Raw genomic sequence first — 55,158 nt, forward strand, 5'->3', positions numbered from 1 at the left:
CTACAGCCGACGACGCTCTACTACACCGATGGCTCCACGGCCCCGGCGGTGCTCAAGACCTCGCCCTCCTATTTCGATCCCGAAGGCATGAGCGTCGAGCAGTTCGAGGCGACCAGCAAGGACGGCACCAAGATCCCCTATTTTCTCGTCAAACCGGCGGGGATGAAGATGGACGGGACCACGCCAACGCTGATGTACGGCTATGGCGGCTATCAGATCTCGATGCTGCCGAGCTATCTCGGCGCCACCGGCAAGCTGTGGCTCGAGAATGGCGGAGCCTATGTGCTCACCAATCTGCGCGGCGGCGGCGAGTTCGGGCCGAAGTGGCACCAAAGCGCGATGCGCGAGAACAAGCAGCGCACCTGGGACGATTTCCAGGCTGTGGGCGACGACCTTGTCGCGCGCAAGATCACCAGTCCGGAACATCTCGGGATACAGGGTGGCTCGCAAGGCGGGCTGCTGGTCGGCACGGCGCTGACCCAGCGCCCCGACCTGTTCAACGCCGCGATCGTGCAGATCCCGCTGTTCGACATGCTGCGCTTCCACCTGATCGGGCGCGGGGCATCATGGACCGGAGAATATGGCGACCCGCGCAATCCTGAAGAGCGCGCGTGGATCGAGCCTTATTCGCCTTACCAGCACATTGTCGAAGGCGTGGACTACCCCACCCCGTTCCTGTGGGCCTCGACCGCGGACGACCGCACGCATCCGGCGCACGCGCGCAAGGGTGCGGCGAAACTCAAGGCGCTCGGCCAGCCCTATTACTATTACGAGGAAACCACCGGCGGCCACTCGGGCGGCGTGGACAACGAACAGCGCGCGCAATTGCAGGCGCTCCAGTTCGTCTACCTGTTCCAGCAGCTAGCGGATTGAGGCGAGAACCCGGGCCGGGATGTAGGCAGCATCCCGGCTCTCACTTCGGTAACGAATTCAGTCGCGTGTGCGACTATCCTCGGCTAGCCCTCACATCATGAAGTGGGAAGCTTTCGGCTCAGCGCGCAGCTCCGCGGTATGGTCATTCCTTGCGCTCGCCATCTTCGTACTTGCGCTCCGGGCGATGTGGTTCGGTGATCCGGTCGCGGACTATGACGAACAGGTCTACTCCCACATCGGGCGAGGCCTGCTCGAGGGGCATTTGCCCTACGTCGAAACATGGGACCGCAAACCTTTCGGTCTGTTCGCGCTCTATGCCCTAGCCCATTTCCTCGGCGGGCCGGGTCCGTTGGCCTATCAGCTTCTTGCAAGCGGCTTGGTTCTGCTTGGCGCATGGCAAATCCGTAAACTCATACTGCCGATCACGGGCCAGGTGGGCGGGATCATGCTCGCCCTGCTGTACCCGGTGGGTATGTCCGTGTGGGGCAACCATTCCGGGCAGAGCGAGGCTATCTTCATGCCTTTCCTGCTTGGCGCCTTCATCATTGTCCTTGGCGAAAGGGATCGCGCGCGACCGGCTCGCCTGGCATTGGCAATGTTGCTCTGCGGACTGGCGCTCCAGATCAAGTATACCGTGCTTCCCGCCTGCCTATTCCTTGGTCTGCAGTCCCTGTGGTATCTGCGTCTCAACGGGGCAGGCCCGATACGCCTCCTTCGGCTTGCCGTGGTGTTCGTCGCGATCGGCCTCCTTCCGACGCTTCTCGTCGGACTCGCATATGCAGCGACCGGCGCGTTTCAGACATTCTGGTTCGCCAATTTTGTTTCAATTTTCGAGCGCGACGGTCTTAGCCGATGGTACGGCATGATCGAGCGAGCGACGCTCATCTTACTTGCGCCAGCCGCGTGTGGCCTGATCACTGCAAGCCAGCAAAAGGACATACTGAGAAATCCGCGCTATCTCGCTCTTCTCGGTTTTGGGAGTTCCCTCATGATAGGGGTTTTCCTGCCAGCGATGGTGTTGCGCTACTACCTCGCAATGGCTGTGGCGGGGACGTTGCTAGTAGCTGCACCTTTGGTCTCTCAAGGATCACGGTGGCTAATTTTGCCCTACTCGCTAGTTTGGTGGCTGTGGATTTTCATGACGTTCCCGATCGAGAACTTCCAGATGACTCGCGAAAATCGCGGCTCGTTCGTCGATCTTGTTTCGGTGATCGCGCCCCAAGTCGACCAAGAGCGCCAGTGCCTTTGGATCCATGACGGCCCCGTAGCTTTATATCGCGCGTCGGGCAGCTGCGTACCGACCCGTTGGGCATATCCCGACCACCTCAACAACTGGCGCGAACACAATGCGCTGGAGGTCGAGCAGGTGGCGGAAGTCCAGCGCATCCTCGCTACGCGCCCACCGGTTATCGTGACTGCCGATTTCCCGGTGACGGAGCCCAACGAGCAAGTCGCCCGGCTGGTGGAGGATGAATTAGCAGCGCACTATCGCAGGCTCGCCACGCGCCGAATCCTCCAGCGCGATATTACCGTCTGGCAGAGGCCCGACTAGCGCGTCGGTGCGTGGAAATCGGGCGGCTTGTCGACCACCCAACGGACGAATTTCGCGATTGCATCATTGGCCAGCATGGCCTCGCGGTCCTCGCCGATGCGGGCGAGTTCGGCATTGGTGAAGTTCGCGTGGATCGCCTTGTGGCAGATGGGATGGACCGGAACGGTAAAGCGCCCCTTCTTCGCCTTGGGCACTGGATGATGATACTGCACGAGGCTTCCGATGGGACGCTCGCACAGCCAGCAGGTGGTGCGGCCCTCGCTCAAGCCTTCACCGAACCAGCCCGAGTATTGCTGAGCCCAGCAGTCCAACCAGGACCAAGGCTCCCCATCGGTGCTGGCTGTTGTCGACCCGCTCGAATGCCTCCCATTCGCCTGCTTCCGCATAATTGAGCCGGACCTTCACCAACCTGATGCACCAGATATTGGCAAGGATGGCGAGGGCCGCGAAAACCAGCTTGGCTTGGAGCAGCACATCAACCGCTTGGGCAGCAAAGATCGGACGGACAATCAGCAGTCCGGTGACTGCCACCGAGGCCAGCAAGGGCCCTTCGATAAACAGGTCAACTTTCCAGTGCAGCCGGGCGAGGATCAGCTCCTTGTCCCGCCCCTGACCCAAGAGTGCCCGCTCGAACAGAGCCTCGACCAGAACACATCCGACCCAGGCACCAGCAAGAAGGGCGTGGAGTGGCATCTCCATCGCGCTACGCCTTCTTCTCCGCCGCCTTCTTCTTTTTCATCGTGTCGTGGAAGCGGTCGGCCCAGCCCGGCTTTACCGCCTGTTCGGCGCGGACCATACGCAGGTCGCCCGGGGCGACGTCGCGGCTGACCGCACTGCCGGCTGCGACGATGGCGTCGGCACCGATGGTGACGGGGGCGATAAGGGCGCTGTTGGAACCGATGAAGGCGCGTTCGCCGATCACGGTCTTGTACTTGAAATAGCCGTCGTAATTGCAGGTGATCGTGCCCGCGCCGATGTTGGCGCCCGCACCGATTTCCGCATCGCCGAGGTAAGTGAGGTGATTGGCCTTGGCGCCTTCGCCCAGCACGGCCTTCTTCATCTCGACGAAATTGCCGACCTTGCTGCCCTTCTCCAGCACTGCTCCCGGGCGCAGGCGGGCATAGGGGCCGACTTCGCATCCCTCGCCCACGCTCGCCCCTTCGAGATGGCTGAAGGCGCGGATTGTCGCCCCGCTGGCGATTGTCACGCCGGGACCGAAGACGACATTGGGTTCGATGATGACGTCGGCGGCGATCTCGGTGTCGTAGCTGAAGAAGACCGTCTCCGGCGCGCGCAGGGTGACCCCCGCTTCCATCGCTTCCTCACGCCGCAATTGCTGCCACTGCGCTTCGGCAGCGGCGAGTTCGCCGCGGGAGTTGATTCCGGCAACCTCGTCGGGCGTTTCCGTCGTCACCGCGGCGCAGGTGCGCCCGTCGGCGATGGCGATGTTGACGATGTCGGGCAGGTAGTACTCGCCCGCCGCATTGTCGTTGCCGACGCGGTCGAGCAGGGCCCACAGATCCGCCGCGCGGGCGGCAAGGAGGCCGGAGTTGCACAGGCGGCACGCCCGCTCGGCCTCGTCGGCATCCTTGAACTCGACCATCTTCGAGATCCGGCCCGCATCATCGGCAATCACGCGGCCATAGGCGAGCGCGTCCTCGGGCTCGAAGGCGAGAACCACCGCGGCCGGGTTGTCATCGCCATGCAGGCGGTCGAGCATCGCCTGCATCGTCGCGGTCCGGACGAAGGGCACGTCGCCGTACATGACCAATACGTCTCCCGCGAAATCGCCCAGCTGCGCCTGCGCCTGCTGCACCGCGTGCCCGGTGCCCAGCTGCGGTTCCTGGAGGCAGGTCTTCGCCCGCACGCCCAGCGCGGTTTCGAGCTGTTCGCGCCCAGCCCCCACGACCACGACCTTGTGGCTCGGCGCGAGGCTGTCGACCGAGGCCATCAGGTGATCGATCATCGCTCGCCCGGCGATCCGGTGCAGCACCTTGTGCAGCCCGCTCTTCATGCGGGTGCCCTTACCTGCGGCGAGGATGACGGCGGCGAAGTCTCTGCTCTGGCTCATGGGAAGGGCCATGCCACCAAACCCTTGCGGTTTGAAGAACCATCCGCCACCCACACCGCTGATGAGCTCAATTCGCTTCGACATTGTCGGCTTCGACCTCGATGGCACGCTGCTGGAGACGCACCGCGATCTCGGCGCAGCGGTCAACCACGCGCTCGGCCTCGGCGGCTTCGCGCCGGTCCCGGCAGACCATGCCAGCGACCTCATCGGCGGCGGGGCCAAGATCATGCTGCAGAAGGCAGTCGACGAGCAGGGCGGCATGCCGGACGAGGAGTTCCGCAGGCTCTACAAGGAAATGCTCGCCTACTACGCGGAGCACAATGCGGTCCACACCAGGCCCTATCCGCATGCGGCGGACGCGCTCGCCGAACTGGGCCGTCGCGGGGTAGCGATGGCGGTGGTGACCAACAAGTTCGAAAGCTTTGCGCGCCAGATCCTGACCACGCTGGGCCTTGCCAACCATTTCGTTGCCATCATCGGCGGTGACACCATGGGCAAGGGCCGTGCCAAGCCCGCGCCTGACCCGATCTTCGAAGCGCAGAAGCGCGGCGGCGGGGGGAGCCTCGTCTTCGTCGGCGATTCCTCCTACGATGTCATGGCGGCCCGTGCGGCCGACGTGCCGGTGGTAGCGGCAGCCTATGGCTATTGCGACAAGCCGGGGCCAGAGCTCGGGGCGGACACGCATATCGATTCGCTCGCCGAGCTCATCCCGGCTCTCGAGCGGCTCTAGGCGTCTCGCCGGGGCGCCCTGCCCCTACGGCATGGCGATACGCCGCGCATACGGTTGCAAGGACCGGCGGAAAATGCCACTCCGCGCGCCGAATTGACCCTTACGTAAACGACAAAGCAGGAGCAGCCCCATGAGCATCGACTTCAAGGACAAGGTAGCCATCGTCACCGGTGCCGGCGGGGGCCTGGGCCGCGAATACGCGCTTGAACTCGCCCGCCGCGGCGCGAAGGTCGTGGTCAACGACCTCGGCGGCGCACGCGACGGTACCGGCCATTCGGACATGGCGCTCAAGGTCGTCGAGGAAATCGAGGCCATGGGCGGCGAAGCCGTGTCGAACGGCGGCTCGGTTACCGAGTTCGAGCAGATGGAAAAGATGGTCGCTGACGCCAAGCAGAAGTGGGGCGGCGTGCACATCCTCATTAACAACGCGGGCGTCCTGCGCGACAAGACCTTCGCCAAGATGACCCCGGACGATTTCGAATTCGTGGTCAAGGTGCACCTGACCGGTTCGGCCATGGTCACCAAGGCGTGCTGGGAAACCTTCCGCGAGCAGGCCTATGGCCGCATCCTGATGACTGCTTCGTCGACCGGCCTGTTCGGCAACTTCGGACAGGCGAACTACGGTGCCGCCAAGCTCGGCCTCGCAGGCCTCACCAAGACGCTCCAGCTCGAAGGCGCGAAGTACAACATCAAGGTCAACACGCTCTCGCCGGTCGCCGGCACGCGCATGACCGAAGACCTGTTCCCCGAACAGGCGTTCAAGCTGTTCGACCCGGTCAACGTGGTCCCGGCCGCGCTCTTCCTCGTCAGCGAGGATGCGCCGACCAATGCCATCGTCGGCGCGGGCGCCGGTGGCTATCACTCGGCCTGGACCGTGATGAACGACGCCGTCTGGCTGCCCGAGGCCGAGCGTACGGTCGAAGGTTTCGCCGCGCACTGGGACAAGATCAGCGAGTTCTCGAACCTCAAGGCGCCGATGTCGGGCAGCGAGCAGTCGGGCGCGATCCTGACCGCCATGCAGAAGGTCCTCGGCGACGGCGTGCCGACCAGCACGCGGGGGTAAACCCGACCCGAACCGATTGAAGAAAGCCCCGCGCCATTGCATGATGGTGCGGGGTTTTTCTTTGGGGGTCGTCCATGAATAACGCGTCGAACCTGCGCACCTTGCGCGGTGCGTCCATTGCCATCACCATTTTTGCCGTCGTGCTGATCCTGGCAGGCGCGGTCCAGATCGGGCTTGGCGGAATGGCGGTGAAGCAGGAATACGACCGCATTGCCAAGGTCGAGCAGCAAGCACGCGAGGCTTCGGCCTTCTATGGGTATTACCGCCAGCGAAACGATCCCTATGCCGAATACAACAAGAGCAGCAGCGCCTTTATTGGCGAAGGCCGCTTCCTCACGGTCCCGCAGGACCCCGAAAGGACGTCCGCTGCGGGAATAGCCTTCGTCGTCATGGGCCTTGCTGCCCTTGCCTTCCTGATTGCAGCAATGTTCTGGGTGTGGCGGGCCCACGCCAACATTGCGCAAGCCGGCATTCGTTCGAAATATGGTCCCGGCAAGGCCGTCGCCGCCTATCTCATCCCGCTGGTAAACCTGATCCTGCCGTTCGAGGCGATGCGCGAATTGTACAACCGCAGCCATGGCGAGCCGGAAGATTTCGCCCACTCGACGGTGGAAGATGTGACTGCCTGGTGGACAGCCGTCATCGTCGGTCTGCTCGTTTTCAGTGCGCTGTTGGTCAAGTTCACGCTCGACCTGGGGACGAACATGATCATCATGACCCCTTTGTGGATGGAGTTCGCACTGCTGAGCTTCGCTATCCTGCTGCTGCTTGGCTCGGCCTTCCTCTTCGCCCGCCTGACCGCCAAGATCACTGCGGCGCAGGTGGAATACCTGCCGACCGTCGAGCCGGAGCAATTGACTGAGCCTGTACCGAGCCGCCCGAGGGTGAACATCGTCAGGGGCTGACCGGCGAGCCGTATTGACTAAGTAATACACCTCGCGTAAGCCTGCCCGATCAACAACAGGGGAGGATAGGCTGATGTACAGCCAGGAAGACCTCAATTCCGCGGTTTCCGCCGGTGCAATCAGCGCCGAGGCAGCCGATGCTCTGCGTGCCCATGTCGCCGCGCAGCGCGATGCCGTCCCGGCAGATGCCGAACATTTCCGCCTGATCACCGGCTTCAACGACGTTTTCGTCTCCATCGGCGTGGTCATCATGCTGCTGGCGATGGGCGCGATCGGACAGGCTATCGGCGGTGCCATTTATCCGAAGCCGGTCTTTTCCGGGGCGGAATGGGATGCCGAATGGTGGAAACAGACCGGCCCGCAGCGCCAGATGGCCGAAGGCATCGCCATGTGCCTTGCCGCCGCACTGGTGGCTGGCACGTCCTGGATGCTCGCCGAATTCTTTACGTTGAAGCGCCGCATGGCCTTGCCAAGCATCATCCTGCTGCTCGCCTTCGTGGGCGGCGTCATGGTGGCACAGGCGGGGCTCATCACCGGACTGGTGGCCACCGGGGATTCCACCAAGGAAACGCTGGGCGTCATCCTCCTCGCAGCAGCGGCGCTCGTCACTGCAGGCGCCGCATGGGTCCATTGGCGCCGCTTCATGGTTCCGATCACCATCGCCGCCGGAACGGCAGCGCTGGCCGGTACGGCGATACTGCTCATCGTGGCTGCAATCGGGCCCAAGAACAGCAACCTCGACACCATCGTCCTCAGCCTGACCTTCATTGCGGGCCTGGTGATCTTTGCCTTCGCCATGCGCTGGGACATGAGCGATACGCAGCGGTCGACCCGGCGCAGCGACGTAGCCTTCTGGCTCCACCTCCTCGCTGCCCCGATGATCGCCCACCCGGTCTTCGCCCTCATCGGCGTGACCGAGGGCGACAATATCGGCGTCGGCGCGGCTCTGGCCGTGATCGCGGTCTATGTCGCCTTCGCCTTCGTGGCCCTGGCTGTCGACCGGCGGGCCCTGCTCGTATCGGCCCTCGCCTACGTGCTGATCGCGCTCACCTTCCTGTTCCGCCAGTTCGGGGCAGTGGAGCTGAATTTCGCGCTCACGGCACTGGTCATCGGGTCGGCCCTGCTGACGCTGAGCGCGCTGTGGACACCGATCCGCCGTGCGGTCGTCACGGCATTGCCGGGCGACATGCGTGGCCGCCTTCCGGCCACGGCCTGATCGACAATTTGACGGGAGGAAGGGCTCGCGCTCAGGCGCGGGCCCTTTTCTCTTCCAGGAGAAATCGATGATGGACAATCTCGCCACGGGTTCGCCAGCCTGGCTTTCCCCGATCCTGCGCATCGTCATACTGGTGCCTGCCGGCCTGCTGGTCTTCTACCACCTGACGATGATCTACGACGTTCTCGCGGGTCGCGGCCTGAGCAGCGATAGCGGCTACAATGCCATCCACCTGGTGCTCCGCCTGGCAATCGCGACAAGCCTGACCTGTGTCGTGCTGGGGGTGCGCGGCGCAATCTGGACCATGTGGGCGAGCATCGCCGCGCTCATCGCCACGCAATATTACGCGCACTTCGGCTTCGTGCAGGCCGACTTCGTCGCCGGGCGACACCCGCTGTCCTATCTGAAGGGGTTCATCTTCCCCTCGATAATCACGACTGCGTTCTTCCTGCGCGAGCGACTTACAGGCTAGTCGTCGACGGCCTTCATCAGGCGTCGTTCTACAGGTGCGATAACGCCGGCCAGTTCGTGGCCGCGCTTGAGCACCTGCCCATGTTCTCCGAACAGCGTCCACATGCCCTGCTTGCCGCGCAGTGCGGGACGTTTCTCGATCCGCGCCTGCGGGCGTTCGGCGGTGCGGCGGAAAGCAGCAAAGCTGGCGGCGTCCTTCGCGAAGTCCATCGCGTAATCGCGCCACTGTCCGGCAGCGACCATGCGCCCATAGAGATCGAGGATGCGGGTCAGTTCCTCGCGAGTGAAGCCGATCTGCAGCGGTTGCCGACCGGGAAATGCGATGACGGTGTCACCGAGGTAGTTCATCAATCGTCAGTCCCGCTCCGCATCACAGGTTCACGCTCTGCCCTGAGTTCGGCAATCTCCGCGCGCAGGGCCTTGATCTCGCTTTCGAGCTTGTCGACGCAGTCGCGGCCCAGCTCCTTGGCACTTTCGCACGGATCGTCGCACGGCGTACCGTAGGGAAGGAATTCCTTCACCCATTCCTCTGCCGGCACGAGCGTGCTGCGGGCCTTGAGGCTGATCATGGTCGCTCCTTCGGGCACCTCGTCGAGGACGACCGCGTTGGCCCCGATGCGCGCGCGGCGGTGCACGGTAATGGGTCCGATGACCTGCGCGCCCGAACCGATGATGACATCGTCCTCGATCGTGGGGTGGCGCTTGCCGCCCTTGCCGTTGGTCGGGTTGGTGCCGCCCAGGGTGACGCACTGGTAGATCGTGACATTGTCGCCGATCTCGGCCGTCTCGCCAATCACGGAGAAGCCGTGGTCGATGAAGAAGTTCTTCCCGATCTTCGCACCCGGGTGGATGTCGATCGCCGTCAGCATGCGACTGAAATGGTTCACCAGGCGGGCGAGGAAGAACAGTTCCGCCTCGAACAGCCAGTGCGCGATGCGGTGATAGCCCAAGGCCCAGACGCCCGGATAAGTGAGGATTTCCCAGCGCGAACGGGGCGCCGGATCGCGTGCCTTGACGCTGTCGAGATAGGCGACAAGCCGTTCCAACATTGACCCTATTCTCCCACCAAGCGGCTGTTAAAGCAAGCGACCCTGCTCCGGGCCCTGCACCGCTTCGAGCGCGTCCCGCCAGATAGATAGGGTTGCGGGAGCCATGCGTTCAAGGCTGAGCCGGTCGATTTCGCCAACCACGCGTTCGATTGCCGCATAGCTGCGCTCCATCCGCGGGACGAGATAGGCAGGCGCGCCCTCGCCCAGGGCAAGGCCGCGCTGGGCAGCGAGGGCGAGCATGAGGTCGGCGGCCATCTCGTCATCGGGTGGCTGGATTTCGAGTTGCAGCGCTGCGCCCATGCGACTGGCGAGGTCGGGCAGGGTTATGTCCCACCGCTCACCGTTCACGACCAGCAACAGCGGCGTGCCGCTTTCCTGCGCGCGGTTCCAGCGGTGGAATATCTCGTCCTGCAGCAGCCCGTCGGCGCCGTCGATGGCATCGCCCAGTCCCGACTTCTCAAACCATCTCGCCATCAGCGATTTGCCCGAGCGCGATGGTCCCATGAGCACCGCGGTCCGATAGGGCCACGTCTCGGGTGCGGCGAGCGCATCGGCAACCGCCCGGTTGCCGGAACCGACGACGATGACGCCGGTCTCGCCAGAGCCGGACAGCGAAAGCGGGAGTGCGATCTGCGACATGCGCCGCGCCTCAGCGGCTGATGGCGAGCGCGGCGCTGCCCTGGCGGACGGTGAAGCCGCGCGCCCGCAGCGCGTCGGCCAGTTCGGAGATCGAGCCGGAGTAGCTGACCGTGACCACCGAGGTACCACCGATGGCGGTGCTGCGCACACCGGCGCTGCGAACACCCGAAGTACCGCGGATTGCCGAGATCGCGCCGTCGAACGCCGCTGCATCGGGCGTTGCAACCTGCACTGTATAGAGCGCCACCGATCCCTCGGGCGGGGGCGTGCGGATCGGCGCGGCAGTGATGGCATCGCCGCTTTCGCTGGTGGCCTGGTCGGACTGGCGCGGTTCAGCGGAGGCACGGTCCTGCGCAAGCAGGGCACGACCGAGTTCGACGAGGCGCTGGATAGCCGGATCGAGGTCGGGCGAGCCGAGGTTCAGTGTCGGATCGGGCTTGAGCTTCCCGTCGGCCAGTGCCAGTTCGTAGATCGTGTCGAAGCGGACGACGGCCTGACCGAGCATTTCGGGCAGCTTGTCTGGATTGGCTGCCTTGAGCTTGAAGGTCTCGAGGAACTCGTTGTCCGGACCCATGCGCGCGGTGAACGTGCCTTCGACGGGTCCGCCGGGATAGGTGTAGCGCAACTTGGCGATGGGCACGAGAACGTCTGCGGCTCCAAACTGGTCGAGTACCCCGCGCCACCAGATACGGCTGCGCCGCCCTGTCTGGCCGTAAGTCAGCAGCAGCGAATCCCCGCCTGCACCGGTCGGGCGGACATAATCGATGCGACTCGATCCGGCCTGGAACTCCGCCCAGGCGCGCTGCCAGGGGGTGCGCTGCTCGTACATGGTTGCCGTGCCCGACGAGATCGTCACCGGAAGCAGCAGCATCGGAGCGGAACGCACCGCCTCCCCCTCGCTGCCGAGGTAGCGGCTTGCGCGGGTGCGGTCGAAAATGACGCCGAGCGTGGCGATATAGCGATGGGGGCCAAGCCGCTCGCGCTCGATCACGATGGAAGAGACGAGACCGGAGACTTGCGAATCGGGGAGCTTGGGACCCTTGATCTTGGCCCATGCCAGCTGCGCCGCCTTCGCCCAGGCCTTTTCGCGCGCTTCCGAGCCGGTCTTTGCCGTCTCGTCCACCTCGATGCCCGAAACCTGGATGTCGCGCGACGCAGCAACGGGCGCAATGCCGCGCTCGCCGCCAACCTGCGCGACTACCGCAAGGGCAAGCGCGCAAAGCAAGGCGATCCCGAGAATGGCGAGAATCGGGCGGCGCAGGGCGGGCTGGAGGGAAATGGCGTGGTCCATCGGGGAAACAGCGGGCCTTTTGCCGAAAGGAAACTGGAAATCCAAGCGCGAATGCGTAAGGCGGAGCGCATGAGCGACGAACCCCGCAACAATACGCCCTCCTACACCTACGAGCAGGCGGGTGTCTCGATCGAGGCAGGCAATGCACTGGTCAAGGCGATCGGCCCGCTGGTCAAGGCGACCATGCGCCCCGGTGCGGATGGCGAGATCGGCGGTTTCGGCGGCTTTTTCGATCCGAAGGCTGCGGGCTACAAGGACCCGCTGCTGGTTGCGGGCAACGACGGCGTGGGCACCAAGCTCAAGCTCGCTATCGACACCGGTCGCCACGACACGGTCGGGATCGACCTCGTCGCCATGTGCGTCAACGACCTCATCGTGCAAGGCGCGGAGCCGCTGTTCTTCCTCGACTATTTCGCCACCGGCAAGCTCGAGAACGGCATTGCCGAACGGGTGATCGCGGGCATTGCCGAGGGCTGCAGGATGGCCGGATGCGCGCTTATCGGCGGCGAGACGGCAGAAATGCCGGGCATGTATGCTGCCGGCGATTACGACCTTGCCGGCTTCTGTGTCGGCGCAGTCGAACGCGGCGAGCAGCTGACGGGTGCGCGCGTGGCGCCGGGGCACATCCTTCTTGGTCTTGCGAGTTCGGGGGTCCACTCCAACGGTTATTCGCTGGTCCGCAGGCTGGCCGCGGACAAGGGCTGGAAGCTCGACCGCCCTGCCCTGTTCGACCAGGATCGCCTGCTAGTCGATGCGCTGATCGAGCCGACAAAAATTTACGTAAAGAGCTTGCTCCCGGTCGTTCGCGACGGGCTGGTCGATGCACTCGCCCACATTACTGGCGGTGGTCTGCTGGAGAATATCCCCCGCGTGCTGCCCCAGGGCGCGCATGCCGAGGTCGATGCCGACCAGTGGGACCAGCCGGGACTGATGGCCTTCCTGCAGGCGCAGGGAAATATCGAGCCGGCCGAGATGGCGCGGACCTTCAACTGCGGCGTGGGCATGGTGCTGGCGGTCGATCCGGCCAATGCGGAAGTGGTCCGCAGCCGGCTGGAGGACGCCGGCGAAACCGTCCTTGCGGTGGGCCGGATCGTCGAAGGTGCGAAGGGCTGCACAGTGCGCGGATCGGCCGGTACCTGGTCGGCGCGCGAGGACTGGTCGGCGACCCATAATGCCTGAGAAGGCGAAAATTGCCGTCTTCATTTCGGGCAAGGGCACCAATATGGCCGCCCTGCTCTACGCCAGTCGCCTGCCCGGCAGCCCGTATGAAATCGTCCTCGTCGCCTCCAACAATCCGGCGGCCGAAGGACTGGCGCTCGCCAGGTCGGAAGGCGTCGAAACCTTCGCTCTCGCCCATAGGGGCATGACCCGCGAAGACCATGATGCCGCGATGGAGGCAGCAGCCAAGAAGGCCGGGGCACAGGTCATCGCGCTCGCGGGCTACATGCGCATTCTCAGCCCCGGTTTCGTGCGGCGGTGGAGCGGTCGGATGCTCAACATCCACCCCTCGCTCCTGCCGAAATATCCGGGACTCGACACCCATGCGAGGGCGATTGCCGCAGGCGACAGCCATGCCGGGGCGACGGTCCACCTCGTCACCGAAGAACTCGATTCTGGCGAAACGCTGGGCCAGATCGCGGTCGCGATACATGCAAATGAGACGCCCGATTCACTCGCCGAGCGCGTGGGCATCGCCGAACACCAGCTTTACCCGCGCGTCCTGGCGGATTTCGTGTCGCGCGAAAGCGATCCGCAATGGCTGCTGCAACGCGTCACCGAACTTGCCCTCGCCCTGCCTGAAACACACGAGCGGACCAGCCATGGCTCGCCCGGTTTCCGTGTCGGGAGCGAGAAGACCGGAAAGTTCTTCGCCTATTTCGCCGACCAGCATCACGGGACGCCGCATATCTCGCTGCTGGTGAAGTGCGACAGCATGGACGAGCTCGAAGGCCTCGTCGAAGCGCAGCCCCATGCCTATCACAAGCCGGCCTACTACGGCGCGAGCGGGTGGATCGGGATCATCCTCAACCGGCAGGGCGTCGATTGGGACAATGTCGCCGACTGGCTGCAGCGAAGCTGGCGACAAGTCGCGCCTTCCCGCCTCACCAGGCTTCTCGACGCGGCCGATGCGTTCTAGAGTTGCCGGATGGGTCGCTCCTTCATCTTCTACACCGTCGTGGCCATCGGCCTTGTCATCATCGCCCTCAATGCCGACGATATCGAGGGCCGCCAGGGACAGGCCAGCCTTACCGAGACGCTTCTGGTGGTCGGCGGCGTGATGCTCGTCCTCTTCGGCATGCGTGCGGCATTAGCGAAGTTCAATGCGTCCAGGGACCGCCGCGAGTGAACGCACCGCCGCGCCCGCATCCCTTCGCCCGTTCGAAGGCTGCCGTGTGGGCAGGCCGCGCGGTCGAGGCGATCTGGGACCGCGGCCTTACCGAGAAGCCGCCGCTCGAGCCCGACTACCTCTGGTCGATCGGTGCCAAGGGATTCAATAAAAGTGATGAAGTCTCGCTCCGCAGCGATGCCGAGGTGGCCGATTTTCGCGAGCGACTGGAGCGACTCTGCCAGGCGTTGCGGGCAGAGGCGCAGCTCAATCCCCTCGGCCACACCATGGCATATGGCCAGCTGACTTCGGCCATCCGCAAGCGCCATGCGATGGGGCGCTTCTGGGCCGAGGCCCCCGAACTCGCCTCTGCGGAGATTGCCCCTCCGATCATAGTGGTTGGCCAGATGCGCGCCGGGACGACACGCGTCCACCGCCTGCTCGCCGCCGATCCGCGCAATTGCGGCACGCGTTTCTGCAACAGTCACGACCCCGTGCCCCGCACACCGGACCTGCGTCCGCTCAAAAGCACTCTGGGCCTTGCGATCGCGAGGAAGATCAATCCCTGGCTGGACATGCTCCACCCCTTCGGCGCGACGCGTGTAGACGAGGAGATCGGCTGGCTTTCCGGCGCGCTCGATGCGTGCGCGTTCGAGGCGCAGTGGCGCATCCCCTCCTATGTCGCCTTTAGCGAGGCACGGGACGCAGGCGCAGTCTATGCCGAGTTCGCCCGCATCCTGCGCACCGATGCTGCCATCATGGGTGATGGCGGGCGCCCCCGCGTCCTCAAGTGCCCGCAGTTTGCCGAGGACCTGCCAGCACTGCTTCATCGCTTTCCCGATGCGCGGGTGGTCGTGACCCGCCGTTGCGGCGATGCAGTCCTGCGCAGCTCGGTATCGATGGTCGCCAGCCAGATGGCATTCCAGACCGACCATGCCGATCTGGACGCGCTCGAGGCCGAATGGCGGCGCAAGCTGGCACTGCGCGAAGAACGGATGAGCGCAGCACTCGCAGGATTTGGCGGCCCGGTGGCTCACGTCGATTTCGACCAGTTGGGTGCCGACTGGCGCGCCGCCATGCGGCACCTCCACATGGACCTCGGCCTCGACCTGCCCGAAGCGTCGCTAGACGCAATGGCGCTGGAGCACGAAAGATCCGCGAGCGACCCGCATCATGCACATCGCTCGCAGATCGAGAGTTTCGCCTGAAGATCAGGCCTTCTTGCCGATCCCGGGAATGAAGGCTCCGACCGTCCGGCGATAGGCAATGTAATCGTCGCCGAAAACATCGACGAGATCGCGCTCTTCGTGAGCGATGCCGATCAGGATGTAGATCGTCATCGCCACCGCAAACAGCAGGTGTCCGAAAGTCATGTCGGGCGTCGCCCAGAAGGCGATGAAGAACCCGGTGTAGAGCGGGTGCCGCACCATCTTGTAAAACAGGGGCGTGCGCATCCGCGGCGGGCTGGCATGCGTGCCCATCATGTTCTGCCACGCCTGCTGCAAGCCGAAGAGTTCGAAATGGTTGAGCAGCCAGGTCGAGATGAACAGCACGCCCCAGCCAAGGAAGAACAGGGCGAACATGATCATGCGCCCGGTCTCATTGGTGATCGACCACACCGTCCCGGCGATCGGGTGCCAGAAAGCGAATATCAGGACGAGTACGACCACCGTCGCAAGGCAATAAAGGCTGCGTTCCAGCGGGGCCGGGATGATCCTTGTCCATCCGGCCTTGAACCCGGGTCGTGCCATTACCGAATGCTGGATGCCGAACAAGGCGATCAGGGCAAGGTCGACCAACGCCGCCGTCGCCGGGCTTGCTGCGATGCCCTTGTTGACGTGTGTCGGCATGAACTCGAACCCGCCGACAAAGCCGATCAGATAGAGGAATGTGCCGAAGAATGCGAAATAGATGGCGATCGCCATCGCCATGATCAGGTACCGTCCCATGGTGTCCTCCCCTCAGAGGCGCGACCCAAGTTCTTGCGACCTGTTCGCAAACTCATACAGCAATCTGGGTGGGACGCAAAATCCGGCGGAATGCGCCGCTGACCGGCCGGGAATGTCTAGCGACGAATCATCCGGTCGTACTTGGTCACGCTCAACTGTGGTTCGGCCCGGGTGATCTCGATTTCGGCCATTTGCGACCCTTCGAACCGTATGCGCAAGAGCACCGGTCCATCGAGTTCAGGAAGCGCGCTTTCCAACTTGCCGGACACGAGCAACCAGTCGTCATGCTCGGTAATCTGGTCGAAACGGACCTGGGGTCTGTGAGTATCCTCACGGAAGCGTCGGTCGGCAGCGATGAATGCATCGGCGCCTTCGATACTCCGGTTCGCTGCATCACGGATCTTGATGTCGGGCGTTACCAGCGTACGCACGATGTCATAGTCGAGCGTGTTCAGCGCCGCAGCCAAGCGATGCACGGTCTGCGTGCGCTTGCGCTTGCCCGTCAGGCCCCCGAAGAATCCGCCAAACAGCATGACGGGCCGTGCTTACCACGAAGCCGGCCCGCCAAAACCTCAAATTTCTATCTGCTTGCGACGGAGTATTCCGTCGCAATCCAGGTCAGCCGACGATTTCTTCGGGCTTGAAGAAGAAGTCGATCTCGATCTTGGCGTTCTCTTCGCTGTCCGAACCGTGGACGGTGTTCTCGCCGATCGACAGGGCATAGGCCTTGCGGATGGTGCCCTCGGCGGCGTCGGCCGGGTTGGTTGCGCCCATGATGTCGCGGTTGCGGGTCACGGCGTCTTCACCTTCGAGAACCTGCACAACGACGGGCTCGCTCATCATGAAGTCGCACAGTTCGCCGAAGAAGGGACGCTCGCTGTGGACGGCGTAGAAGCCTTCGGCCTGTTCGCGGGTCATGTGGATGCGCTTCGATGCGACGACGCGCAGGCCGGCATCTTCCAGCATCTTCGTAACCGCACCGGTCAGGTTGCGGCGGGTGGCGTCGGGCTTGATGATCGAAAAGGTGCGGGTGACCGCCATGGGAAATGTCCTTGCAGGATTTGGGGGAATTGGATTGCGCGCGCCCCTAGCGCCGCGCGTGCGCGCGGGCAAGAGGCTAGAGGCCTCCGCCTTGCGTCGATCAATCCATGCCCTTGTTGAGGGTCAGCTGCACGGTGGTCTTGTCGCCGCTACGGCCGGCCATCAGCGAGAAGGCCAGCCCCGAGCGGCTTTTTCCCGCAATCGTGGTCGAATCAGCGGCTGTCACATCGACATTGACCTCGATGCCTGCAGCTTCGGCCTGCTTGCGATAGAAGCCGACAACCTGCGCAACCGGTTGCGCGCCCTCCATTGTCAGCAGGACGTAGCGCGCGTCGCCGCGCTCGACATGGGTGTTGTTGAGCACTGTGAAGCCGGGCGCGACGGAAAAGCCCGCAGGCAGGCTAACGGGAACCTGGGAACCGGACCGCATGGAGGTAATTGAACCGTCTTCCGCGCGGATGCGGGCGGTGGTTTCACCGCCGCTCATTTCGTAGGAGCCGACCTCGTTAGAGGTGGTTTCCGCGTCCGCCGCTTCCTTGTTACCCGGACTGCAGGCAGCCAGCAGCATAGGGCCGACCAGAAGCAGAAGACGCATTGTAGAAATTCTCCCCTGTATCGGGGACTTAGGTAGGAATTAGGCGCCTTCGCGCCAAGAACCGTTGGCATCCTGCTTGAATATTCGGTTGTCGACCGCCTCGTCTGCGGCAAAGCGGCGCCACAATTGCGCAGCAGCATCGCGTCCCTGCGGATCGAACAGCAACATGACCCGCGCAAAACCCGAAGCTTCCTCGCGCCAGGCGCCGTCGGCGATGATCGCCATGCGCGCTTCGTTGGGTGCGACACAGCTATCGGATAGCAGGATCGGCTGGCGTGCCTCGTGCGGCTCGCCGGCATCGCCATGGGCAAGGAAGGCGGAACCGCCCTGCTCCCACAGCGCCCTGGACACGGCCTCGCGCTGAGAACTGTCGCTGCTCACGACCACCAGCCGCTCACCCGCCTGCAACGCCTTGCGGGCAAGCTTGGCCACGGTCAGATCCACCGGATCGCGGCTGAGCTGGTAGAAGTCGACCCTCACGCAGGTACGCCCTTGTTCCGCCGACACCGTTCGGAGCAGTATTTCACCTCGTCCCAGTCCTTCGCCCACTTCTTGCGCCAGGCGAACTCGAGGCCGCAGGTGGCGCAGGTCTTGGTCGGCAGGTCCCCCTTGCGGCGCATTTTCGCCATCGGGGGACCTCCCTCGTCCTTACTTCTCGGCCGTGTCGGCGATCAGCCGGTCCATCAGGCGCACACCATAGCCGGTCGCGCCCTTGCCCCAGGTCTGCCCCGGCTTGTCCGACCAGACCATGCCCGCGATGTCGCAGTGCGCCCAGGCCGTATCGTCGGCGATGAAGCGCTGGAGGAACTGGGCTGCTGTGATCGAACCGGCGCCCTTGTCGCCGATGTTCTTCATGTCGGCGATCGGGCTGTCGATCAGCTTGTCGTAGGCCGGTCCAAGCGGCATCCGCCACAGCTTGTCACCCGTCGCGAGACCCGCTTCGGTCAGGTCCTTGGCCAGCTTGTCGTTGTTGGAGAACAGGCCGCCATGTTCATGGCCGAGCGCGATGATCATCGCGCCGGTCAGCGTGGCGAAATCGATGACGCGCGAGGGCTGGAACTCCTCCTGCGTCCAGTGCAGCGCATCGGCAAGGACCAGGCGCCCTTCGGCGTCGGTATTGAGGACCTCGATCGTCTGGCCCGACATGGACGTCACGACGTCGCCCGGACGCTGCGCCTTGCCGTCGGGCATGTTCTCGACGAGGCCCATCACGCCGACGACATTGGCCTTGGCCTTGCGCCCGACGATGGCGAGCATGGCACCGGCCACGGCACCTGCGCCGCCCATGTCCCACTTCATGTCCCACATGCCCGGCCCCGGCTTCAGGCTGATGCCGCCGGTATCGAAGGTGACGCCCTTGCCCACGAACGCGGTCGGCGCTTCACCCGGCTTTCCGCCGTTCCAGCGGATTGCGAGGATGCGCGATTCCTTCTCCGAGCCGAGGCCAACCCCGAGGAGCGAGCCCATCCCGAGCTGTTCCATCTGGTATTCGTCGAGCACGATCAGCTCCGCGCCCGTGCCTTCGAACCGCTTGCGGCAGCGTTCGACGAAGCTTTCGGGGTAGATGATGTTGGCGGGCTCGGTGACGAGTTCGCGAGTAAATTCCACACCGGCCGCGAGGTGGGACATTTCCGCCCAGGCTGCTTCGGCACCCTCGGGCGCATTGACCACGGTGACGGTGTCGAGCGTGACCTTCTGCTCGTCCTTCATCTTGGTGCGGTAGATGTCGTAACGCCAGTTGCGCAGGCGCAGCCCGAGGAGGACCGCCGCAGTATCGCCTGCCGAAAGGCCGCTGCCCGCAAGGTCGATCAGCAGCTCGCCGTAACCGCTGCACTGGTATTTGGCGGTCAGCGCCGCGCCGGCCTTTTCCAGATTCGCCTGACGGCCCTCGTCGCTCTTGTCGCCGGCGCCCGCCAGCGCGAGGTGGACGACATTGCCGTCACGTTCGACGAAGCCTTCGAAGAGCTGTCCTGCATTGCCCTTGAAGCGAGCTGCGGCGGCACCTTCGCTGATCGATTTTTCTATATCCGATGGCAGCTTGCCCTTGTCGACGACATGCGCAAGAAGGCGCGCCGATTGCGGACGGGTCTGGCTGAACTGGATGTGCATGGGTTCTCCCGAAGAATTTGCTGGTGGCGACGGACCGGCCTGCGGAACGCCCCGTAGGATGGCGATTGCGATTAGGCGTGGCCGATGCGATAGGCAAGGCATGGTCCCGCCCGCCGAGACAGCTTTCGAAGCCAGCCGGCTGGCGGCGCGTTCGCTCGCGCTGGCTTCGGCGCTCGCCATGGCCGCGCCGCTTGCCGCGCAGGACGCTGCCGACGATCTCGGCACGGTGGTCGATCCGCAGGGCCAGCCGGGCGACCAGCCTTCGTTGCAGGCACTATATCCCGAACTCGATCCGCCGCCCGCCACGACCGGGCCGGGCGTGGACGCAGAAGGCAATCGGCAGATCGCCTTCGAGGCGGATATCCTCTCCTACGATTCCGATGCGGACATCGTGACTGCAACCGGCAATGTCGTGCTGCGCAGCGAAGACCGCTCGCTTCGCGCGGATTCGGTCAGTTGGAGCAGGCGAACCGGTCTCATCCTTGCCGAAGGGCGGGTCCGTTTCGTCGACGAGAACGGCAACCAGCTTTTCACCGACCGCATCGAACTGACCGACGAATTCGAAGCGGGCGCGATGGACAACCTCCTTCTCGCCCTGCGCCAGGGCGGCCGCCTCGCCGCCAACAAGGGGATTCGCGAGAGCGACGGGACCGTGGCGCTCAGCCAGGCAGTCTATTCGGGCTGCGAGGTCGTGACGCCCGACGGGTGTCCCAAGGAGCCGAGCTGGCGGATCACCGCCGAAAGGGTGATCTACGATCCCGACCAGCAACGCATATCCTTCCGCGGCGCCTTCCTCGAGCTCTTCGGCATGCGCATCCTGCCTCTGCCCGGGCTGGCCGTGCGAACCGATGGCGGTGCTGTATCCGGCTTCCTCGTTCCCGACCTGCGCTTTTCCGAAAGCAACGGCGTCGAAGTCAGCGGCAGCTATTACCTCCGCCTCGGCAACAACAAGGACCTGACACTCAACGCGCATGTCTATAGCGAGGCGCCGCCGATGGTCGGGGCGCAGTGGCGTCACCTGACCGACAAGGGCGCCTACCAGATTTCCGGCTACGCGACCTATAGCGAGCGTGTCGGCATCGCCAGCACCACGCCGACCCAGTCCAAGGACTTCCGCGGCTACCTGTTCACCAACGGCAAGTTCCAGTTCTCCCCGTCATGGAGCCTGACGAGCTCGATCCGCGTGGCCAGCGACCGGACCTTCCTGCGCCGTTACGACATCAGTCGCGACGACCGCCTGCGTTCGATGTTCAATGCCGAGCGGATTGTCGACAACAGCTATTTCTCGCTGTCCGGCTGGGCAACGCAGACGCTGCGCCTCAACCAGCCGCAGGGCGAGGTGCCCGTTGCCCTGCCCGTCATCGACTTCCGTTACCGCCTCGACGAGCCGGTTCTCGGTGGCAAGGTCGAATTGCAGGCGAATACGCTCGCCATCGCGCGCAGCACGGGACAGGACACGCAGCGTGCCTTTGCCAAGGCGCAGTGGGACCTCAGCCGCGTCACCGGACTTGGCCAGGTGGTGACCCTGACCGGCCTCGTGCGCGGCGACGTCTACCATTCCGACGAGAACTACCTGACCGACACCGCGTCCTATCGCGGCAATCCGGGCTGGCAGACGCGTGGTGTCGCGCTCGCTGCAGTCGACGTCCAATGGCCCTTCGTCGGGCAGGCGTTCGGTGGCGAGCAGGTGTTCACTCCGCGCGTGCAGCTGGTCGCGACCCCGCCGATCCGCAACCTCGCCATTCCCAACGAGGATGCCCGCGCGATCGACCTCGAGGATTCGAACCTCTTCGCGCTCAACCGTTTTCCCGGGTACGACCGGGTCGAGGACGGGGCGCGGATCACCTATGGCTTCGACTGGCAGCTGCGCATTCCCGATTGGGAACTGAAGACGACGCTGGGCCAGTCCTATCGCTTCGACACCGATCGCGACATCCTGCCCGATGGGACGGGACTATCTGAGCAGGTTTCGGACTTCGTCGGTCGCACCGAAGTGCGTTATCGCGACTTCGTGAAGCTCACCCACCGCTTCCGGCTCGACAAGGACAATTTCGCGGTCCGCCGTAACGAGGTCGACGCGACGGTCGGCACCAGCCGCACTTACGTCGAACTCGGCTACCTGCGCCTCAACCGCGACATTACCCAGGTCGAGGATTTGCAGGACCGCGAGGAATTGCGCGGGGCTGTGCGCGTCGCCTTCGCCAACTACTGGTCGCTGTTCGGTTCGGGCGTGTTCAACCTGACCGATCGCGAGGAGGACCCGACACTGCAGTCCGACGGCTTCGAACCGATCCGCACCCGCCTCGGCATTGCCTATGCCGACGATTGTCTCGAAATGGGCCTGACCTGGCGGCGCGACTACGTGAACTCGGGCGATGCCCGGCGCGGCAACACCTTCCAGCTATATTTCAGTTTGCGAAATCTGGGATTTCGCTAAGGCGCAACCGTTGGCAGCCCAGCGCAAACACGCTATCCGCCGCCACGCCGAAATTATGGGGCAATCAGCTTTGGTTAAGCCGCGCAGCGGCACAGGCCTGGCTCAATCCGGATACGCTGGCCGTATCGCAACTGGGTATCACACGTGAGCGCACACTCGATTTCCAAGTTCCTCTCGTTCGCAGCGGCGACCAGTCTGGCGCTGTCGCCCATCGCCGGCGCAGCCCAGGAAGCGGCTGGCGCTGACGCCCCGCTGAACCTTCCGGCAAATGTCAGCGTGCTCGGAAATGCCAATCCCAACGTCCGCAAGGCGACCGCGGTTGTGAACGGCTACGTGATCACCGGTACCGACGTCGACCAGCGCACCGCGCTCCTCGTGGCGGCCAACCGGCAGGGCATTCCCGACGAGGAACTCGAGCGCGTCAAGATGCAGGTGCTGCGTAACCTGATCGACGAAACGCTGCAGATCCAGGCTGCGCAGGCGCAGGAAATGGACATCCCGCAGGCCGAAATCGACCAGACCTATGCCCGCGTCGCTGCGCAGAATTTCGAACAGCGCCCGCAGGCGATGGACGAATACCTGCGCTCGATCGGGTCCTCGCCCGCTTCGCTCAAGCGCCAGATCCAGGGCGAACTCGCCTGGCAGCGCCTGCTGCGTCGCAATGTCGCGCCCTTCGTCAACGTATCGACCGACGAGGTGAACGAACTCATCCAGCGGCTCGAAGCCAGCCGCGGTACCGACGAGTATCGTCTCGGCGAAATCTATCTTTCGGCGACCCCTGAAAACGCGGGGCAGGTCAAGGCCAATGCCGAGAAGATCGTCGAACAGCTGCGCCAGGGCGGCAGCTTCGTTGCCTATGCCCGCCAGTTCTCCGAAGCGTCGACCGCGGCGGTCGGCGGCGACCTCGGCTGGATCCAGCTCGGACAGCTCAAGAATGCAACTCTTGAAGCGGTGGCCGCAGAAATGAGCCCCGGCCAGCTGGTTGGTCCGATCGAGATTCCCGGCGGCTACTGGATCGGTGTCCTCATCGACAAGCGTCAGGTCCTGATGGCCGACCCGCGCGACGCGATGCTTTCGCTCAAGCAGATCCAGCTGTCTTTCGAACCGGGCATGTCCGGCGCGGATCGCAACAGCAAACTCCAGACCTTCCTTCAGGGTATCGGCCAGGTTCGCGGTTGTGGTGATGCGGAAAACGCCGCCGGCGCACTTGGTGCAACGGTAGTGACCAACGACCAGATCGCGGTCCGCGCGCTGCCCGAACAGCTCCAGCAGATCATGCTGCAGATGCAGGTCGGCCAGCTTTCGCCGCCGTTCGGCTCGATCGACGACAGCGTCCGCGTGCTCATGCTCTGCGGTCGCGACGATCCCAAGTCGGCGGCGGGTCCGGACTTCGACACGCTGATGGGCCAGCTCGAGGACGAGCGTATCCAGAAGCGCGCCCAGCGTTACCTGCGCGACCTGCGCAACGACGCTTACATCGAGTACAATTGACGCAGGCCGTGGCTCCCCTCGCCGTATCCATCGGTGATCCGGCGGGGATCGGGCCCGAGATCATCGCCGCAAGCTGGGCGCGACGCACCGAAAAGAGCCTCGCGCCCTTCTTCGTCGTCGGCGGGGCGGGATTGCTCGAAGCTGCGGCAGGCTCCCGCAAGCTCGATTGCCCGGTTGTGCGGATCGACGAGCCGGACGAGGCGAGCGAAGCCTTCGCACGCGGCATACCGGTCATGGGCGTCGACGATTGCGAGTACATGCCCGGCCTCCCCGACGAGCAAGGCGCGGCACTGGCGTTGTCGTCGCTCGCGGAAGCCACGCGCATGGCTTTGCTCGGCAAGGCCGGCGGCATCGTTACCGCGCCGGTGGCAAAATCACAGCTGGCCAAGGTCGGCTTCGAATTTCCCGGCCAGACCGAATTCCTCGCCTTCGCCTGCGGCTTGCCGGCCGATGACGGGGTGATGATGCTGGCTGGGCCGAGCCTCAAGGCAGTGCCCCTCACCGTGCACTGCGCGCTGGCCGACGTGCCCGGCTCCCTCACTACTTCCATGATCTACGCCAAGGCCCGCATCGTTGCCGATGCGCTGCGCCGCGATTTCGGCATCCCCGCGCCACGCATCGCGATCTGCGGCCTCAATCCGCACGCCGGCGAAGGTGGCAAGTTCGGCACCGAGGAACGCGAGATCATCGAACCCGCCATAGCGCAGCTGCGCGACGAGGGCTTCGCGGTGACAGGCCCCCACCCTGCCGACGCGATCTTCACGCCGCGAGGCCGCGCGACCTACGACGTGGCGCTGGCGATGTATCACGACCAGGCGCTCGTGCCCCTCAAGGCGCTCGATTTCGACGAGGGCGTCAACGTGACGCTGGGACTGCCCATCGTTCGGACCAGCCCCGACCACGGCACCGCTTTCGACATCGCGGGCAGGAACATCGCCGATCCCGGCGCGATGATTGCGGCCCTGAAGATGGCGGGCGAGATTGCCGCACGACGGGCCGCGCATGGCTGATCTCCCTCCCTTGCGCGAAGTGATTGCGCGCCACGGGCTCTCTGCGTCCAAGGCGCTCGGCCAGAACTTCCTTTTCGACGAGCAATTGCTCGACCGTATCGCCGCAATCCCCGGCGACCTTGCCGGCAGTCAGGTGCTCGAGGTCGGACCCGGTCCGGGCGGCCTGACCCGCGCCCTTCTCCGAGCCGGAGCGCGCGTGACCGCGATCGAGATGGACCGGCGCTGCCTTCCCGCGCTGGCCGAACTGGGCGAGGCCTTTCCCGGCCAGCTGCGCGTGATCGAGGGCGACGCCCTGAAACTTGACCATGGCGAGCTGATGGGCGGCGAGCCCTTCGCCGTCCTCTCCAACCTGCCCTACAATGTCGGCACCGCGCTGTTCGTGCGGTGGCTTGGGGGCGAGGAATGGCCGCCGCTGTGGACCAGCCTGACGCTGATGTTCCAGCAGGAGGTCGCGCAGCGCATCGTCGCCACACCCGACACCTCCGCCTATGGCCGTCTTGCCGTCCACGCGCAGTGGCGTTCGAAGGCGAAGATGGCGATGAAGGTCCACCGCAGCGCCTTCACCCCGCCGCCCAAGGTCATGAGCGCCATCGTCCATGTCGAGCCGGACGCCATGCCCGATGGCGTCAGCGCCCGCGTGCTCGAACGCCTGACCGAGGCCGCCTTCGGCCAGCGTCGCAAAATGCTGCGCCAGAGCCTCAAGGGCGTACCCGGCGCAGTCGAGGCTGCCGAGGCGCTGGGCATCGACCCCCAGCGCCGCGCCGAAACCGTAAGCGTGGCGGAGTTCGTCGAGCTTGCGCGCACGCTGTCGCGCTGAGCCGGCCAGCGGATCATTTCTTGGCTACGAAGGCCCCCCTCGCCTCGTAGGTCTTGCCGTCGGCCTTCGAGGTATATTCGAACCTCACCCCGCCTATCAGTTCTTGTCCGGCCGGTCCGGTAAACCGTCCTGCCACCGGATAATTCAGGCTGGTGGAACTTGCAGGGTCTGGCTGGTGGAACAACGAGGCCCCGGCGCTCCAGACAAGGTCAACAGGAGTGACGGAATTCGGATCGGCGTCACCGGATGGCGAAGGGACCAAGGTCAGCCTCCCCGTATTTGCCGATGCGTCGAAGACGAGCTCTACAGTGCCATCGAACATGTCCGGCACAGGGGTTCCTTCATAAACCACCTGACGAGAGCTTTCGACTTCGAACCTGCCCTCGTAGATCGCACTGCCGCTCGTAAGTCCAGGCCCCGGCATGCCGACAGCTGTCGTTCCGAGTGCGACGGACGGAGATGATCCGAAACTCCAGGTTATGAGGTTGGAATAGAGATAACGCAGATCAGGATCCGAATATCCGCCCGACACCCTGAGATTGAGGCTCAGATAGCCCCCGACGATGAACACCACCCAGGGGTTGCCGGCCTGGGGTGCGTAGTTAGGGCTACGCTGGACGATCTCGAAGGAAGTCGAAGCAGGATTGGTGACGTGGTAGGTCCCCGTCGGTGCGTCGAACGCAAGCTGCAGGCCACCATCGGTGAAATATTGTCCCGCGTCGGCGAACAGCATCGACTCTGTCGCATTGTAAATGATCTTGTCCGTAGCTCCCACCGGTGTCGGGGTCGGGGTGGGAGTTGGGGTGGGAGTTGGTGTAGAACTGGTCCCACCCCCACCCGAAGTCGGCGCACCATCGTCACCCCCGCATGAAGCGAGCAGGCAGGTGGCCAGGATGCTTGCCAAGATACTTGAACCCTTTGACATCACGCTTCTCCTCGTTTGACCGAGAAGGTGAATGCCCATGGCTCCCGCGACCATGATGGAGGCACGACGGATTGCCGATGGTTTCCCAATCGGCGTCAGGAGAGGCCCGATCACGGGCTTGCCCGCGACTAATGCGAGGTAGCATGTAGCTTAAGTAATTGCGGAGGCTGCATTGCAGTGCCACTCCCTCGGCGGTCCTATTGGGAGGGAGTCGAGTCCATGCGCAAATTCCTTGCGGCATCGCTGCTTGCGTTCACCGTTACCACCAGCCTTTCGACTGCCGCACTGGCAGAGCCTGCCAAGAAGGAAGACCTGATGGTCGCGCCCGATGGCGCGCGCCACTTCACGATTACCTCGAGTGGCGGCAAGCATGGTGACATCTGGGCCTGGGAAACGGCGGAGGGTGCGACCGCTTATCGCATGTCGATGAACCTGCGCGGCTGGATTACTGAAACGGACCAGACCATCGTCAACGGGCCCGACGGAACACCGGTCAAGATCGACATTCGCGGTTTCACCGATACCGGTGATGCGAGCGAAACCTTCTTTGTCGATGCGGATGGCATCGCGCATTGGAAGAGCTCGGTGGACGAGGGCCACGCGCACATCGAGGGCAAGCGCTACTCATCCTACGGCGGTCCATGGCTCGCGGGGGAGCAGGACCTTGCCGCGCTGCTTGCGGCAGGGAGCAATGGTATCGACCTTCTTCCGTCGGGTCATGCCGTCGCAAGGGTCAGCGACGAGGCGCAGGTCGAGGGTCCGAACGGGACCGAGACGGTCAAGCTTGCCTTTGTCACCGGCTACGGCTTTTCGCCCTCGCCCTTCTGGATCAGGGCGGATGGCTCTTTCTTCGGTTTCGCCGGAGGCATGTCGCTGCTGCCTGCGGGATACGAGGCCAATGCACTCAAGCTCAAGGACATCTCCGACAAGGCGACCGCCGCAATGGTCAAGGAGGTCGCCAACAGCTTCCTGACCCCGGCCAACAAGACGCCGACCCTGGTCGACAACGTCACCGTGTTCGATTCGCTCGCGGGCACTTACCTCACCGGTCGTTCCGTGCTGATCGCCGACGGCAAGATCGCCAAGGTCGGCGCCGCGGGAACGGTCAAGGCCTCCAAGCTTGCGACCGTCATCGACGGCAAGGGCAAGACGCTGGTCCCGGGCCTGTGGGATGCGCATCGCCACACCGGCGGCGACGACTGGAACCTGTTGCAGAACGTCGCGACGGGAATGACCAACTATCGTAGCCCCGGCTCGGAGATCGACGAGACGATCAGCCTGGTGACGCGCCGCGCCGCGGGTGAATTGCTCGCACCCGAAGGCGAAACCTCGATCATCGTCGACCGCAAGGATCCGCTTGCTGCGCAGGGCTCGATCACGGTGTCATCCCTCGACGAAGCGATCGCGGCCGTTCACAAGATCAAGGATGCGGGAATGTGGGGGGTGAAGTTCTACACTTCGATGACGCCTGCCTGGATCGCACCGGCTGCGGCAGAGGCACACAAGCTCGGCCTCCACGTCCACGGCCATATCCCTGCCGGGATGCGGCCGCTCGAGGCGGTTCGCGCAGGCTATGACGAGGTCACGCACATCAACTTCATCATGATGCAGGCCATGCCGCAGGAGGTGGTCGACAAGTCGAACACTGCCGCGCGGCTCGAGGGTCCCGCCAAGTATGGCAAGGACGTCGACCTCTCTTCGCCCGAGATGATGGAATTCTACAAGGAGCTCGGCGAGCGCGGGACCTATATCGACCCGACGCTAACCGTGTGGGAGCCCCTGATGACCTCCGACGGGTCCGAACTTGCGCCCGAATACGCGCCCTTCGCCAAGGTCGCCCCTCCGGGCGTTGCGCGTAGCTGGAAGATTTCCGGATATCCGCTGTTCGACGGCCTCACGCGCGATGACTTCCGCAAGAGTTTCGACAAGATGGTCCAGCTCGTCGGGAAGCTGCACAAGGCGGGTGCACCGATCGTCGCCGGGACCGATGGCTGGGGCCTCGAACTCGTGCGCGAACTCGAACTGTACGAGGACGCCGGCCTGACCAACGCCGAGGCCCTGCAGACCGCTACGATCATCCCTGCCCGCCTGACCGGCATGGACAAGGATTTCGGCTCGGTGACCGAAGGCAAGGTCGCCAACCTCGTCCTCGTCGATGGCGACGTGTCGCAGGACATCGGCAAGCTGCGCAAGGTGGAGACCGTCTTCCTCGACGGCTACCGCCTCTCGGGCGACGCGCTGCGCAAGGCCAGCGGACTGTCGGGAATGCCCGAATAACGCCGGTCGGCGGGGGTCAGCCCCCCGCCTTCTTGCGCCTCCGCCAGGCGTGGAGCAGCGGTTCGGTGTAGCCGCTCGGCTGCTCGACACCCTTGAAGATAAGGTCCTTCGCCGCGCTGAAGGCGGCGCCGTCCTCGTTCGCCAGCAGCGGCTCGTAGAACGGGTCGCCCGCGTTCTGCCCGTCCACCTTGGCGGCCATGCGGCGCAGCGATTCCATCACCTGCTCCTCGGAAATCACCCCGTGGAGCAGCCAGTTGGCGATGTGCTGGCTGGAAATGCGCAGCGTCGCACGGTCTTCCATCAGTCCGACGTCGTTGATGTCGGGCACCTTTGAGCAGCCGACGCCCTGGTCGATCCAGCGCACCACGTAGCCGAGCAGGCCCTGGCAATTGTTGTCGAGTTCCTCGCGGATTTCCTCCGCCGACCAGTTCACGCCGTCGGCCAGCGGGATCGAGAGCAACTTGTCGAGCGGAGGGATGTCGCCGAGGCCCTGCTGGATCGCGAACACGTCCTCGCGGTGATAGTGAATCGCGTGGAGCGTAGCGGCGGTGGGTGACGGAACCCAGGCGGTGTTGGCGCCTGCGCGCAGGTGGCCGATCTTCTCGACCATCATCTGGCCCATCAGATCGGGTGCGGCCCACATGCCCTTGCCGATCTGCGCCTTGCCCGAAAGGCCGTGCTTGAGGCCGATGCCGACATTGCGCTTCTCATATGCGGTGAGCCAAGTGCTGGTCTTCATCGCGCCCTTGCGCAGCATCGGACCGGCCCGCATCGAGGTGTGGATCTCGTCGCCCGTGCGGTCGAGGAAACCGGTGTTGATGAAGACGATGCGGTCCTTCACCGCATGGATGCAGGCGGCAAGGTTGGCCGAAGTGCGGCGCTCCTCGTCCATCACGCCGACCTTGATCGTGTGGCGCGGCAGGCCGAGCAGGTCCTCCACCGCGTCGAACAGGTCGTTGGTGAAACCGCACTCTTCCGGCCCGTGCATCTTGGGCTTCACGATGTAGATCGAACCGCGGCGCGAATTGCCGAACTTGCCGAGGCCCGCAACGTCGTGCGCGCCGATTGCGCTGGTGATAACCGCGTCAAGGATGCCTTCGGGGATTTCCCTGAGATCCCAGCGCATCGCCGGATTGGTCATCAGGTGTCCCACATTGCGGACGAACATCAGGCTGCGGCCGGGCAGGCTGTGCGCGCTGCCGTCGGGCGCGGTGTAGTCCTTGTCGCCGGCCAGCGTGCGGGTCAGCGTCCGTCCGCCCTTCTCGAAGCTTTCCGACAGGTCGCCGCGAATGACGCCGAGCCAGTTCGAATAGGCGAGCAGCTTGTCCTCGGCATCGACAGCTGCGACGGAATCCTCGCAGTCCGCGATGGTCGTCAGCGCGGCTTCGAGGACGATATCGGAGATGCCCGCCCTGTCGGTCTTGCCGATCGGGCTTTCGCGGTCGAACTGGACCTCGATGTGAAGGCCGTTCTGGCGGAACAGCAGGCCCTTCGCAGTCTTGCCGACATACTGGCTCTCGTCCTTGAGCTTGCCGTCGTGCTCGTCGGCGATGTCGGCCCAGCTCTGGCCGACCAGCGGCAACGCCTCGTCGAGGAACTTGCGGCCCGCAGCGATCACCGCCGCGCCGCGCTCCTCGTCATAGCCGCCGGGCCGCGCGGGCGGTGCGTCGAGCGCATCGGTGCCATAGAAGGCATCGTAGAGGCTGCCCCAGCGCGCGTTGGCGGCATTCAAAAGGAAGCGCGCGTTGAGGATCGGCACCACCAGCTGCGGCCCCGCCATGGTCGCGATCTCCGCATCGACGTTCTGCGTGCCGATGGTGAAATCGCCCGGCTCGGGCACGAGGTAGCCGATCTCGCGCAGGAAGGCTTGGTACTCGCCCTGGTCGATTGGCTGGCCCTTGCGCGCAACGTGCCATGCATCGATCTGCGCCTGGAGGTCATCGCGCCTGGCCAGCAGCGCGGCATTGCGCGGGGCAAACTCGCCCAGCAGAGCGGCGAATCCCTGCCAGAAGGCATCGACGTCGCGCCCCAGCGGCCCAAGCACTTCGGTTTCGATGAAGGCAGCCAGCTGCGGATCGGTCTCGATACCGGCGCGCGTCACATATTCGGTCATGGAACTCCTCGTTGGGTAAGCGAATGGCAATGTCGGTCCCGGGGAGGAGGCATCCCCATACCAAGCATCCACCGCTTTGCAACCTCGCCAAATGGCCGAGGGGTGGACTCGGGCGCGGCGAAGCGTAGAGACCGTTGCCGATGAAACCGGATAGCGCCCCGCAAGCCCTGCTCGACGCCGTGGACGGCGATGCCATGCTGCGCGAAGTGCAGGAGTGGGCGGCAATCAACACCGGCACCGCCAACATCGCCGGGCTCGACACGATGGCCGGCGTGCTGGCCGATGCCTTCTCCGCCCTGCCCGGCGCGGTCGAGCTGGTCGACCCCGCACCCGTCACCGCGATTTCGGCGGACGGCCACGAGTTCGAGAAGCCCCATGGCCGCCACATGGTCCTGCGGGTACGCCCCCAGGCAGAGCGACGCTTCGTTTTGACCGGGCACATGGACACGGTTTTCCCCGTCGACCACCCTTTCCAGCAGGTCGGCTGGCTTGACGACGACACGCTCAACGGCCCCGGCACTGCGGACATGAAGGGCGGGCTCGACGTCATCTTGCACGCATTGAAGCTGTTCGAGACGGTCGAGGGTTCGGACCGCGTCGGCTATGATGTGATGATCAATTCGGACGAGGAAACCGGCAGCCTCGCCAGCCGCGGCCTCATCGAGGAGCTCGCGCGCGGGAAATATGCCGCGCTGACCTACGAACCCTCCGCCCTGCCCGACGGGACGCTGGCCCACGCGCGCGGCGGCACGGGCAATTACTCGATCACCATCCACGGCCGCTCGGCACACGCTGGACGCAACCCGCACGAGGGGCGCAATGCCGTGGTCGCCGCATCCGACCTCGTCCTGCGGATCGCTGCGCTGGCCACCGACGACATCACCGTGAACCCGGCCAAGATCGAGGGCGGCTCGGCAAACAATGTCGTGCCCGACCTTGCCGTGCTGCGCTTCAACATCCGTCCCAAGTCGACCGAGGCGATGAACCGCTTCGACGCGCAGCTCGATGCCGTCCTTGCCGCGATCAAGGCGCAGCACGAGGTCGGCGTCCATCGCCACGGCGGCGTCACCCGCCCGCCCAAGCCGGTCGATGAAAAGGCGCAGCGCCTGTTCGATCTTGTCCGCGATTGCGGCGCAGCACTGGGCCAGACCATCGGCTGGATTCCCAGCGGCGGTGTCTGCGACGGCAACAACATCGCCGCCTGCGGCGTGCCCGTGGTCGACACCATGGGTGTGCGCGGCGGTGCGATCCATTCACCCGACGAGTTCATGATCGTCCCTTCGCTGAGGGAGCGCGCGGCGCTGTCCGCCCTCGTCCTCACGAGGCTTTCCACCGGAGACCATTTGTGACCTTCCGCCTTCGTGCCGCCAATACGGGCGACCTCGAACACCTTTACGAAATGGCCAAGCTGACCGGTGGCGGCTTCACCAACCTGCCCGCCGACCGCGCCGCACTCGCACGCAAGCTGGAACGGGCCGCGGCCGCTTTCGGACGCGACGACGATACCATCGGCGACGACCAGTTCGTCCTCATCCTGGAAGATAGCGAGACCGGCGAGGTGCGCGGCACCTGCCAGCTGATGAGCATGGTCGGCCAGCAGTGGCCGTTCTATTCCTATCGCCTCAACACGTTGACCCAGCACAGCCAGGAACTCGACCGCACCGTGCGCGCCGAACTGCTGAGCCTCGTCACCGATCTCGAAGGTTCGTCCGAAGTCGGCGGGCTGTTCCTCCACCCCGCAGCCCGCGCAGGCGGTCTCGGCCTGCTGCTCGCGCGCAGCCGTTACCTCTTCGTCGCGATGCACCGGAAGCGCTTTGCCGACCGTATCCTCGCCGAACTGCGCGGCGTGATCGACGACCGCGGCGGATCGCCCTTCTGGGACGGTGTCGCGGGCCGTTTCTTCGGCATGGGCTTTCAGGAAGCCGATTATTTCAACGCGATCAACGGCAACCAGTTCATCGCCGACTTGATGCCCAAGCACCCGGTCTATGTCGCCATGCTCAACAGCGAGGCACGCAAGGTCATCGGCGTGCCGCATCCGACCGGACGTGCGGCGATGCGGATGCTCGAGAACGAGGGCTTTGCTGCCGAAGGCTATGTCGACATTTTCGACGGCGGTCCGACCATGACTGCACGCACCGACCAGGTGAAAAGCATCCGCGAGGCAGTGGCGGCGAAGCTTGTGTCGACCGATCTCGAAAGCGGCGAGAAGGCCCTCATCGCCACCGGGCATCTCGACAAGTTCCGCTGCGCCTATGGCCTGCGCGAAATGCGCGATGACGGAACGGTCGCGATCGACGCCAATTGCGCCAGGGCTCTTGGCGTCGGCGAAGGCGACGAAGTCTGGAGCGTGGCGCGATGAGCAAGCTCGTCGAGATCAATTTCGACGGCATCGTCGGCCCGTCGCACAATTACGCGGGCCTCAGCCTCGGCAATATCGCCAGCGCGAGCCACAAGGGAGACCCCAGCTATCCGCGCGCAGCGGCGCTGCAGGGCGTCGCCAAGATGCGCGGCAATATGGAGCGCGGGTTGGCGCAGGGCTACCTGCTTCCCTTGCCGCGTCCAAACTACGGCTTGCTGCGCGAACTCGCAGTCGATCCGCAAAACGACCGCGCCCTGCTCGCGGCCGCATGGTCGGCCAGCTCGATGTGGACCGCCAATGCGGCGACTGTCAGCCCCGCCCCCGATACGGTGGACGGGCGCTGCCACCTGACCCCTGCGAACCTCGTCACCATGATCCACCGCGCGCAGGAATGGCGCGACACGCAGGCGCAGCTGAAGATCGCCTTTGGCGATGAGCGCCACTTCGCAGTCCATGACGCGATCCCGCCGACCTTCGGTGACGAAGGCGCGGCCAACCACATGCGCTTTTGTGAAGGCCACGGATCGAAGGGCGTCGAAGTCTTCGTCTATGGCCGCCCCGGTGGGCGCTTTCCCGCTCGCCAGCACGAGCAGGCCAGTCGTGCGGTCGCGCGCCTCCACGGCCTCGACCCGGCGGCCTGCGTCTTCATCGAGCAGAACCCCGAGGCGATCGAGGCCGGCGCGTTCCACAATGACGTGGTCTCCGTCGCCAACGAGCGCGTGCTGTTCACCCACGAGCGCGCCTTTGCCGACCGGCAGGGTGCCTATGACGCGATCCGCGCCGCCTTCCCCGCGCTCGAAGTGGTCGAAGTGCCCGACAGCGCAGTCAGCCTCGCCGATGCGATCAAGTCCTATCTCTTCAACGCGCAGCTGCTCACCCTGCCCTCTGGCGAGATGGCCTTGGTTGTGCCGAGCGAGTGCCAGGACAACACCGCCGTATGGGGCTGGTGCGAGAGCATGATCGCCTCGAACGGCCCGATCCGCCAGGTCATTCCGGTCGATGTGCGCCAGTCGATGGCCAATGGCGGCGGTCCCGCCTGCCTGCGCCTGCGCGTGGTCGCCGATCCCGCCACGGTCGATGGCCGCTTCATGCTCGACGAGGCGCGCGCGGATCGCATCGAATCGGTGATCGCAGAGATGTGGCCCGAACAGATCGACCCGTCCGATATCGGCAGCCAAGCCCTTGCAAAGACAGTGATTGAAGCGCGCGAGGCGTTGCTTTCTGTCCTGTCCTTGGACGAACTTGCCTAATTCCGAGACGGCGTGGTTAACACGCTGGACACCATTCGTCGGGCGGTCTTACACTTCTCCTTGCGTTAACCACCGGACCCCGCAGCACATCGTTGATGGCACGGGATTTGCAGTCCGAAAGGTTAAACAAGGAGACCGCAGGAACGTGTGGAAGAAGGTCAAAAGGCTGTTCGTGATCAAGACGCGCTTCGAAGCGTATCTGATCATCTACGCCCTGGCCTTGGGCGCCATGACCCGCGGTGCGCATTACACCACGCAGTATCCGGGGTTCGGCGGCTACCTGCTGTTCGCAGCCACAGCCGGTGCAGTGTTCCTCGGCGGCGCAAAGATCCTCGACGCGATCCGGTACGAGCAGGAAGCGGCGAAGGCGGTGGAAGAGTCTTCCGATAGCTAGTGGTCGATGGCGACCTGATTGCGGACAAGAGCCGTTGGCGTGATATAGTGAGACGTGTCCCAGCCACCTTCTCTCGATGAACAGATCCGTAGGAACTTCTCGGAGGTCCAATCATCTGCCGAATTCAGAGGCGACCAACTGTGGCTGACTTTCTACCTTGATGGTATGCCTGAGAAGCTGCGCCAGCTTGCCGAAGCCCTGGACGCTCGCGGATGGGTGAACACGGACGGATGGGACTGCGGAATTCTCTATGCCAAGGTGCATATTGAGAAATCTGCCGAGGCGATCGTGCGGACTGCAGAGGCTACACAGGAGCTATGCGCCCGCTACGACACCGAAATCTCCCTCATCGACGCGGACACGTCATGGGATGTGGAGTGTTCGCGTTTCGTGACACTCTATCGCATTTAGCGTGCGTCCGCTTTCCACCCCTCCTATGCCGTCCGAAGAGCGTGAAAAGTAAGGTGAGGGTTTCTGTTGCTAGCTACCCTCGGAGCCCCGGAATCCGCTTCTGTTGCCCGGTGGGTCCAACCGCGCTTTAGCTTTGTAAGATCAGGGCGTTAGCCCGTCAGATTACGCTGCGAGAGCGAGTGCTTCGTTATCGTTGGCACTTGTGTGTTGTGAGCCTTATGCGGGTTACTCAGCCCGGGCAAAAACACCGTCTTTCAGCACACGTCGATCCTGGTTCGGCCCCGTCAAAAACCGCCAATTACAGCGGGTTATGGTGGAGCCGCCGGGTACTGCCCCCGGGTCCGTTGTACCTATTACACGGCGCAGTTTATCGCCATAGCCGGCCGAAACCGGCACCGCCTATATAGCGATGCCGGTCTTAATGTGAAGTGAGCGGCCGTTGGCGGCGCGCGTCAGGCGCGCTTTTTCAGCTCGTCGCGGATTTCGGCGAGCAGTTCGACCTCGGTCGGACCTGCCGGAGCCTCGGGTTCCTTGTGGCTGAATTCCGCAGTCACCTTCTTGGTGTAGCGGACCAGCAGGAAGATGATGAAGGCGAGGATGATGAAGTTGATCACCGCGGTCAGGAAAGCACCGTAACCGATCATCGCCGCGCCAGCTTCCTTGAGCGCCGCATAGTCGGTCATCGAACCTTCGTATCCGGCCGGGGCCGAGAGGAGCACGAAGTAGTTCGAGAAATCGGCCCCGCCGAAAATCGCTCCGACGACTGGCATGATCACTTCGTCGGTTAGCGATGTCACGATGGTGCCGAATGCGGCACCGATGATCACGGCAACCGCCAATTCCATGACGTTGCCCTTCGCGATAAATTCCTTGAATTCTTTTAGCACCCTACGTCCCCTTTAACCCTTGCGACCCGCGCACTTCCTGACACGACCACCGGTTTTCGACAAGTTCGGGTTAAGCTTGAAGTGCACGATAGGCGTGCTATCTTGATAAGACAGTCACTCTCTCCCCAGGCGTAATTGAAGGACACTCTCCCATGACCCGCTTCGCCGCATTCCGCGCAACGATCGTCGCTGCCGCAGCCCTTGCGCTGTCGGCCTGCGGCATCAATTCGGTCCCTCGTGACGAAGAAGCTGCCAAGGCCAAGTGGGCCGATGTCGAGGCCGCGTTCCAGGAACGCGCCAACCTCATCCCCAACCTTGAGCAGATCGTCCTCTCCTCGGCCGAGCAGGAGCGCGCGACGCTCAACGACGTGATTTCGGCCCGTGCCGCCGCCACCCGCCCCGAGATCAAGCTCGACGGCGCGGACCTTAACGATCCGGCCAAGATGGCGCAGTACCAGCAGGCCCAGAATACCCTCGGCGGTGCGCTGTCGCGCCTGCTCGTCTCGGTCGAGCGCTATCCTGAACTCAAGAGCCAGGAGAACTTCGGCCGCTTCATGACCCAGATCGAAGGTCAGGAGAACCGCATCCGCGTGGCCATCCGCGACTACAACGAGGCGGTGCGCAAGTATAACACCACCATCCGTACCTTCCCGGATACGATCGGCGCGAACATCATTCACGGCGCCAAGCCGATGGTGCCCTACGAAGCCGTAAGCGAAGGCGCGGAAGTCGCTCCCAAGCTCGACATGCGCGCCAGCGGCGCTCCTGCAGCACCTGCCGCCGGAGCCAACGACAACAGTGCGACCGAGGCCCCCGCCGCAGTCGCCAACTGAGCGGCGCGTGTTGCGCTTCTGCCTGGCCTTGCTGGGAGTCCTGACGATGGGATGCAGCCAGCCCGAACCCGAACCGACCTTCCCCTACTTCAGCGAGGAAGGCGGTCGGGTGCGTGACATGGCGAATGTCCTCTCGCCGTCAACCGAGGCTGCACTGACAGCGCAACTCGATCGGGCAGAGCAGCAGTTCGGGCAGCAGGTCGGCGTAGTGACCGTAGCTTCGCTCGAGGGGTATCCAATTGAGGATTTCTCGTTGGAGTATGCTCGAGCATGGAAACTGGGCGACGCAAAGCGGAATGATGGATTGCAGATTCTGATCGCCCTGAACGAACGAAAGATACGGATCGAGGTCGGCAAGGGCATCGAGCGCACTTTCACCGACATCTACTGCAAGGAGGTGATCGACATGATGACCCCCTATTTCCGGGACGGAGATTTCGATGCTGGGGTGACCGTCGGTGTCGCAGAACTGGTCCGCCATATGGAACAGTATCCATCGCTTCCGGCGAACGACAACAGGCCCGCATCGCAGGAGAAGGCGGCATGAGGAAGCTTATCCTCACCCTCCTTGCCCTCCTGTTCGCGGCCCCTCTGGCTGCGCAGAACTTCCCCGAACTCAACAATTCGCCGGTCGTAGATCAAGCGGACGTGCTGAAGCCTGAAGAGGAGGCACAACTGGAGCAGAAGCTGCTGGACTACGCAGCAAGAAGCGGTGGTCGGCAATTCGTTGTGGTGACCATCGACAGTCTCGAGGGCTACGATATAGCTGACTACAGCTATCAGCTAGGCCGTCACTGGGGGATCGGCAGCGCTGAGAAAAACGATGGCACGCTGCTTGTCGTCGCTCCCAACGACAAGAAAATGCGCGTCGAGGTCGGCTATGGGCTGGAGGGGATCATCCCCGACGGCCTCGCCTTCGAATATATCGAGGGCATGAAGCCCTACTTCCGCGACGGAGACTTTTCAGGGGGCATTGCCTGGGGCGCGGACCAGATCATCACCCAGCTCGAACTGCCGCCCGAAGAGGCCGTCAAGGTCGCGCAGGAGCGCGTCGATGCGCGGCAAAGCGAAGGCGGCGTGCCCGTCGGTGCGATCATCTGGTTCATCTTCATTCTCGTCTTCTTCATCCTGCCGTCGTTCGGTCGCGGCCGGCGCAGGCGCTATCGCAGCGGCCTCGGCGGGGCGGTCGGCGACATCATCCTGTGGGAGGCCGGAAAGGCCATCGCCCGCGGAATAACCGATTCCGACGACTGGGGCGGAGGCGGTGGCTGGGGCGGCGGAGGCGGTGGCGGCTTCTCCGGCGGCGGCGGAAGTTTTGGGGGCGGCGGCGCCTCGGGGGGCTGGTAAATGGGCTATCTGACCGAGGCCGAACACGACATCGTGTCCAAGGCCGTCGCCGAGGCGGAACTGCACACCAGCGGCGAAATCGTCACCGTCCTGGCCGACCGCTCGGATGGCTACACCGACGTCGCCCTGTGGTGGGCGATCGCCGTGGCCTTCACCGCGATGAGCGTATTTGCGTATTTTCCGAGTTTCTACCTGCCGAAGCTCGACTGGCTCATGGGCGGGTGGACCCACGACTGGACGCCCGGCCAGCTGATGACGATCATCATCGGCATCGGCCTGCTCAAGTTCTTCGGCACGCTGGCGATCCAGCTGTGGCAGCCATTGAAGTTCCTGCTCGTCCCCGGCCCGGTGAAGAAGGCCCGCGTGCGCGATGCAGCGATCAAGCACTTCAAGGTCGGTGCGGAGCGGCGCACGCATGGCCGCACCGGTGTGCTCGTCTACCTCTCCATGCGCGAGCACCGGGCGGAAATCGTCGCCGACGAACCCATCGCGCTCAAGGTCCCGGCCGAGGTCTGGGGTGAGGCCATGGCCGACATGCTGTCCGAGATTCGACAGGGCCACCTGGCGGAAGGGCTCGCCGCCGGCATCCGCGATGTCGGCAAGGTCCTCGCCCAGGAATTCCCGCGTCACGAGGATGATGTGAACGAACTTCCCGACCGGCTGATCGAGGTCTGATCATGGCGGTCCCCGACCACGACGCGGACGAGGAGATCGTCTGGGAAGGCAAGTATGTCGTCGCCAAGAAGCGCGGCCGCTGGGAGTATGTCGGGCGCAGCCGCAACATCCGCGCTGCTGTGATCCTGGCCGTGGAGGATGGCCACGTCCTTCTGGTCGAGCAGTTCCGCGTTCCGCTGGGCCGCAACTGCGTGGAATTGCCCGCCGGACTGATCGGCGACGATGCAGGCGGCGAGGACGAGGAAGACCTGACTGCTGCCGGCCGCGAGCTCGAGGAAGAGACCGGTTACCGCGCCGAGAGGCTCGAGGACATGGGCTGCTTCTATTCCTCGCCCGGCATGGTCTCCGAAAGCTTCACGTTGGTCCGCGCTACCGGGCTCACCCGCATCGGCGAAGGCGGCGGCACCGAGGGCGAGAACATCACCGTCCATCGCGTCGCGCTCGATACCTTGCCCGACTTTATCGCCGCGAAGCGCAACGATGGTTGCGGGATCGACGTGCGCATGCTCATGCTGCTGGGACAAGGGATACTGGCAGGAGAGTAGAGTTATGGCAGGCAGGTGTGCGGGCAAGCTGGCAATAGTGACGGGCGCGGCGCAGGGACTGGGCCGGGCCCACGCGAAGAGGCTGGCCGAAGAAGGCGCGCGTGTCCTTTGCACCGACATCAACGGCGCGGGCGCCGAAGCCACTGCCGCCGAAATCGTCGAGGAACTGGGCGCGGGCCATGCCTATGGCATCCAGCACGACGTCACCAACCCCGATGACTGGGAGCGTGTGGTCGAGGCGGCGGATGCAGAACTCGGCGGGCTCAACGTGCTCGTCAACAATGCCGGGATCGGCGTCGGCGGCAATATCGAGACCTGCAAGTTCGAAGACTGGAAGCGCTGCTTCTCGGTCAATGTCGATTCGATCTTCCACGGCTGCCAGAAGGCCCTGCCGCTGATGCGCCAGCACGCACCGGGATCGATCGTCAACATATCCAGCATCGCAGGCCTCATCGCCAGCGACACCATGCCAGCCTACAATTCGTCCAAGGCGGCGGTGTGGATGCTGACCAAGTCGATCGCGCTGCATTGTGCGAAGAACAACATGCAGATCCGCTGCAATTCGGTGCACCCGACCTTTGTCGACACGCCGATCCTCGATGGGACGGCGCGCAATCACAATCTCGACAAGGGTGTGCTGATGGAAAAGCTGGCGCGGCAGATCCCGTTGAAGTTCGTCGGCGAGCCGAACGATATCGCCAATGCGGTGGTCTATCTCGCTAGCGACGAGAGCCGCTTCATGACCGGCGCCGAGATGAAGCTCGATGGCGGTATCTCGGCCATGTGATTTTCACCGGGGGGTGGAATCAAAGGAGGGGCACGACGGCCCCTCCCGGTTTTCTTTTTTGTGAGCCACGGCCGGCACGAAAACCGGGACGGTTGGCGCGGGGCCGTGGTCAGTCTGCGATCAGTGCGATCGCCAGGTAGATCAGGATGAAGCTGCCGAAACCGAGCAGCGTACCTGCAACGAAACCCAGCCGAACCCAGGTGGCGTTGATGCCGAAGTAGCGGGCGATGCCGGAGCAGACGCCCATCAGCTTGCCGTTGGTGCGATCGAGGCGGAAGCTCGATGCCGGGCGGACGGCGTGGTCGCTTTCGCGGAACTTGAGGTCGTTCATGCCAGAAGTCCGTTCGGCGAGGCGGGGACAATGGCCGTGGCGAAGAAGATCGCCGAAAGGGCCAGCGAGAAGGCAGCGGCGTAAAGCTTGCTGCTGTTTTCCGAGTTGAACATTGTTTCCTTCCTATTCCTTGGATTTGATCGGCTGGCTTCAGGCGACGAAGACAGCGGGGCTGGCGGGGACGATTGCAGCGGCCATGCAAACTGCCGAGACGGCGAAAGCGAAGACAGCGGCAAGAGCACGGTTGCTGGCATAATCAAAAGCGGTCATTTCAGTAACTCCTTGAACCTTGGTATGTTTTCTCCCGGACCATCCGGGGATGCCAACTACATTGCATGGGCCGTGCCAAACTCGAAAAACGGCAGAAATCCGCCATTCTTTCCTTAACGGCGAGATTGCAGCTTGTTCATCGATCCGAAAGGTTGGGAATTTTCACCAACATTTGGATTTCGCCCTTTCGGGTGGCGGTGCAAGACCTTGCACGCTATCGCCTCGGCACCCCATGGCGCTCGACCGCATCTCGCTTTCCGACTTCAGAAACCACGCCGCGACGGGCCTTGACGGCACCGCGCGCTTCAACCTGCTGGTGGGTGAGAACGGAGCCGGGAAGACCAATTTGCTCGAAGCGCTATCGCTGCTCGCGCCGGGGCGCGGCCTGCGTCGGGCAGCGCTGGCGGACATGGTTCGCAGCGGGGCCACGAACGGCTTTGCCGTGGGAGCCGACCTCCTCTCGCGGGACGAGCCCCTGCGCATCGGAACCTACAGCGAAAGTGCCCAACCCGGCCGCCGCCGCGTGCGCATCAACAGGGCGGAGGCCAGCGCTGTCGGACTGGGCGAATGGCTGGCCGTGACCTGGCTCACCCCGGCGATGGACGGCATTTTCACGGGCCCTTCCGCCGACCGCAGACGCTTTGTCGACCGCATGGCGCTGGCGCTCGACCCGATGCATGCGGCACATGTCTCGCGCTACGAGGGCGCACTGCGCGAACGCAACCGCCTGCTCGCCGACCAGCGCGAGCCCGACGGCGCATGGCTCGACGCGATCGAGGCGCAAATGGTCGAACATGGCTCGGCACTGATGGCTGGCCGCGCGCGGCTGGTAGAAGCGCTGGCCGTGCGACTGGCGCAGATGCCGGCCGAACCCTTCGCCCGCCCTGCCCTGACCTATGTGCCCGGTGCGCCTGATCACGCGGACGGCTTGTCGCAAGCGCTCTACGAGGGTCGCCGCCGCGACCGCGCGGCGCAGCGCACCCTATCCGGCCCGCACCGCGACGAACTCGACGTCGTCCACGCCGCCAAGCGCATGCCCGCAGCGCAAAGTTCGACCGGCGAACAGAAGGCAATGCTCGTCGCCATCACCCTCGCCCATGCCAGCCTCGCGGCGCAGGGCCGTGCCAGCATCCTGCTTCTCGACGAGGTCGCCGCGCATCTCGACCCGGTCCGGCGCGCGGCCCTTTTCGAACAGTTGGAAGCGAGCGGCGCACAAGTCTGGATGACCGGCACCGAAATTGCGCCTTTCGAGAGCATCGCCGGCGATGCAGCAACCTGGCGCGTCACAAATGGACTGGTCGAGCGCCTTTAGCTTACCGGAGGCAGCGCGGCCTGCACCTCATCCAGCGTGTCCTCTACAAGAAGGTCTATACCCTCTATCGTCGGGTGTATGCGGTCGGCCTGGAACAGCTGCGGCTTCTCGTAGATCGCCTCGAGCCAGAAGGGCACGATTGCGGCGCCGTATTCCTTGGCGAGGTCGCCATACAGGCTGTCGAATTCTGATTGATATTCAGGACCATAGTTCGGCGGCGCACGCATCCCCATGAGCAGGACCGGGATGCCGCGCTTCTTCGCTTCGCCCAGCATGGCGGCGAAATTGGCGCGCGTTTCCGCGGGCTGGAGACCGCGCAACATGTCGTTGCCTCCCAGCTCGAGCATGATCAGATCCGGCTTCACCTTCTGCGCATCGAGCGCGAAAGCAAAGCGCTTGGCGCCCGCAGCACTCGTCTCCCCAGACACCGCCGCATTGGTGACGATCGCGTTGATACCCTTGTCGCGCAGGGCGTATTCGAGCTTGGTCGGGTAGGAATGCGTCAGGCCTACTCCATAACCGGCGAACAGGCTGTCCCCGAATGCGAGAATATGGCGTTCAGGGCCCGCAACCTCCTTACGCTCGGGCGAGGTGGCCGAAGGGGCGGTCGTCTCCGCCGGTTCCACAACAGTGTCGGCCTGCGAACAGGCGGCGAGGACCGGGGCAAGCAATGCTATCGACCAATGGCTGAGCCGCATCGGCGAGTATCCTTGTGCAACCTATGGCCCTATGCCATCGCAGCGCCGTGACCAATCCACAAGCCGCGATTTCCGCCCGCAACCTCACCCTCACCCTCGGTACCGACGCCGCGCCCGTCGAGATCCTGCGCGGGATCGACCTCGACATCCAAACCGGCTCGACCGTTGCCCTGCTGGGACCCTCGGGCTCGGGCAAGAGTTCGCTGATGGCGGTGCTGTCAGGCCTTGAACGCGCCAGCGGGGGCAGCCTGCAGGTCGCGGGGCAGGACTTTGCTGCACTCGACGAAGATGCCCTCGCCCACGCCCGGCGCGGCCGCATCGGCATCGTGCTGCAGGCCTTCCATCTTCTTCCCACCATGACCGCGCTGGAAAACGTCGCGACGCCGATGGAGCTCTCCGGCGAAACCGACGCGCGCGAGCGGGCCAAGGCCGAACTCGAGGCAGTCGGCCTGGGGCACCGGCTCGACCACTATCCGCAACAATTGTCTGGCGGCGAACAACAGCGCGTCGCCATCGCCCGCGCGATTGCGCCGCGCCCAGCGCTGATCTTCGCCGACGAGCCGACCGGAAACCTCGACGCAGCAACCGGCCACGAGATCGTCGAACTGCTGTTTGCCCGCCGTGCGGAAACCGGAGCGACCCTGCTGGTCATCACGCACGATCCCGAGCTTGCCGAGCATTGCGAGCGCGTGCTGACGCTCGCCGACGGACGCATCGCCAGCGATACTGCCGCATGACCTGGGGAACCGCCTGGCGCATCGCCCGGCGCGATCTCAACGCGCGCTTCCGCGGCCTGCGCCTGCTGCTCGTTTGCCTGTTCCTCGGCACCGGCGCACTGGCGGCCATCGGCACGCTGACAGCGGCAATAGAGCAGGAGCTTGAGGCGAACGGTCGCCAGTTCCTCGGCGGAGACCTCCAGGTCGAACTATGGCAACGCGGCCTTGCCGACGAAGAGCGCGCCGCATTGTCCCAATTTGGGACAGTTTCTTCCGGCACTCGGATGCAGGCCATGGCCCGCGCAGGCGAACAGGCCGTGCCGATCGAGCTCAAGGCCGTGGACCAAGCCTATCCCTTGTACGGAAAGCTGGTGCTGGCGGACGGGCGAGCAGTCGGCCCGCCCCCTGCCGACGAGGCGTGGCTGTCGCAGGGCGCGGCCGACCGGCTCGGAACCGGGATCGGCGATACGATCACGATCGGCACCGCGCCGATCAAGGTCGGCGGTATCATCAAGGACGAGCCGGACCGTCTCGGCGAAGGCTTCCAGCTCGGGCCGACGATCATCGTCGCAGAGGACCTGCCCATGCGCGCCGGCCTCATCGCGCCTGGTTCGATGTACCAGTCGAAGACCCGCGTCCGGTTTGCAGGGTCACAGGCCCCCGAGGATGTCGCCGAAGATTTGAAGAAGCGCTTCCCGACCGCGGGTTTCGAAATCGACACCGCCGACAGGGCTGCACCTGGTACCGACCGTTTCGTCGACCGGATGGGCGAATTCCTGACCCTCGTCGGCCTTGCCGCTCTGGTGATCGCGGGGATCGGCATCGGTGGTGGCGTCAGTTCCTACCTCGATGGCAGGCGGCAGGGGATCGCCACGCTCAAGATACTCGGCGCTACCAGTCGCGACATCGGCAAGATTTACGCGCTCCAGGTGTTCGCCGCTGCCCTTGTCGGTAGCATCGCAGGCATCCTCGTAGGGATTGCCATCGTGCCGCTGCTTGCGGGTGCATTGCGGGGTCTCCTGCCCGTATCGACCGGCTTCATCTTCGCACCCGGACCGCTCCTGCTCGCCCTTGCCTACGGGCTGCTGGTAGCGCTCGTGTTCGCGGCACCACCGCTAATGAGGGCACGTCGCTTCCCGGCCATGGCGCTGATGCGTGCGCGCGTGTCGCCGCTGGCAGGGGACAAGGCGGCGCTCGCGATAGTGGGCGGCGGGCTCGCGGCCATCGTTGCCCTCGCCTTGCTGACCGCGGAGCAGCCCATGCTCTCGGGCGGTTTTCTTGCCGGAGCTGCGGTCCTCCTCGGCCTGCTGGCGCTGCTGGGCCTTGCCATTCGCAAGCTGGCGGCCTCGTTTCCCCGCGCGCGCAATCCCATTCTGCGCAATGCCCTTGCCAATTTGCACCGGCCCGGAAGCTCCACCGGAGCCCTGGTTACCGCGCTCGGTTTCGGCCTCTCCGCCTTCGTCCTGCTCGCTGCGGTCCAGTCGGCAATCGACGGCAATATCGCAAAGCGGGTCCCCGAAAAGGCTCCCGACTACTTCGTTCTCGACATCCCTCGCGAGCAGGTGACCGAGTTCGAACGGCTGGTCCAGCAGGCCGACTCCAAGGCCAACTGGCGAACGGTTCCGGCCCTGCGCGGGTCGGTGCTCGCCTTCGGACCCGAAGACCGCATGACCCGTACAGCAGACCTCGAGGAGCTGCCCGAAGGTGCCTGGGCCCTGCGCGGTGAGCGCGGCCTGACCTATGCCGACGGAGTCCCGCCCGGGAACACCATCACCAAGGGCAAGTGGTGGGGGCCATTCTACGCGGGTGAGCCGCAGGTATCGATCGACGAGGATTTCGCAGAGGCTGCCGGGCTCGAAATCGGCGACATGCTGACGTTCGGCGTCCTGGGCGTCGAAAAACAGGCGCGCATCACCAGTTTCCGTCGGATCGACTGGGAGAGCATGGGCTTCAATTACGTCTTCGTGCTCAGCCCCAATGCGATGCAGGACGTGCCGCACAATCTTGCCGCCACGATCGAGCTGTCGAAAGGCACGCCCACGGGCCCGCTGCTTCAGTCACTGGTGCGCAGTTTCCCGTCGGCCTCGGTGATCGAGGTGGGCGGCGTCCTGGGTCAGGCAAGAACGATCCTCGACCAGGTCGGGTTGGCCACGCTTGCTGCTGCCAGCGTCGCCGTGTTCGCGGGGCTTGCCGTGCTCCTGGGCGCGATAGCTGCCGCACGTGCTGCGCGAACCTATGACACTGTCGTTATGCGGGTCCTCGGCGCAGATCGGCGGCAGATCCTCGCCATGCAATTGATCGAGTACGGCATCCTCGCCGCGGCTCTCGCGATCGTTGCTCTCGCCGTCGGCAGCTTCGCAGCATGGCTGGTCGTCACCCGATTGTTCGAGTTCGACTGGCTGCCCGACTGGTCCCAAGTCATTGCAGTGCTCGGTCTCGGGCTGGCGGTTGTGCTGGTTTTCGCGCTCGGGGCGTCGCTGCCCCTGCTCAGGGCCAAGCCCGCCCAGGCACTGCGCGCGCTCTAGAAAAAATGAACCCCGCAACCAGGATGGCGCGGGGTTCAGGATATCGACCAGTAGAGCGAAGACCAGCCCGACGGGTCGCAACCTCCTGATAACATCTCATCCCGCCTCGCGGGCTACCACGTCGGGACCGTTTCAACCCGGGACGGAAGCTGCAAGTCCATGACATGCAAAAGAAAAGGGGACCCGAAGGCCCCCTTTCCCGGTTTTTGCGGATGATCCGGAAGTATTAGAACTTGTACTTTACCGATGCACCATAGGTGCGCGGCTGGTTCGCGTAGCCCGAGATCGAACCCGACTGCGCGACCGAGTCGAAGATCGTGGTGATATAACGATCGTCGAGCAGGTTGCGGCCCCACACGGTCAGCTCCAGGCCCATGCCGAAGGCATAGGTCGCACTGGCCGACAGTTCGTCCACCTGGCGGCGGAACGGACGGGCTGCGGCGAAAGCCGCATCCTGGCCACCCGAGATGAAGCCCGGCAGGCCGTCCGCGATCTGCACCGGAGCTTCGTGGTAGAAGTTGGTGTTCAGAATGATGCGGTCGCCAGCGGAGTTGATCTCCTTGTTGTACTGGGCGCCCAGAGCCATCGTGAACTCCGAGATTCCGGCCACGTCGCGACCCGAGAGGTCGCCGATCGAGCTGTTCGGGAAGCTGTTGTACTTCGGCTGCAGGAAGGTGAAGGCGGCCATCACGCTGAACGAATCCGACAGGCGCGAAACGCTGTCGAACTCGATACCAAAGGTCTCCTGCTCACCCGCATTGGCAAGGGCAAAGCCCGTGCCGGTGAAGATGTTCGACTGGAAGCCTTTAATCTTCTGGTTGAAGAAGGTGAGGTTGGCCGAGAAGATGTCCCAGTTGCCCTTCAGGCCCAGTTCCGCGACCTCGGTCTTTTCCGGACCCGCAAAGCGCGAACCGGTGGTGAGGTTGGTCGTGGCAAGACCCGCAGTCTGGATCGCCGCGAGATCCGACGCCAGCGGACGGCTGTCACGCGACAGGTTGAACGAGCTCGCCTTGAAGCCGGTCGCATAAGACACATAGACGTTCAGGTACGGCGAAACGTCATAAGCGAGGCGTGCGGTCCAGGTGAAGTCGTTGTCGCTGGTCTTGCCCTCTTCCACGCTGTTGGGAATGTTGAGGAAGGGCGGCAGGAACTGCAACGGACGCAGGGCCAGCAGCGGGTTGACCGCCGGATTGCTGGCGTTGGCATCGGCAAAGCTGCCAACCGCGGTAGCAACCTGCTGGTAGATCGCCGGCTGAGCAACGGCGAAGCCACCGATTTCCGCCTGCGTCGCCGGACGGCCGAGGTTGAGGATGCTGCCAACCTGGGTGGCAAGGCCCTGGGCGAAGATCGCGGTGCGACCGATGCCGGTGAGGTTCAGGCTCGAGAAGACGTCGGACGAAACGACATTGGTCGAAACGCGCTTGCTGTCGTCGGTGTAGTTTCCGCCGAGCGTCAGCACGAGGCCGTCGGCGACTTCCAAATCGACCTGGCCGAAAACCGAGATTGCCTCGTTCTTCAGCGTGTAGGCTTCAGTGAGGCCCTGGCCCGGCATGAAGAACTGGTTGAGGTAGTTCTGGCCGGTGAGAGCCGAGATCGTGCCTTCGAGCTGGTCGACAGCGAAATCGTTCGGCGGGCTGGTGACCGGACCGGCGATCAGGAGGTTCGCGTATTCACGGAAGTCCTGGCCGAAGAACAGCTCGTTCGACTGGTCGATGCTTTCGTTGAAGTAGAAACCGCCGAGCAGGAAGCTGATGCGATCGCCGATTTCACCGGCGAGGCGCAGTTCCTGGGTGAAGGTTTCGAGACCGACGTCGGCGAAGTTGCGACCGATCAGGTCGGCGCTGGTGAAGTCCGAGTCCTGGTTGGTGATGGCGCGCGATTCACGATAGGCAGTGATCGAGGTCAGCGTGAAGTCGCCGATCTCGTAGTCTGCCTGACCCGAAACACCCCAGTTCTCGATGTCGTTCGAGGAATCGAAGTTGTTGTAGATCACGTCGGCGAAGGGATCGGCCGGGTTCGGGATCTGGCCGCCGATGGCAAGGATCGCGTTGCTGGCCGCCGAACGGCGCAGGTTGACGACACCGCAGCAGGTTTCGTCGATCTTGTCGAAGTCGCCGATCAGGCGGAACTTCAGCGGGCCGCCGTTGTCGAACAGCAGCTGGCCACGGGTGAACCAGCGGTCGCGGCCATTGCTCTCGTTGCCGGTGCCGAGGTCGTCGAGGTAACCGTCGCGCTTGTTGATGCCGCCGGCGAGGCTGAAGGCGATGCCGTCGGTGATCGGGCCGGTGACGAGACCCTTTGCGACGATCGCATTGTAGTTTCCGTAGCTAAGTTCGGCAGAGCCGCCGAATTCGAACTGCGGTTCCTTGGTGACGATCGAGATAACGCCGGCGCTGGCGTTCTTGCCGAACAGGGTCGACTGCGGCCCGCGCAGGACCTCGACGCGCTGGACGTCGGGAAGGTCGGTGATCTGCGAGGCGGTGCGGCTGCGATAGACGCCGTCGACGAACACGCCGACCGAAGGCTCGATGCCGGCGTTGTTGGCGCCGTTGCCGAAGCCGCGGATGAGGAAGTTGGTGTTGGCCGAGCTCTGGAGCTGCGAAACCTTGAGCGAGGGAACCTGGGTCTGCAGGTCCTTGAGGTCGCGGATCTGGGCGCGCTCGATGGTTTCGGCAGTGGTCACGCTGACGGCGACAGGGATTTCCTGCAGCGTCTGTTCGCGCTTGGTCGCGGTGACGATGATGACGTTGCTGTCGGGGGCTTCCGCCTGTTCTTCGGCGGTGTCTGCAACGGAAGCCTGGTCGTCGTCGGCATCCTGTGCCGCAACGGTGGAGGGAAGGACCAGCGCCGCAGCGCCGGCAAGCATAACGGTACGAACGGTCGCAGTGCGGCCGAAGGCAGTAAATTTCATGGAGGTTCCTCTTCTCACAAGACGTGTAGTCGGTCTGCTGCGCAGTCCCCAAAATCACGCGAGCGAGCGCGAGATATTGAGAGATCCTGCCACTCTCAAGGGGTTAGCGTGGTTCCCCTACACGCATTCGCCGACTGTGCCTTTCGCGTTACACAGCAGCACCTTGCCGCAATGCAGCATCTAGGCTAGGGGCGCGCCCGAAACGCAGCCCGCCCTCGCGCGTTGCCGCTACGGCACCCTTAAAGAAAGCTAGAATCCATGTCCCGCGACCTGCGCAACGTGGCGATCATCGCTCACGTCGACCACGGCAAGACCACTCTCGTCGACCAACTTTTTCGTCAGTCGGGAACCTTCCGCGAAAACCAGCGCGTCGAGGAACGCGCGATGGATTCGAACGACCTGGAAAAGGAACGCGGGATCACTATTCTCGCCAAGTGCACCAGCGTCGAGTGGAACGGCACGCGCATCAACATCGTCGATACCCCGGGCCACGCCGACTTCGGCGCCGAGGTGGAGCGTATCCTGAGCATGGTCGATGGCGTCATCCTGCTGGTCGATTCCGCCGAAGGCCCGATGCCGCAGACCAAGTTCGTTACCGGCAAGGCGCTCGCCCTGGGCCTGCGTCCGATCGTCGTCGTCAACAAGATCGACCGTTCCGACGCACGCCCGCAGGAAGTGCTCGACGAATGCTTCGACCTTTTCGCCAGCCTCGACGCCAATGACGAGCAGCTCGATTTCCCGAGCCTGTGGGCTTCGGGCCGTGACGGCTACGCCAGCGACGACGAGACCGCGCGCAGCGGCGACCTCAACCCGCTGTTCCAGCTGATCGTCGACCATGTGCCTGCGCCGGGTCTCGACCCCAACGGCCCGTTCAGCTTCCTCGCGACGCTGCTCGACCGCGACAACTTCATGGGCCGCGTGCTGACCGGCCGGGTCCAGTCGGGTACGGTCAACATCAATGACCCGATCCGCGCTCTCGATGCCGAAGGCAATGTCATTGAAGTCGGCCGCGCAACCAAGCTGCTGAGCTTCGATGGGCTGGAACGCGTCCCGGTCGAACGTGCCGAGGCGGGTGACATCATTGCTATCGCCGGCCTGGAAAAGGCGACCGTTGCGAACACCATCGCCGATCCCAGCGTTACCGAACCGATCCAGGCGCAGCCAATCGACCCGCCGACGCTGGCCATGCGCTTCGCCGTCAACGACAGCCCGCTTGCCGGGCGCGAAGGCAGCAAGGTGACCAGTCGCATGATCCGCGACCGCCTGTTCCGCGAAGCCGAAACCAATGTCGCCATTCGCATCACCGAGAGCGAGGACAAGGACAGCTTCGAAGTCGCAGGGCGCGGCGAACTCCAGCTCGGCGTGCTCATCGAAACGATGCGCCGCGAAGGCTTCGAACTCGGCATCAGCCGTCCGCGCGTGCTCTTCCGCGAAGAGAACGGCCAGCGCATGGAGCCGTTCGAAACCGTTGTCATCGACGTCGATGACGAACACTCGGGCACGGTCGTCGAGAAGATGCAGCGCCGCAAGGCCGAGCTGACCGAGATGCGCCCCTCGGGCCAGGGCAAGACCCGCATCACCTTCTCCGCCCCGTCGCGCGGTCTGATCGGCTATCACGGCGAGTTCCTGTCGGACACGCGCGGTACGGGCATCATGAACCGCCTGTTCGAGAAGTATGACGCGCACAAGGGTCCGATCGAAGGCCGCCAGAACGGCGTCCTGATCTCGATGGTCCCGGGCGAGGCCGTTCCCTACGCGCTCAACGCGCTGGAGGAACGCGGCATCCTGTTCATCGGCGGCGGCGCGAAGATCTACGAAGGCATGATCATCGGCGAAAATGCCAAGCCCGACGATCTCGAGGTCAACCCGATGAAGTCGAAGCAGCTGACGAACTTCCGTTCGACTGGCAAGGACGACGCCATCCGCCTGACTCCGCCCAAGGTCATGACGCTGGAACAGGCCATCGCCTACATCGACGATGACGAGATGGTCGAGGTCACTCCGCAGTCGATCCGCCTGCGCAAGGCGATCCTCGATCCGCACGAGCGCAAGCGCGCCAAGCGCGCATCGCAGGCTTAAGGCCTAGGCAGTGCCGGTGGCGTGATCTCGCGCCGCCGCACGCCTCGCTGCGGGGGCAAAGCAGAAGAATATCAGCGGCACAAAAAGCAGCGACCCGAACACGATTACCGGAACGGGAAGGCCCACATCAGGTGCGACGATGATCGTGGGCGCCATGATCATCTGAGACACGGCCAAAGCCATGAACAGCGCATGGCGACGCAGCCGCTGGATGCGGCTTGTCGTTTCTGCCCTAAGGTATCGCCAGTCCAGCGAAACGAAAATCGCGAAGATCGCGAACATGGCAAGCGGCGCCATGAAAAGACCGGACCCGGCGCGATACAGGTTGGCCGAGACCGCGAGCATTCCCAGCATCACCGCCACAAGCACGGTAAACATCAGCCATTCCCAGCGACGCGCCGCTCGCAATTGCGGGTTTATGGCGAACAGCGCCATGCTCAGGGCGTAGATTGTGACCGTGGCAGACACCATGGCCAAGGGAAGCGGGCGGGCGATCATGAACAGCCAGGCAGTGATTGCAGCTACCGCCATTCCCCCGACGAACACCCAACCGGCGCGGCGATGCCACGTACTGCCCTTACTCGTGGCCAATGCGACCAGCGCCGCTGCGGCCGCGCCGAAACCGAGCACTGAGTGAACGAAATGGTTCAGGTCTTCCACAGGACTGATGCCTCCCTGTCACGACATCCAGTACTGGAATCATAGCAGGTTTACGGAAGTATCGGAAATCAGCCGAAGAAGTTCGGCTGGCCGTTCGATGCGGTGATACCGCCGTCGACCGGCAGGTTCACGCCGTTCACGAACACCGCATCATCGCTGGCGAGGAACAGGACCGGACCGGCGATCTCGTCCGGCTCGGCGGCGCGTCCAAGCGGCATTCGGTTGCGCAGCATCTTCATTGCGCCCTCGTTCTCGGTCACGCCGGTGGTCATGTCCGAACGGGTCATCGACGGGCAGATGGCATTGGCACGCACGCCCTGGCTGCCGAACTCCAGCGCCATCGCCCGGGTGAGGTTGCACACCCCGCCCTTCGACGCGTTGTAGACACCCAGGCCCCAGTCACCCCCGAGGCCTGAAACGCTCGAGATGTTGATGATGTTACCCTTCGCGGCGAGCAGGTGCGGGAACGCCTCGCGTGTCAGGTAGAGGATGCCCTTCAGATTGATGTCGATGATGGTGTCGATGAACTCGTCCGACGCGTCCGACAGCCGTCCTGCGCGCCCCACCCCGGCATTGTTCACCAGCACATCGATGCCGCCGAAGGCCGCGACAGTCTTCTCGACCATCTCCTTGGCAAAGGCGGAGGAGGACACGTCGCCCGCCACGACAAGCACCCGCTCGCCGCCAAGCGATGCTGCGACTTTCTCGCAATCCTCCGCTTTCCGCGAATTGAGGACGACATTCGCGCCTTCTGCGTGGAAGCGCCGCGCAATTGCCTCGCCTATTCCCATGGAGGATCCTGTGACGATCACGGTCTTGCCGGTGAAACGGGCGGGCTGGGTCATGGCATCGGCTCCTCTCGATGGTGGTTGGAGCCTTGCTACCCTTCTGCCGGCCCTGCGCCAAGCAGCAAGGCTTGCGGTCAATTCGGTGCTGGCTGTGGCCAATGGCCCGCCGCCCTGTTAGCCGTGCGCGCATGCAGACAGGAACAATCATAAGCCTCGCACTCTATTTCATCCTCATGCTCGCGATCGGGCTGTGGGCGTGGAAACGTTCGACCGATACGAGTGAGGGGTATCTCCTTGCCGGACGGGGTCTTTCCCCTGCAGTCGCGGCGCTTTCGGCCGGGGCGTCGGACATGAGCGGATGGCTTCTGCTGGGCCTGCCCGGTGCGCTCTATGTCAGCGGCCTTGTCGAAGCCTGGATCGGCATCGGCCTGTTCTTCGGCGCGCTGGTCAACTGGATAGTGCTCGCCCCGCGCCTGCGCCAGCAGACCGAGGAACTTGGCAATGCGCTGACCATTCCCGAATTCCTCGCCAACAGGTTCCCGGACAAGGCGGTCGCCTTGCGGCTTGTATCGGCGCTCATCGTGGTGGTCTTTTTCTCGGTCTATACTGCCGCCGGCCTCGTCGGAGGGGGCAAGCTGTTCGAGACCAGCTTCGCAGGATTGTTCGGCAACACAGGCATGAGCGACTACATGCTCGGCATCTGGGTAACGGCGCTGGTCGTGCTCGCCTACACCATGGTTGGCGGTTTTCTAGCGGTCAGCCTGACCGATTTCGTGCAGGGCCTGATCATGGTCGCCGCGCTCGTAATCATGCCGCTGGTCATCATGTTCGGACCCGGAGGCAGCGCGGGCGGATCGCTTCAGCAGGTAGAGGTCCCCGGCTTCCTCAGCCTGACGCAGGGACTGACTGTCCTAGGTTTCATCAGCGCTGTGACATGGGGCCTTGGCTATTTCGGCCAGCCACACATCATCGTGCGCTTCATGGCGGTGCGCAGCGTCGAAGACATGCCGACAGCGCGCAATATCGGCATGGCATGGATGGGGGTCGCGCTTATCGGAGCGATCGGCATCGGACTGGCCGGACGGGCCTATGTCGACCGCAACGGCCTGGTGGTCGACGACCCGGAGACGATTTTCATCGTGCTCGCCAATCTACTGTTCCACCCGTTGGTGACCGGTTTCCTGCTGGCCGCCCTTCTCGCGGCCATCATGTCGACGATCAGCTCGCAGCTGCTCGTCGCCTCGAGCTCGCTGACGGAGGATTTCTACAAGCTGTTCTTCCGCAAGGATGCGGGCGAGCGCGAGAGCGTCAACGTCGGGCGGATCTGCGTTGCGCTGGTTGCGCTGGTTGCGATCCTCATTGCGCGCAACCCCGACAGCGAGGTTCTCGGGCTCGTATCGAACGCCTGGGCCGGATTCGGCGCAGCATTCGGCCCGTTGATCGTCCTGTCGCTGACCTGGGACCGCATGACCGGATCGGGTGCCGTCGCGGGCCTGATAACCGGCGCAGTAGTGGTGGGGGCTTGGATCGCGCTCGGCTGGAATGCCGCAATGCCCGGCTTCGATGGCGGCCTTTATGAAATCGTGCCGGGCTTCATCGCTGCATGGTTGGCAATCGTCGTGGTAAGCAAGGCAACGCAGGCGGAGGCCGTAGCACAAGGGAGCTGAGACATGGCCAAGATTACCGGACTGGGCGGCGTATTCTACGTCGTGAAGGACCCTGAGGCGACGCGGGCATGGTATCGTGACACGCTGGGGGTGGATGGCGACTACGGCCCGCAACTCAACTGGTCGGAAGAGACCAAGGACCAGCCTTACTCGCTGATCAGCCACTTCAAGGACGACGAGTATATCAAGCCCGGCAAGGGTGGCTTCATGATCAACCTGCGCGTCGATGATCTCGACGTGTTCGTGGCACAACTCAGGGAAAAGGGTGTCGACGTGCTCGACAGTGTCGACGAGGGGTACGGCAAGTTCGCCTGGCTGCTCGACCCCGATGGCGTGAAGATCGAATTGTGGGAGCAGGTCGAGGCTCCCTGACACCATGGGCGCGAGACGCGTGTTAGCGTCTTGTTAACCATGTTTGGCGATAGTCTCCCCATGCGACTGCATCCCGCCCTGCTCTCTCCTCTCCTCCTCGCGGTGGCGGGATGCGGCGCTGTTCCTGACAGCAGGGCTCCAAAGCGCGTCAGCACCGAAGCTGGCATGCCGACGATCTCCCAGATGCGACCCGAGACGGTCCAGTGCCAGTCCGAACTGGGCAGGACCGGATCCAGCTTCGCGCCGCTGCCGGACAAGTATTACGGAGCCGGCTGTTCCGCGCTGAACGCCGTAAAGCTCGATGGAATCGGCGGGGACAATGGCCAGTTCGTGGTCACCAACCTCGGCCCTCTCGCATGCCCCGCCGCCAATACGCTGGCAAGCTGGG

58 protein-coding genes and 1 other RNA gene (2 of these 59 cut by a window edge) are annotated in these 55,158 nt (G+C 64.0%); 34 read left to right on the forward strand and 25 right to left on the reverse strand.

Going from position 1 to position 55,158, the window contains the following annotated elements:
• Together RAM60_RS08525 and RAM60_RS08530 are read left to right on the forward strand one after the other, a co-directional pair.
• Nucleotides 1–873, forward strand: partial view of a prolyl oligopeptidase family serine peptidase gene (locus tag RAM60_RS08525; protein ID WP_369027129.1) — the 3' portion only. The gene continues 1,248 nt to the left of window position 1, outside the view; 873 of the gene's 2,121 nt are visible here — the last part of the coding sequence; the start codon falls outside the window, past its left edge; its stop codon occupies nt 871–873.
• A 262-nt stretch (nt 874–1,135) separates the two neighbouring features.
• Nucleotides 1,136–2,425, forward strand: coding sequence for an ArnT family glycosyltransferase (locus tag RAM60_RS08530; protein WP_369027128.1), 1,290 nt, complete (start codon nt 1,136–1,138; stop codon nt 2,423–2,425).
• Here RAM60_RS08530 and RAM60_RS08535 read toward each other — a convergent pair.
• Genes RAM60_RS08535 through glmU form a run of 3 tightly spaced genes read right to left on the reverse strand, consistent with a single transcriptional unit; the run spans nt 2,422 to nt 4,496 of the window.
• Entirely contained in the window at nt 2,422–2,691 is a 270-nt protein-coding gene (locus RAM60_RS08535) for an HNH endonuclease (protein ID WP_369027127.1), read from the reverse strand. The two genes, RAM60_RS08530 and RAM60_RS08535, sit on opposite strands and share 4 nt — an antisense overlap.
• 4 nt (nt 2,692–2,695) lie before the next feature.
• The gene (locus RAM60_RS08540) at nt 2,696–3,124 is read right to left on the reverse strand and encodes a hypothetical protein (RefSeq protein WP_369027126.1); all 429 of its coding nucleotides are present in this window, start codon (nt 3,122–3,124) and stop codon (nt 2,696–2,698) included.
• A 4-nt stretch (nt 3,125–3,128) separates the two neighbouring features.
• Nucleotides 3,129–4,496: a bifunctional UDP-N-acetylglucosamine diphosphorylase/glucosamine-1-phosphate N-acetyltransferase GlmU gene (gene glmU, locus RAM60_RS08545; protein WP_369027357.1), complete on the reverse strand. Its 1,368-nt coding sequence runs from the start codon at nt 4,494–4,496 to the stop codon at nt 3,129–3,131.
• A 61-nt stretch (nt 4,497–4,557) separates the two neighbouring features.
• On the opposite strand from glmU, the gene RAM60_RS08550 reads away from it, so the two are divergent.
• From RAM60_RS08550 to RAM60_RS08570, 5 genes are all read left to right on the forward strand, one after another.
• Entirely contained in the window at nt 4,558–5,226 is a 669-nt protein-coding gene (locus RAM60_RS08550) for an HAD-IA family hydrolase (protein ID WP_369027125.1), read from the forward strand.
• A 130-nt stretch (nt 5,227–5,356) separates the two neighbouring features.
• A complete protein-coding gene (locus RAM60_RS08555) occupies nt 5,357–6,289 on the forward strand; it encodes an SDR family NAD(P)-dependent oxidoreductase (protein WP_369027124.1) in 933 nt (310 codons plus the stop codon).
• A 74-nt stretch (nt 6,290–6,363) separates the two neighbouring features.
• On the forward strand, nt 6,364–7,194 hold the full coding sequence (locus RAM60_RS08560) for a DUF4328 domain-containing protein (protein WP_369027123.1): 831 nt from the start codon (nt 6,364–6,366) through the stop codon (nt 7,192–7,194).
• A gap of 73 nt (nt 7,195–7,267) precedes the next feature.
• The gene (locus RAM60_RS08565) at nt 7,268–8,410 is read left to right on the forward strand and encodes a hypothetical protein (RefSeq protein WP_369027122.1); all 1,143 of its coding nucleotides are present in this window, start codon (nt 7,268–7,270) and stop codon (nt 8,408–8,410) included.
• A 67-nt stretch (nt 8,411–8,477) separates the two neighbouring features.
• A complete protein-coding gene (locus RAM60_RS08570; RefSeq protein ID WP_369027121.1) occupies nt 8,478–8,882 on the forward strand; it encodes a hypothetical protein in 405 nt (134 codons plus the stop codon).
• On the opposite strand, the gene RAM60_RS08575 is transcribed toward RAM60_RS08570, so the two are convergent.
• Genes RAM60_RS08575 through RAM60_RS08590 form a run of 4 tightly spaced genes read right to left on the reverse strand, consistent with a single transcriptional unit; the run spans nt 8,879 to nt 11,860 of the window.
• Complete coding sequence (locus RAM60_RS08575) at nt 8,879–9,229, reverse strand: DUF2794 domain-containing protein (RefSeq protein ID WP_200980970.1); 351 nt, start codon at nt 9,227–9,229, stop codon at nt 8,879–8,881. The genes RAM60_RS08570 and RAM60_RS08575 overlap by 4 nt on opposite strands.
• Nucleotides 9,229–9,930, reverse strand: a complete 702-nt coding sequence (epsC, locus tag RAM60_RS08580; RefSeq protein ID WP_200980971.1) for a serine O-acetyltransferase EpsC — start codon at nt 9,928–9,930, stop codon at nt 9,229–9,231. The genes RAM60_RS08575 and epsC overlap by 1 nt, the downstream gene beginning before the upstream one ends.
• Before the next feature lie 27 nt (nt 9,931–9,957).
• The gene (locus RAM60_RS08585) at nt 9,958–10,569 is read right to left on the reverse strand and encodes a P-loop NTPase family protein (protein WP_369027120.1); all 612 of its coding nucleotides are present in this window, start codon (nt 10,567–10,569) and stop codon (nt 9,958–9,960) included.
• A gap of 10 nt (nt 10,570–10,579) precedes the next feature.
• Nucleotides 10,580–11,860 (reverse strand): heavy-metal-associated domain-containing protein, encoded by a 1,281-nt coding sequence (locus RAM60_RS08590; protein ID WP_369027119.1) that lies wholly within the window; start codon nt 11,858–11,860, stop codon nt 10,580–10,582.
• Between the two features lie 69 nt (nt 11,861–11,929).
• On the opposite strand from RAM60_RS08590, the gene purM reads away from it, so the two are divergent.
• From purM to RAM60_RS08610, 4 genes are read left to right on the forward strand one after another with little or no spacing between them, the layout of a single operon-like run.
• Nucleotides 11,930–13,039 carry a phosphoribosylformylglycinamidine cyclo-ligase gene (purM, locus tag RAM60_RS08595; protein ID WP_369027118.1) on the forward strand — a complete coding sequence of 370 codons (1,110 nt, stop codon included), beginning with the start codon at nt 11,930–11,932 and terminating at the stop codon, nt 13,037–13,039.
• On the forward strand, nt 13,032–13,997 hold the full coding sequence (gene purN, locus RAM60_RS08600) for a phosphoribosylglycinamide formyltransferase (protein ID WP_369027117.1): 966 nt from the start codon (nt 13,032–13,034) through the stop codon (nt 13,995–13,997). Before purM ends, purN begins: the two co-directional genes overlap by 8 nt.
• Nucleotides 13,998–14,006: 9 nt before the next feature.
• Entirely contained in the window at nt 14,007–14,207 is a 201-nt protein-coding gene (locus tag RAM60_RS08605) for a hypothetical protein (RefSeq protein WP_369027116.1), read from the forward strand.
• Complete coding sequence (locus RAM60_RS08610) at nt 14,204–15,394, forward strand: sulfotransferase family protein (protein WP_369027115.1); 1,191 nt, start codon at nt 14,204–14,206, stop codon at nt 15,392–15,394. The genes RAM60_RS08605 and RAM60_RS08610 overlap by 4 nt, the downstream gene beginning before the upstream one ends.
• Before the next feature lie 3 nt (nt 15,395–15,397).
• Here RAM60_RS08610 and mddA read toward each other — a convergent pair whose 3' ends face one another.
• The 7 genes from mddA to RAM60_RS08645 form a co-directional block, all read right to left on the reverse strand.
• The gene (gene mddA / locus RAM60_RS08615; RefSeq protein WP_369027114.1) at nt 15,398–16,135 is read right to left on the reverse strand and encodes a methanethiol S-methyltransferase; all 738 of its coding nucleotides are present in this window, start codon (nt 16,133–16,135) and stop codon (nt 15,398–15,400) included.
• Nucleotides 16,136–16,251: 116 nt separating this feature from the next.
• Nucleotides 16,252–16,668: a nuclear transport factor 2 family protein gene (locus tag RAM60_RS08620; protein WP_369027113.1), complete on the reverse strand. Its 417-nt coding sequence runs from the start codon at nt 16,666–16,668 to the stop codon at nt 16,252–16,254.
• Between the two features lie 85 nt (nt 16,669–16,753).
• The gene (ndk, locus tag RAM60_RS08625; protein WP_200980979.1) at nt 16,754–17,176 is read right to left on the reverse strand and encodes a nucleoside-diphosphate kinase; all 423 of its coding nucleotides are present in this window, start codon (nt 17,174–17,176) and stop codon (nt 16,754–16,756) included.
• Between the two features lie 100 nt (nt 17,177–17,276).
• The gene (locus RAM60_RS08630; RefSeq protein WP_369027112.1) at nt 17,277–17,771 is read right to left on the reverse strand and encodes a hypothetical protein; all 495 of its coding nucleotides are present in this window, start codon (nt 17,769–17,771) and stop codon (nt 17,277–17,279) included.
• Between the two features lie 39 nt (nt 17,772–17,810).
• Nucleotides 17,811–18,251 (reverse strand): DNA polymerase III subunit chi, encoded by a 441-nt coding sequence (locus tag RAM60_RS08635; protein WP_369027111.1) that lies wholly within the window; start codon nt 18,249–18,251, stop codon nt 17,811–17,813.
• The gene (locus tag RAM60_RS08640; protein ID WP_200980982.1) at nt 18,248–18,400 is read right to left on the reverse strand and encodes a DUF2256 domain-containing protein; all 153 of its coding nucleotides are present in this window, start codon (nt 18,398–18,400) and stop codon (nt 18,248–18,250) included. The genes RAM60_RS08635 and RAM60_RS08640 overlap by 4 nt, the downstream gene beginning before the upstream one ends.
• A gap of 19 nt (nt 18,401–18,419) precedes the next feature.
• On the reverse strand, nt 18,420–19,880 hold the full coding sequence (locus RAM60_RS08645) for a leucyl aminopeptidase (protein WP_369027110.1): 1,461 nt from the start codon (nt 19,878–19,880) through the stop codon (nt 18,420–18,422).
• 100 nt (nt 19,881–19,980) lie between these two features.
• On the opposite strand from RAM60_RS08645, the gene RAM60_RS08650 reads away from it, so the two are divergent.
• The 4 genes from RAM60_RS08650 to rsmA all read left to right on the forward strand — a co-directional run bounded on the left by RAM60_RS08650 (nt 19,981) and on the right by rsmA (nt 25,635).
• Entirely contained in the window at nt 19,981–22,317 is a 2,337-nt protein-coding gene (locus RAM60_RS08650; protein ID WP_369027109.1) for an LPS-assembly protein LptD, read from the forward strand.
• A 144-nt stretch (nt 22,318–22,461) separates the two neighbouring features.
• Nucleotides 22,462–23,808, forward strand: a complete 1,347-nt coding sequence (locus tag RAM60_RS08655) for a peptidylprolyl isomerase (protein ID WP_369027108.1) — start codon at nt 22,462–22,464, stop codon at nt 23,806–23,808.
• Nucleotides 23,805–24,818 carry a 4-hydroxythreonine-4-phosphate dehydrogenase PdxA gene (gene pdxA, locus RAM60_RS08660; protein WP_510639596.1) on the forward strand — a complete coding sequence of 338 codons (1,014 nt, stop codon included), beginning with the start codon at nt 23,805–23,807 and terminating at the stop codon, nt 24,816–24,818. Before RAM60_RS08655 ends, pdxA begins: the two co-directional genes overlap by 4 nt.
• Nucleotides 24,811–25,635 carry a 16S rRNA (adenine(1518)-N(6)/adenine(1519)-N(6))-dimethyltransferase RsmA gene (gene rsmA / locus RAM60_RS08665; protein ID WP_369027106.1) on the forward strand — a complete coding sequence of 275 codons (825 nt, stop codon included), beginning with the start codon at nt 24,811–24,813 and terminating at the stop codon, nt 25,633–25,635. Before pdxA ends, rsmA begins: the two co-directional genes overlap by 8 nt.
• A 13-nt stretch (nt 25,636–25,648) precedes the next feature.
• Here the strand turns inward: rsmA and RAM60_RS08670 are convergent, their stop codons facing one another.
• The gene (locus RAM60_RS08670) at nt 25,649–26,539 is read right to left on the reverse strand and encodes a hypothetical protein (protein ID WP_510639598.1); all 891 of its coding nucleotides are present in this window, start codon (nt 26,537–26,539) and stop codon (nt 25,649–25,651) included.
• Between the two features lie 240 nt (nt 26,540–26,779).
• Between RAM60_RS08670 and RAM60_RS08675 the strand changes: the two genes are divergently transcribed.
• Nucleotides 26,780–28,837 carry an amidohydrolase family protein gene (locus tag RAM60_RS08675; protein WP_369027104.1) on the forward strand — a complete coding sequence of 686 codons (2,058 nt, stop codon included), beginning with the start codon at nt 26,780–26,782 and terminating at the stop codon, nt 28,835–28,837.
• A gap of 16 nt (nt 28,838–28,853) precedes the next feature.
• Here the strand turns inward: RAM60_RS08675 and RAM60_RS08680 are convergent, their stop codons facing one another.
• On the reverse strand, nt 28,854–30,950 hold the full coding sequence (locus RAM60_RS08680; RefSeq protein ID WP_369027103.1) for a malate synthase G: 2,097 nt from the start codon (nt 30,948–30,950) through the stop codon (nt 28,854–28,856).
• A gap of 140 nt (nt 30,951–31,090) precedes the next feature.
• Here RAM60_RS08680 and RAM60_RS08685 point away from each other — a divergent pair, with 140 nt between their 5' ends.
• From RAM60_RS08685 to RAM60_RS08705, 5 genes are all read left to right on the forward strand, one after another.
• Complete coding sequence (locus RAM60_RS08685) at nt 31,091–32,299, forward strand: hydrolase (protein ID WP_369027102.1); 1,209 nt, start codon at nt 31,091–31,093, stop codon at nt 32,297–32,299.
• The gene (astA, locus tag RAM60_RS08690; RefSeq protein ID WP_369027101.1) at nt 32,296–33,312 is read left to right on the forward strand and encodes an arginine N-succinyltransferase; all 1,017 of its coding nucleotides are present in this window, start codon (nt 32,296–32,298) and stop codon (nt 33,310–33,312) included. The genes RAM60_RS08685 and astA overlap by 4 nt, the downstream gene beginning before the upstream one ends.
• A complete protein-coding gene (locus tag RAM60_RS08695) occupies nt 33,309–34,562 on the forward strand; it encodes an N-succinylarginine dihydrolase (RefSeq protein ID WP_369027100.1) in 1,254 nt (417 codons plus the stop codon). Before astA ends, RAM60_RS08695 begins: the two co-directional genes overlap by 4 nt.
• 145 nt (nt 34,563–34,707) lie before the next feature.
• The gene (locus RAM60_RS08700) at nt 34,708–34,956 is read left to right on the forward strand and encodes a hypothetical protein (RefSeq protein ID WP_369027099.1); all 249 of its coding nucleotides are present in this window, start codon (nt 34,708–34,710) and stop codon (nt 34,954–34,956) included.
• Between the two features lie 165 nt (nt 34,957–35,121).
• Complete coding sequence (locus tag RAM60_RS08705; RefSeq protein WP_369027098.1) at nt 35,122–35,367, forward strand: hypothetical protein; 246 nt, start codon at nt 35,122–35,124, stop codon at nt 35,365–35,367.
• A gap of 89 nt (nt 35,368–35,456) precedes the next feature.
• Here the strand turns inward: RAM60_RS08705 and ssrA are convergent.
• Nucleotides 35,457–35,799: a transfer-messenger RNA gene (gene ssrA, locus RAM60_RS08710) on the reverse strand.
• 20 nt (nt 35,800–35,819) lie between these two features.
• Nucleotides 35,820–36,254, reverse strand: coding sequence for a large conductance mechanosensitive channel protein MscL (gene mscL / locus RAM60_RS08715; protein ID WP_369027097.1), 435 nt, complete (start codon nt 36,252–36,254; stop codon nt 35,820–35,822).
• Between the two features lie 152 nt (nt 36,255–36,406).
• On the opposite strand from mscL, the gene RAM60_RS08720 reads away from it, so the two are divergent.
• The 6 genes from RAM60_RS08720 to RAM60_RS08745 are packed head-to-tail and all read left to right on the forward strand — an operon-like array spanning nt 36,407 to nt 40,441.
• Complete coding sequence (locus RAM60_RS08720) at nt 36,407–37,087, forward strand: LemA family protein (protein WP_369027096.1); 681 nt, start codon at nt 36,407–36,409, stop codon at nt 37,085–37,087.
• A 7-nt stretch (nt 37,088–37,094) separates the two neighbouring features.
• Nucleotides 37,095–37,634, forward strand: coding sequence for a TPM domain-containing protein (locus RAM60_RS08725; RefSeq protein WP_510639602.1), 540 nt, complete (start codon nt 37,095–37,097; stop codon nt 37,632–37,634).
• On the forward strand, nt 37,631–38,434 hold the full coding sequence (locus RAM60_RS08730; protein ID WP_369027094.1) for a TPM domain-containing protein: 804 nt from the start codon (nt 37,631–37,633) through the stop codon (nt 38,432–38,434). The genes RAM60_RS08725 and RAM60_RS08730 overlap by 4 nt, the downstream gene beginning before the upstream one ends.
• Entirely contained in the window at nt 38,435–39,109 is a 675-nt protein-coding gene (locus RAM60_RS08735) for a TPM domain-containing protein (RefSeq protein WP_369027093.1), read from the forward strand.
• A 2-nt stretch (nt 39,110–39,111) separates the two neighbouring features.
• Nucleotides 39,112–39,654, forward strand: coding sequence for an NUDIX hydrolase (locus tag RAM60_RS08740; RefSeq protein WP_369027092.1), 543 nt, complete (start codon nt 39,112–39,114; stop codon nt 39,652–39,654).
• Between the two features lie 4 nt (nt 39,655–39,658).
• Entirely contained in the window at nt 39,659–40,441 is a 783-nt protein-coding gene (locus tag RAM60_RS08745; protein WP_369027091.1) for an SDR family oxidoreductase, read from the forward strand.
• Between the two features lie 109 nt (nt 40,442–40,550).
• On the opposite strand, the gene RAM60_RS08750 is transcribed toward RAM60_RS08745, so the two are convergent.
• From RAM60_RS08750 to RAM60_RS08760, 3 genes are read right to left on the reverse strand one after another with little or no spacing between them, the layout of a single operon-like run.
• Nucleotides 40,551–40,772, reverse strand: a complete 222-nt coding sequence (locus RAM60_RS08750) for a PspC domain-containing protein (RefSeq protein WP_200981001.1) — start codon at nt 40,770–40,772, stop codon at nt 40,551–40,553.
• The gene (locus tag RAM60_RS08755) at nt 40,769–40,885 is read right to left on the reverse strand and encodes a recombination protein F (protein WP_510639606.1); all 117 of its coding nucleotides are present in this window, start codon (nt 40,883–40,885) and stop codon (nt 40,769–40,771) included. The genes RAM60_RS08750 and RAM60_RS08755 overlap by 4 nt, the downstream gene beginning before the upstream one ends.
• Nucleotides 40,886–40,922: 37 nt before the next feature.
• A complete protein-coding gene (locus RAM60_RS08760) occupies nt 40,923–41,042 on the reverse strand; it encodes a recombination protein F (RefSeq protein WP_369027090.1) in 120 nt (39 codons plus the stop codon).
• A 232-nt stretch (nt 41,043–41,274) separates the two neighbouring features.
• Between RAM60_RS08760 and recF the strand changes: the two genes are divergently transcribed.
• A complete protein-coding gene (recF, locus tag RAM60_RS08765) occupies nt 41,275–42,354 on the forward strand; it encodes a DNA replication/repair protein RecF (protein ID WP_369027089.1) in 1,080 nt (359 codons plus the stop codon).
• On the opposite strand, the gene RAM60_RS08770 is transcribed toward recF, so the two are convergent.
• The gene (locus RAM60_RS08770) at nt 42,351–43,052 is read right to left on the reverse strand and encodes an arylesterase (protein ID WP_369027088.1); all 702 of its coding nucleotides are present in this window, start codon (nt 43,050–43,052) and stop codon (nt 42,351–42,353) included. The genes recF and RAM60_RS08770 overlap by 4 nt on opposite strands.
• Nucleotides 43,053–43,075: 23 nt before the next feature.
• Here RAM60_RS08770 and RAM60_RS08775 point away from each other — a divergent pair, with 23 nt between their 5' ends.
• Together RAM60_RS08775 and RAM60_RS08780 are read left to right on the forward strand one after the other, a co-directional pair.
• Nucleotides 43,076–43,789, forward strand: coding sequence for an ABC transporter ATP-binding protein (locus RAM60_RS08775; protein ID WP_369027087.1), 714 nt, complete (start codon nt 43,076–43,078; stop codon nt 43,787–43,789).
• On the forward strand, nt 43,786–46,293 hold the full coding sequence (locus tag RAM60_RS08780) for an ABC transporter permease (RefSeq protein ID WP_369027086.1): 2,508 nt from the start codon (nt 43,786–43,788) through the stop codon (nt 46,291–46,293). The genes RAM60_RS08775 and RAM60_RS08780 overlap by 4 nt, the downstream gene beginning before the upstream one ends.
• Before the next feature lie 226 nt (nt 46,294–46,519).
• Here RAM60_RS08780 and RAM60_RS08785 read toward each other — a convergent pair whose 3' ends face one another.
• A complete protein-coding gene (locus tag RAM60_RS08785) occupies nt 46,520–49,204 on the reverse strand; it encodes a TonB-dependent receptor (protein WP_369027085.1) in 2,685 nt (894 codons plus the stop codon).
• A gap of 258 nt (nt 49,205–49,462) precedes the next feature.
• Here RAM60_RS08785 and typA point away from each other — a divergent pair, with 258 nt between their 5' ends.
• Entirely contained in the window at nt 49,463–51,283 is a 1,821-nt protein-coding gene (gene typA, locus RAM60_RS08790) for a translational GTPase TypA (protein ID WP_369027084.1), read from the forward strand.
• A 3-nt stretch (nt 51,284–51,286) separates the two neighbouring features.
• Here typA and RAM60_RS08795 read toward each other — a convergent pair whose 3' ends face one another.
• Both RAM60_RS08795 and budC read right to left on the reverse strand, forming a co-directional pair.
• Entirely contained in the window at nt 51,287–51,943 is a 657-nt protein-coding gene (locus tag RAM60_RS08795) for a hypothetical protein (RefSeq protein WP_369027083.1), read from the reverse strand.
• Nucleotides 51,944–52,011: 68 nt separating this feature from the next.
• Nucleotides 52,012–52,788 carry a meso-2,3-butanediol dehydrogenase gene (budC, locus tag RAM60_RS08800; protein ID WP_369027082.1) on the reverse strand — a complete coding sequence of 259 codons (777 nt, stop codon included), beginning with the start codon at nt 52,786–52,788 and terminating at the stop codon, nt 52,012–52,014.
• 131 nt (nt 52,789–52,919) lie between these two features.
• Between budC and putP the strand changes: the two genes are divergently transcribed.
• The 3 genes from putP to RAM60_RS08815 all read left to right on the forward strand — a co-directional run.
• On the forward strand, nt 52,920–54,398 hold the full coding sequence (gene putP, locus RAM60_RS08805) for a sodium/proline symporter PutP (protein ID WP_369027081.1): 1,479 nt from the start codon (nt 52,920–52,922) through the stop codon (nt 54,396–54,398).
• A 3-nt stretch (nt 54,399–54,401) separates the two neighbouring features.
• Nucleotides 54,402–54,770 (forward strand): VOC family protein, encoded by a 369-nt coding sequence (locus RAM60_RS08810; protein ID WP_200981010.1) that lies wholly within the window; start codon nt 54,402–54,404, stop codon nt 54,768–54,770.
• Nucleotides 54,771–54,935: 165 nt separating this feature from the next.
• Nucleotides 54,936–55,158 carry the start of an extensin family protein gene (locus tag RAM60_RS08815; protein ID WP_369027080.1) on the forward strand. Its footprint extends 341 nt past the window's final position, so the window shows 223 of its 564 coding nt (coding positions 1–223); the start codon lies at nt 54,936–54,938; its stop codon lies beyond the right edge, outside the window.

This window comes from Qipengyuania sp. RANM35 (genome assembly GCF_041021145.2).
GTDB lineage: Bacteria > Pseudomonadota > Alphaproteobacteria > Sphingomonadales > Sphingomonadaceae > Qipengyuania > Qipengyuania soli.

Excerpts from the sequence above, each read along its gene's own strand:
- RAM60_RS08555 (WP_369027124.1), top strand. The coding sequence starts at position 5,357 with ATGAGCATCGACTTCAAGGACAAGGTAGCCATCGTCACCGGTGCCGGC.
- purM (WP_369027118.1), top strand. The coding sequence starts at position 11,930 with ATGAGCGACGAACCCCGCAACAATACGCCCTCCTACACCTACGAGCAG.
- typA (WP_369027084.1), top strand. The coding sequence starts at position 49,463 with ATGTCCCGCGACCTGCGCAACGTGGCGATCATCGCTCACGTCGACCAC.
- putP (WP_369027081.1), top strand. The coding sequence starts at position 52,920 with ATGCAGACAGGAACAATCATAAGCCTCGCACTCTATTTCATCCTCATG.
- RAM60_RS08675 (WP_369027104.1), top strand. The coding sequence starts at position 26,780 with ATGCGCAAATTCCTTGCGGCATCGCTGCTTGCGTTCACCGTTACCACC.
- RAM60_RS08620 (WP_369027113.1), bottom strand. The coding sequence starts at position 16,668 with ATGCTGTTTGGCGGATTCTTCGGGGGCCTGACGGGCAAGCGCAAGCGC.
- RAM60_RS08735 (WP_369027093.1), top strand. The coding sequence starts at position 38,435 with ATGGGCTATCTGACCGAGGCCGAACACGACATCGTGTCCAAGGCCGTC.
- RAM60_RS08685 (WP_369027102.1), top strand. The coding sequence starts at position 31,091 with ATGAAACCGGATAGCGCCCCGCAAGCCCTGCTCGACGCCGTGGACGGC.
- budC (WP_369027082.1), bottom strand. The coding sequence starts at position 52,788 with ATGACCCAGCCCGCCCGTTTCACCGGCAAGACCGTGATCGTCACAGGA.
- RAM60_RS08785 (WP_369027085.1), bottom strand. The coding sequence starts at position 49,204 with ATGAAATTTACTGCCTTCGGCCGCACTGCGACCGTTCGTACCGTTATG.
- RAM60_RS08585 (WP_369027120.1), bottom strand. The coding sequence starts at position 10,569 with ATGTCGCAGATCGCACTCCCGCTTTCGCTGTCCGGCTCTGGCGAGACC.
- RAM60_RS08560 (WP_369027123.1), top strand. The coding sequence starts at position 6,364 with ATGAATAACGCGTCGAACCTGCGCACCTTGCGCGGTGCGTCCATTGCC.
- RAM60_RS08650 (WP_369027109.1), top strand. The coding sequence starts at position 19,981 with ATGGTCCCGCCCGCCGAGACAGCTTTCGAAGCCAGCCGGCTGGCGGCG.
- RAM60_RS08575 (WP_200980970.1), bottom strand. The coding sequence starts at position 9,229 with ATGAACTACCTCGGTGACACCGTCATCGCATTTCCCGGTCGGCAACCG.
- RAM60_RS08780 (WP_369027086.1), top strand. The coding sequence starts at position 43,786 with ATGACCTGGGGAACCGCCTGGCGCATCGCCCGGCGCGATCTCAACGCG.
- RAM60_RS08775 (WP_369027087.1), top strand. The coding sequence starts at position 43,076 with ATGGCCCTATGCCATCGCAGCGCCGTGACCAATCCACAAGCCGCGATT.
- RAM60_RS08720 (WP_369027096.1), top strand. The coding sequence starts at position 36,407 with ATGACCCGCTTCGCCGCATTCCGCGCAACGATCGTCGCTGCCGCAGCC.
- RAM60_RS08770 (WP_369027088.1), bottom strand. The coding sequence starts at position 43,052 with ATGCGGCTCAGCCATTGGTCGATAGCATTGCTTGCCCCGGTCCTCGCC.
- RAM60_RS08680 (WP_369027103.1), bottom strand. The coding sequence starts at position 30,950 with ATGACCGAATATGTGACGCGCGCCGGTATCGAGACCGATCCGCAGCTG.
- RAM60_RS08590 (WP_369027119.1), bottom strand. The coding sequence starts at position 11,860 with ATGGACCACGCCATTTCCCTCCAGCCCGCCCTGCGCCGCCCGATTCTC.
- RAM60_RS08740 (WP_369027092.1), top strand. The coding sequence starts at position 39,112 with ATGGCGGTCCCCGACCACGACGCGGACGAGGAGATCGTCTGGGAAGGC.
- RAM60_RS08640 (WP_200980982.1), bottom strand. The coding sequence starts at position 18,400 with ATGGCGAAAATGCGCCGCAAGGGGGACCTGCCGACCAAGACCTGCGCC.
- RAM60_RS08760 (WP_369027090.1), bottom strand. The coding sequence starts at position 41,042 with ATGACCGCTTTTGATTATGCCAGCAACCGTGCTCTTGCCGCTGTCTTC.
- rsmA (WP_369027106.1), top strand. The coding sequence starts at position 24,811 with ATGGCTGATCTCCCTCCCTTGCGCGAAGTGATTGCGCGCCACGGGCTC.
- RAM60_RS08570 (WP_369027121.1), top strand. The coding sequence starts at position 8,478 with ATGATGGACAATCTCGCCACGGGTTCGCCAGCCTGGCTTTCCCCGATC.
- RAM60_RS08730 (WP_369027094.1), top strand. The coding sequence starts at position 37,631 with ATGAGGAAGCTTATCCTCACCCTCCTTGCCCTCCTGTTCGCGGCCCCT.
- purN (WP_369027117.1), top strand. The coding sequence starts at position 13,032 with ATGCCTGAGAAGGCGAAAATTGCCGTCTTCATTTCGGGCAAGGGCACC.
- RAM60_RS08755 (WP_510639606.1), bottom strand. The coding sequence starts at position 40,885 with ATGTTCAACTCGGAAAACAGCAGCAAGCTTTACGCCGCTGCCTTCTCG.
- epsC (WP_200980971.1), bottom strand. The coding sequence starts at position 9,930 with ATGTTGGAACGGCTTGTCGCCTATCTCGACAGCGTCAAGGCACGCGAT.
- RAM60_RS08810 (WP_200981010.1), top strand. The coding sequence starts at position 54,402 with ATGGCCAAGATTACCGGACTGGGCGGCGTATTCTACGTCGTGAAGGAC.
- RAM60_RS08750 (WP_200981001.1), bottom strand. The coding sequence starts at position 40,772 with ATGAACGACCTCAAGTTCCGCGAAAGCGACCACGCCGTCCGCCCGGCA.
- RAM60_RS08565 (WP_369027122.1), top strand. The coding sequence starts at position 7,268 with ATGTACAGCCAGGAAGACCTCAATTCCGCGGTTTCCGCCGGTGCAATC.
- RAM60_RS08645 (WP_369027110.1), bottom strand. The coding sequence starts at position 19,880 with ATGCACATCCAGTTCAGCCAGACCCGTCCGCAATCGGCGCGCCTTCTT.
- glmU (WP_369027357.1), bottom strand. The coding sequence starts at position 4,496 with ATGAGCCAGAGCAGAGACTTCGCCGCCGTCATCCTCGCCGCAGGTAAG.
- ndk (WP_200980979.1), bottom strand. The coding sequence starts at position 17,176 with ATGGCGGTCACCCGCACCTTTTCGATCATCAAGCCCGACGCCACCCGC.
- RAM60_RS08550 (WP_369027125.1), top strand. The coding sequence starts at position 4,558 with ATGAGCTCAATTCGCTTCGACATTGTCGGCTTCGACCTCGATGGCACG.
- RAM60_RS08540 (WP_369027126.1), bottom strand. The coding sequence starts at position 3,124 with ATGGAGATGCCACTCCACGCCCTTCTTGCTGGTGCCTGGGTCGGATGT.
- RAM60_RS08705 (WP_369027098.1), top strand. The coding sequence starts at position 35,122 with ATGCCTGAGAAGCTGCGCCAGCTTGCCGAAGCCCTGGACGCTCGCGGA.
- RAM60_RS08745 (WP_369027091.1), top strand. The coding sequence starts at position 39,659 with ATGGCAGGCAGGTGTGCGGGCAAGCTGGCAATAGTGACGGGCGCGGCG.
- recF (WP_369027089.1), top strand. The coding sequence starts at position 41,275 with ATGGCGCTCGACCGCATCTCGCTTTCCGACTTCAGAAACCACGCCGCG.
- mddA (WP_369027114.1), bottom strand. The coding sequence starts at position 16,135 with ATGGGACGGTACCTGATCATGGCGATGGCGATCGCCATCTATTTCGCA.
- RAM60_RS08695 (WP_369027100.1), top strand. The coding sequence starts at position 33,309 with ATGAGCAAGCTCGTCGAGATCAATTTCGACGGCATCGTCGGCCCGTCG.
- RAM60_RS08630 (WP_369027112.1), bottom strand. The coding sequence starts at position 17,771 with ATGCGTCTTCTGCTTCTGGTCGGCCCTATGCTGCTGGCTGCCTGCAGT.
- RAM60_RS08605 (WP_369027116.1), top strand. The coding sequence starts at position 14,007 with ATGGGTCGCTCCTTCATCTTCTACACCGTCGTGGCCATCGGCCTTGTC.